Source organism: Pseudomonas sp. ICMP 10191, from assembly GCF_001467335.1.
Lineage (GTDB): Bacteria > Pseudomonadota > Gammaproteobacteria > Pseudomonadales > Pseudomonadaceae > Aquipseudomonas > Aquipseudomonas cerasi.
This window is the reverse complement of the sequence record NZ_LKGW01000125.1, coordinates 1-40,694: the sequence shown is the minus strand read 5'-3', so window position 1 is coordinate 40,694 and position 40,694 is coordinate 1. Positions and strand designations below refer to the sequence as shown.

Sequence of the window (40,694 nt, the reverse complement as noted above, 5' to 3'; positions counted from 1 at the left end):
TCTCGACGCTCTGCGTCGTCAAGAGGACGCGGAGCGTCCAGAACGGTATGCGACGCGGAGCGCCGCACGATAGTTGTGATGATCGTTCCTCACGCTTCAGCGCGGAATCCCTAGGGCACGCAAACGTCGGTACAGGGTGCGTTCGCTCAGTCCCAGCTCTCTGGCGAGCTCACTGCGCGAGCCATTGAACACTCGCAGTGCATGGGCGAGTTTCTCCAGGCCGTCGTCCTGCTGGCGGTACTTCACACCACCCGCTTCGCCCTGGCCGCGCACCTCGACGGGCAGGTCCTGCGCGCGAATGATGCCGTCGTCGGTAAATAAACGGGCGCGTTCGAGTATGTTGCGCAGCTCGCGAATGTTGCCGGGGTAACTGTACAAACTCAGCAGCTTCATGGCCTCGGCGTCGACACGCGGAGCAGCGCCGGGCGCGATGCGTTGCAGCAGGCTGTCGATCAGCAGCGGCAGGTCATCACTGCGTTCACGCAGGGCCGGCAGGCGAATCGGAAAGGCGCTGATGCGGTAAAACAAATCCTGACGAAAGCTGCCGTCGGCGACCATCTCCCGGAGCGGTTTGTGCGTGGCCACCACCAGCCGAAAATCCGAGTGCACCGTGCGCAGGCTGCCCACCGGACGAAAACTGCCCGATTCGATCAGCCTCAACAGCTTGACCTGCATGGCCAGCGGCACCTCACCAATCTCATCAAGAAACAGCGTCCCGCCATGAGCGGCTTCAGCCAGACCGGTCTTGCGCTGCAATGCGCCCGTGAATGCGCCCTTCTCATAGCCGAACAGCTCGCTCTCCAGCAGGGTTTCGGTAAGCCCCGTGCAGTCGACCACCACCAGCGGCCCGGCGGACCTGGCGCTGCTGGCGTGCAGTGCGCGCGCGAACAATTCCTTGCCGGTGCCCGACTCGCCCTGCAGTAACACCGGAATCTGCGCGGGCGCCGCACGTTGCAGAGCGCTCAGCACCTCCTTGAACGCCGCCGAGCGCCCCACCAGCCCGTGTTGCTGCGGCTGGACGGATGCCACCGCCACCGAGCTCAGTCGCTCGACATAAGCGATCACCTCACCCTGATCATCGAGAATCGGCCGCAGCTCGACATCCACATGCTCCGGGCCGCGCGGTGTGTGATGAATGTGCAGCAGACGCTCCGGAAGCCGTGTTTCATGGGCCTTGCGCATCGGGCAATGCTCGCCGGCCTGATCGCATGGCACCGCAAACTGATGCGACACCCGATAACACTTCTCGCCCACATGCGGCGTGCCTTCGACGCCGAACTGGCGCTGGTAGGCGGTGTTGGCGGCAATGATGTTGTAGTCGGTGTCGAGCACGATGGTCGGTCGCAGATCATGTTCGAGGTATGACACCAGCGACTGCATGCGACTGCCGGGAAAATCGGTGGCGATGAGGTTCATGGGGGCTCCTGTGGGCTGGGCGCAGCTTAACCCATCCGTCTGCCAGCGTGTGCCATGGACTGCCAAATGACTGCCAGAATGTGGCAGTCCGCAGGTTTGTCAGTTGATCCAGGTGCTCTTAAAGAATTCCTAATGCCTTTATTTACTGGGCTGAACAGGCTTTGCAGTGATTGGCATGGTTATTGAGACATTATGGCAACGACTGCCAACCGTCCGGCCTGGCCAAACGGGCCTTGAGGCGATTTACAGCCATGGGAATTGCACATGATCATCGGTGAAAAACTCCATGTCGAAGCGCTCTTCGACACGCATACCTGGACCATCAGCTATCTGGTGATGGACCTGCACAGCAAGCAATGTGCGCTGATCGACAGCGTGCTCGATTACGACCCCAAGTCCGGCCGCACCAGGACCGAGTCTGCCGACCGGATGATCGAACGGGCGCAGGCGCTGGGCGCCTCGGTGCAGTGGATTTTCGAAACCCACGTGCACGCCGATCACCTCTCGGCAGCGCCGTATCTGAAACAGAGGCTGGGTGGGCAAATTGTCATTGGCAGCCACATCACCGCCGTGCAGGAAACCTTCGGCACGCTGTTCAACGCGCCGCCTGACTTTGCGCGCAATGGCAGCCAGTTCGATGTGCTGCTGGAAGACAACGCGTCGTTCGCCCTCGGCACGCTTGAGGTCAAGGCCATGCACACGCCCGGGCACACGCCGGCGTGCATGAGTTATCTGGTGCAAGTCGGTGACGCCACGGTCGCGTTTGTCGGCGATACGCTGTTCATGCCTGATTACGGCACCGCCCGGTGTGACTTCCCGGGGGCCGATGCGCGCACGCTGTATCGCTCGATCAAGAAACTGCTGGCGCTGCCGCCGGAGACCCTGCTGTTCATGTGCCACGACTACCTGCCCAATGGCCGTGAGCTGAAATACATGACCACGGTTGCCGAACAGCGCGCCAGCAATATCCATGTGCACGACGGTGTGGATGAAGACGCGTTCGTCGGCATGCGCGAAGCCCGCGACGCGACGCTGGACATGCCGGTGCTGATGCTGCCTGCGGTGCAGGTCAACATGCGCTGCGGACACTTTCCCGAGCCGGAAGACAACGGCGTCGTCTACCTGAAGATCCCGCTCAATGCCCTTTGACCGCTGCCCGCCTTAGGAAACCCTGTGATGAATGCTTCGACAACAACCTGTCAGATCCTGATCGTCGGTGGCGGTGCTGCCGGTATCGCCACTGCCGCAAGCCTGCTCGCCCGCGACGCTACCCTGCAAATCACTTTGGTCGACCCCGCCGATACCCATTATTACCAGCCCGGCTGGACCATGGTCGGTGCGGGGATCTTCACCCCGCAGTCGACGGCGCGCAGCATGGCTTCGCTGATTCCAAAAGGCGTGCAGTGGATCAAGGCTGCAGTAGCGACCTTCGAGCCGCAGCACAATGCGCTGACGCTGGGCGACGGCCGCGTGCTCGGTTATCAGCAACTGGTGGTCTGCCCCGGCCTGAAGCTGGACTGGTCGGCCATCGACGGGCTGGTGGAAACGCTCGGGGCCAATGGCGTGACCTCCAACTATCGCTATGACCTGGCGCCCTACACCTGGAAGCTGGTGCAGAACCTGAAACAGGGCCGCGCGCTGTTCACTCAGCCGCCCATGCCGATCAAGTGCGCCGGTGCGCCACAGAAGGCGATGTACCTGTCCTGCGATCACTGGTTGAAAAGCGGCCGTCTCGCGCAGATCGATACGCAGTTCTACAACGCCGGTGGCGTGCTGTTCGGTGTCGCCGACTATGTGCCAGCGCTGATGAAGTACGTCGAGCGCTACGCCATCGACCTCAAGTTCAGCCATCGGCTGGTCGCCGTCGACGGACCTGGCAAGCGTGCTACGTTTATTCGCACACAGGCCGATGGCAGCAGCGAGACCGTCGAGCAAAGCTTCGAAATGTTGCACGTAGTGCCGCCGCAGATTGCCCCCGACTTCATCCGCAGCAGCCCGCTGGCCGATGCCGCAGGCTGGGTGGACGTGGACCCTGCCACGCTGAAGCACCGCCAGTTCGCCAATGTGCATGGCTTGGGCGATGTCACCAATACCAGCAACGCCAAGACCGCCGCGGCGGCACGCAAGCAGGCGCCGGTGGTGGCCAACAACGTGCTGGTCGCGCTGGGTCGTCGGGGTGAATCCGCTGTGTATGACGGTTATGGCTCGTGCCCGTTGACGGTCGAGAAAGGCCGCATTGTGCTGGCCGAATTCACCTATGGCGGCAAGGTCGCGCCGAGCTTTCCGCACTGGCTGCTGGAGGGTCGCCAGCCGACCCGACTGGCCTGGTGGTTGAAAGCGCGAGTGCTGCCCGCGCTGTACTGGCATGGCATGCTCAAGGGCCGTGAATGGCTGGCCAAACCGAAAAAGGCTGACACCCGGCATGGATGAGCATCAGTTACTGGGCGTTGGTCTGGGAACCATCATCGGCATGGTACTGGCGCTGACCGGAGCGGGGGGCGGCATTCTCGCCGTGCCGCTGCTGGTCTTCGGTCTCGGTCTGTCGATTGTCGAAGCGGCACCTGTCGGTCTGCTGGCCGTAGGGCTGGCGGCGGGGATCGGTGCGGTGCTGGGGCTGCGCCAGGGCATCGTCCGCTATCGCGCGGCCGGGTACATCGCGTCCATTGGTGTGCTGATGGCGCCTCTGGGCCTGTGGCTCGCTCATCGACTGCCCAATACGCCGCTGGCCTTGGTCTTTTCGGTTGTGTTGCTGTACGCCTGTGGACGCATGTTCATCAGGGCCAGCCGCGAATTGCGCCACGGAAAGCCGGCGCCGCGCGCAGAGATCCTGCCCTGCGTGCTCAACCCGTTGCAGGGCCGCCTGCGCTGGACCATGCCCTGCCTGCGCGCACTGACGCTGACCGGCGTGGGCTCCGGGTTGCTGTCTGGTTTGTTGGGGGTGGGCGGCGGGTTCGTGATCATTCCGGCGCTGACCCGCTACAGCGACCTGGACATGAAGAGTGTCGTGGCGACGTCACTGGCGGTGATCGCCCTGGTCTCGACGGGCAGCGTTATCACCGCGTCACTGAGCGGGGTGATGCACTGGGCGGTCGGTGCGCCGTTCGCGCTGGGTGCAGTCGTCGGCCTGGTCATCGGCAGACAAGTCGCCCGCTACCTCGCCGGCCCACGCCTGCAACAACTGTTCGCCGTATGCGGCATCGTCGCGGCGTTCATGCTGGCGTTGTCCGTGCGATAACAGCCCGAGGACGCAGAGCGTCCAGAAAGGCATTCCCACGCGGAGCATGGGAACGATAAAAATCGTGAAGCGACTACCGTGCCAACGCGGAGCGCGGGAATGATGGAAGTCGTGAGGTGACTATCGTGCCAATGCTCCGCGTTGGCATGCAGTTCGTGACGCTCTGCGTCACATGCCCGTGCTGACACCGCGCACTCAAGATCGGACGCAGAGCTTCCAGAAAGGCATTCCCACGCGGAGCATGGGAACGATAGCTGGAGGGCGGGCTTAAAGCTTCTGCCAGACCTTCGGTTTGAAGAACAGCGTCTCGCCCTTGGCCAGGCCCACCAGGCTGTCGTGGTCCTTCACCACTTCGGCCTCGATCAGTTCGCTCTGCCCTTCCACTTTCAGGGTGACCCGCGTCGTCGCGCCCAGTGGGCGGATGTCGCGGACTTCGGCGGCGTGGTGGTCTTCGATTTCCTGGCGGGACAGCGACACCTCATGCGGACGGAACAGCAGGTGACCCTCCTCGCCCAGGCTCAGGCGATTGGAGTCGCCGAGGAAGTGGTAGACGAAGTCGTTGGACGGGTTCTCGTAGACCTCGCCCGGCGAGCCGATCTGCTCGATCACACCCTTGTTCATCACCACGATGCGATCGGCCACTTCCATGGCCTCTTCCTGATCGTGAGTCACGAACACCGAGGTCAGGTTGATGTCCTCGTGCAGGCGCGCCAGCCAGCGACGCAGCTCCTTGCGGACCTTGGCGTCCAGCGCCCCGAACGGCTCGTCCAGCAGCAGCACTTTTGGCTCGACCGCCAGGGCGCGGGCCAGGGCGATGCGCTGGCGCTGTCCACCCGACAGTTGCTCCGGATAACGGTCGGCCAGCCAGTCCAGCTGCACCATGTTCAGCAGCTCATGGACCTTCTCGGCGATCCGTGTCTCGTTCGGGCGCTCGCGTTTGGGCTTCATGCGCAGGCCGAACGCGACGTTATCGAACACCGTCATGTGGCGGAACAGCGCGTAATGCTGGAACACGAACCCGACGTTGCGATCACGCACGTCGTGACCGGACACATCCTCGCCATGGAACACGATGCTGCCGTCATCCGGGGTTTCCAGACCGGCAATGATGCGCAGCAGGGTGGTCTTGCCGCAGCCTGACGGGCCGAGCAACGCCACCAGCTCGCCACTCTGGATGTCCAGACTGATGTTGTTCAGGGCCTTGAAGGCGTTGAAGTTCTTGCTGACGTTACGGACTTCGATCGACATGATTATTCCTCCGCCGCGTTATGGCGCAGACGGTTAATGCGGGATTCGCTCCACTGCTTGAGCAGCAGGATGAACAGCGCCAGGATCAGCAACAGGCTCGCCACGGCAAAGGCGGCAACGTGGTTGTACTCGTTGTAGAGGATTTCGACGTGCAGCGGCAGGGTGTTGGTGACGCCGCGAATGTGCCCGGAAACCACCGACACCGCGCCAAACTCACCCATCGCCCGTGCCGTACACAGCACCACGCCGTAGATCAGGCCCCATTTGATGTTCGGCACCGTGACGTGCCAGAACATCTGCCAGCCATTGGCGCCCAGCAGCCGTGCGGCCTCTTCTTCCTGAGTGCCCTGCTCCTGCATCAGCGGGATCAGCTCACGCGCAACGAACGGCACGGTGACAAAGATGGTCGCCAGCACGATGCCCGGCAGGGCGAAGACGATCTGGATGTCGTGATCCTGCAACCACGGCCCGAACAGCCCCTGCGCACCGAACATCAGCACGTAAACCAGACCGGCGATGACCGGCGACACCGAGAACGGCAGGTCGATCAGCGTGACCAGAATGCTCTTGCCACGGAACGAGTATTTGCTCACGCACCATGCGGCGCTGACGCCGAACACCAGGTTGAGCGGCACCGAGATCAGTACCGCAATAACCGTCAGCTTCAACGCCGACAGCGCGTCCGGCTCGAGGATCGCGGTAAAGAACGCGCCCAGACCGTTTTTCAGGCCCTGGGACACCACGATGAACAGTGGCAGCCCTAGAAACAGGACGAACACCAGCCAGCACAGGCCGATCAGAATGCGTCGCGACACCGCGCTGCCACGACGGGCGGCGTTGGCAGAGGCGGCGGCTGAAACAGATGAATAAGACATGTTCTGCGCCTCCTCAGGATGGGGTTTCAATGCGCCGCTGCAGCAGGTTGATCAGCAGCAGCAGAATGAAGGACACCACCAGCATCATCACGCCGATAGCGGTTGCGCCGGTGTAGTCGTACTGGTCGAGCTTGACCATGATCAGCAGCGGCAGGATCTCGGTTTTCATCGGCATGTTGCCGGCGATGAAAATCACCGAACCGTACTCGCCCACGCCACGGGCAAACGCCAGGGCGAAGCCGGTCAGCCAGGCAGGCAGCAACGCCGGTACGAGGATGTGGCGAAACACCTGTAACGGACGCGCGCCCAGGCAGGCAGCGGCCTCTTCGACTTCCTTGGGGATATCGGCCAGCACAGGCTGCACGGTTCGCACCACGAACGGCAGGGTGACGAAGGTCAGCGCCAGGGTGATACCCAGCGGGGTGTAGGCGATCTTGAAACCCAGATCAGCCGCGAACTGGCCGACCCAGCCGTTGGGCGCGTACAGCGCTGTCAGGGCGATACCGGCCACTGCGGTGGGCAGGGCGAATGGCAGATCGATCATCGCATCGATGACCTTGCGCCCGGGGAAGGTGTAGCGCACCAGCACCCAGGCCAGCAGTGTGCCGATCACACCGTTGATGAGGGCTGCGTAAAAGGCGGTGCCGAAGCTCAGCTTGAGTGCCGCGATCACGCGTGGTGCCGTGATGATGGTCCAGAACTGATCCCAGGTGAGCTGCGCGGCATGTACGAACATGGCGGCGAGCGGTATTAGCACAATCAGACTGAGGTACACCAAGGTGTAGCCCAGCGTCAGCCCGAAGCCGGGTATGACGGGGGAGATACGACGCGACATAAAAGTCCCTGGTTTCACTTGCACGAAGCCCGGAGGTTAATCCGGGCTGTTTGGCCAAGCCTGCGATGCCGCTCGGGCGGCATCCTCATTTCGGCTTATTGCGCCTGATAAATCTGGTCGAAAACGCCGCCGTCATTGAAAAACTTCGGCTGCGCAGTTTTCCAGCCACCAAAGTCTTTGTCGATAGTCACCAGATCGAGTTTCGGGAATTGCTTCTCGTACCTGGCGGCCACTTCGGCATCACGTGGACGATAGAAGTTTTTCGCAGCAATTTCCTGACCTTCCTTGCTGTACAGGTGCTTGAGGTATTCAGTCGCGATTTCGGTGTTGCCCTTCTTCTCGGCGTTCTTGTCGACCACGGCGACAGGAGGTTCGGCAAGGATCGACAGCGAAGGTACGACGATGTCGAACTTGTCCTTGCCGCCGTCTTCTTTCAACGCCAGGAACGCTTCGTTTTCCCACGCCAGCAGCACGTCACCCTGACCGTTGTTGACGAAGGTGATGGTCGAACCGCGTGCGCCGGTATCCAGGATCGGCACGTGCTTGAACAGCGTCTGCACGTATTCCTTGGCCTTGGCTTCGTCACCGCCGCCCGCCTTCAGGCCGTAGGCCCAGGCGGCCAGGAAGTTCCAGCGCGCACCGCCGGAGGTTTTCGGGTTCGGTGTGATCACCGAGACGCCTTCCTTGGTCAGGTCGCCCCAGTCCTTGATGCCTTTCGGGTTGCCCTTGCGCACCAGAAACACGATGGTCGAGGTGTACGGCGTGCTCGCGTCCGGCAGACGGGTCTGCCAGTTTTCGGGCAGCGTCTTGCCGAGCCTGGCGATTTCGTCGATATCACCGGCCAGTGCCAGGGTCACTACGTCAGCGCGCAGGCCATCAATCACGCCACGCGCCTGCTTGCCCGAGCCGCCGTGGGATTGCTTGATCTCAACCTTGTCGTCCGGATGGGATTTTTTCCAGAAATTGACGAATTCTGCGTTGTAATCCTGGTACAGCTCGCGGGTCGGATCGTAGGACACGTTGAGCAGTTCGTAATCCTTGGCGACAGCCGAGCCTGCGAAAACAGCACTGGCGAGAGCCGCCAGCGCAAAACGGCGAATGGACATAGATTGAAGCTCCTGGAAATGCTGTGTGTTGGCTTTTTTGATTTCTTGGCGCGTCAGAGCGGCATTCGCACGGGCGCGTTGCTGTTTTTCAGGGGGGTATCAGGAGTCAGGATGAAACCCTCCGGTTGACCAGTCGGGTGATTGCCGCTTCAGTTCTGCTTGGCAGGGTTCTGCAAACGAAACTTTTCCTTGCGCTCGATCTGCACCACCTGTGCGTTGTGCACGGTGATTTCGACGGCACCAAAACGCAGGTCACGCAACGCACTCTGAATTTCACGCAGAATGGCTGCTTCGTCCTGACCGTCAACACTACGTAGAGATGCGCTCATTGTCTTAATCCTTGAGAAGTGAGGGGCCTGCCGTCGCGACTGGGGGCGATGGCGTATGGCGGTGAGGCAATAATAGTGAGGTGCGGATATTCTTAAAAAGACTATTTAAGAATGCAGATATAACCAAAAAGACTTTATAAGGGTGGGAGCCACTCAGGGTGCATTGCACACCCTGACCCGCGTTATCAGTGAGGGCCTGAACTAGTTGAACGCGGGCGCGTGCGTCCAGTCAATCGACTGTGCCGCCATGGGCCGGGCAAACCAGTAGCCCTGGCCCAACTCGCAACCGTTGCTTAACAGGAATGAAGCCTGACTGGCGTGTTCGATCCCCTCCGCCAGTACACGCATGCCCAGGCTCGAAGCCAGCGCGATGACCGTCCGTACAATCGCGATGTCATCCACGTCGCCCGGCAGCCCGGCCACGAAACCCTGGTCGATCTTGAGCTTCTGCACCGGCATGCTCTTGAGCCGCAGCAGCGATGAGTAGCCTGTGCCGAAGTCATCGATGGCCAGACTCAGGCCCAGTTCACGCAGGCGATGCAATTGCTTGATGGCCTGTTCAGGGTCCTCCATGACGGCACTTTCAGTGACTTCCAGCTCAAGAAATGCCGGATCGAGGCCGGTCTCGTTCAAGACCTCAGCCACTCGCCGATCGACATCACCACGACTGAACAGGCGGCTGGACACGTTGACCGCGACGGACGCAATCGAGACGCCTTCTGCCAGCCATGCCTGCATTTGCCGACAGGCAGTGTTCAATACCCAGGCATCGATATCGGCGATGAGCCCGTTCTGCTCGGCGATAGGGATGAAATCGCCGGGCGAAACCATGCCACGAGTCGGGTGCTGCCAGCGCACCAGCGCTTCGACCGCGCAAATACGTCCGGTTACCAGGTCGTAAACCGGTTGGTAGAACACCCGCAATTGGTCCTGCTCGATGGCCTGGCGCAGCTCGCTGGCCAGTTGCACCCGCTGCTGGGCGTGGGCGGTCAGCTCTTCGGTGTACAGCGCAAACCCTTCGCGGCCATCGGTCTTGGCCTTGAACAGCGCCGAGTCGGCATTGCGCAACAATTGCTCGGCCGTCAGCGCGTCACCGGGAAACAGGCTGATACCGATACTGGCAGTGACGAACAACTGATGCCCGCCAATCGGGTACGGCGCTTTGAAGGCATTGATCACCTGCTGCGCGAGCGCTGCGGCATGCACCATGTGCGTACAGTTTTTGACCAGCAGCGCGAATTCGTCACCGCCCAGCCGCGAGACCGTCATACCGCTATCGGCCAGCGCATTGAGACGTTCGGCTGCCGCCTTGAGCACTTCGTCGCCGATGTTATGGCCAAGGCTGTCGTTGATGTTTCTGAAGTTGTCCAGGTCGACCACCAGCAGCGCACAGCCGCGCTTGCTGGAGCGCGCCGAGGTCAGCGCCTGGCTGATACGGTCGGTCAGCAGCAGACGATTGGGCAACTCGGTCAGCGCATCGTAATGGGCCAGTTGCGCCAGTTCCTGTTGGGAGCGCTTGATGGCCGTGATGTCGGAAAACACCGCCACAAAATGCCTGGCCTGCCCGTCTTCACCCTTGATGCAGCGGATGGTTTGCCATTGCGGATAGATCTCGCCGCTTTTGCGCCGGTTCCAGATCTCTCCGCTCCACTGCCCGGCACTCTGCAGTGAGTGATACATCTGCCGATAAAACTCGGGGCCATGACGACCGGACTTGAACTTGCTGGGGTTGAAACCCAGCACCTCGTCGGCCTGATAGCCAGTGATGTCCACAAACGCACGATTTACATGGACAATACGCCCTTCGGCATCACTGACCAGCACACCCTCACGCGTACTGTCGAACACCACCGCCGCCAGCAGCAGCCGGTCATAGTCCTGTTGTTGGCGCTCAAACAGCGCTTCGCCGCCGACGATGGCCTTCAATTTGTCACGTGCAATGAAGATCATGACGGTGCTGAGCAACGCCCAGCCGTAACCGATCATCTGTTGTCCGACGGACAGTCGAGCCGGATCCTTGACGAAAAAAGACAGCAGGGCGCTGCCTGTCGCGAACCACAGAATCGACAGCAGCCCATACAGAACGGCGGTTCGCAGCGCGTTACGGGAATAATCGGACATAAAAAACCGAGCCTTACGAAAGGTCTGGATTATAAAGCAAGAAACATCCTGCGACGCTTATCTGCAAGGGTGACTGGTTTTCTGAGCCATGTCAGTGATAATGCCGTTGCGACTTTTTTCTTCACAGGTATTTCTACGAGGGCCAAACAGCCTATGTGGTACAACGGTTTGCTCGACCTTTCCGTCTGGCAGTTAATAGCGGTCACGCTGGTCATGACCCATATAACGATCATTGGCGTTACGGTCTATCTGCACCGCTATTCAGCCCATCGCTCCCTGGAGCTCAATGCGGGTCTGAAACACTTCTTCCGCTTCTGGCTGTGGCTGACCACTGCCCAGAACACCCGCGAGTGGACAGCCATCCACCGCAAACACCACGCAAAATGCGAAACCGTCGACGATCCGCACAGCCCGGTCGTCAAGGGGCTGTCTACGGTACTGCGCAAGGGCGCAGAGCTATACCGCGAGGAAGCGCAGAACCAGGACACCCTGCGGATCTACGGCAAGAACTGCCCGGAAGACTGGATCGAGCGCAATCTGTACTCGCGCTACAAGCTGCTGGGCATCGCTTTGATGGCGGTCATCGACGTGGCGCTGTTCGGCGCGCTCGGTATCACGGTCTGGGCTGTGCAGATGATGTGGATTCCCTTCTGGGCTGCCGGTGTGGTCAACGGGCTGGGTCATGCGGTCGGCTATCGCAACTTCGAGTGCCGCGATGCAGCCACTAATCTGGTGCCGTGGGGCATCGTGATCGGCGGCGAAGAACTGCACAACAATCACCACACCTACCCCAACTCGGCCAAGCTGTCGGTCAAGCCGTGGGAGTTCGACATGGGCTGGGCATGGATCAAAGTGTTCAGCTTCCTGGGTCTGGCCAAGGTCCAGCGGGTCGCGCCTATCGCCCATCGGGTCGAAGGCAAGGGCCATATGGACATGGACACCGCGATGGCGATCCTCAACAACCGTTTCCAGATCATGGCGCAGTACCGCAAGCTGGTCATCGCGCCGCTGGTTACTCAGGAACTCGGCAAGGCCGACGAGTCGGTGCGTCATCAGTTCCGTCGTGCCAAGCGCCTGCTGTCGCGTGAGACCAGCCTGCTCGATGACAGGCATCACCTGCGCATTCAGACCATGCTGGAACACAGCCATGCGCTGAAAGTGATCTACGAAAAACGCCTCGCGTTGCAACAGATCTGGGTCAAGACCAGCAGCAATGGTCACGACATGTTGTCGGCCATGAAAGAGTGGATTCACGAGGCCGAAGCCAGCGGTATTCAGTCCCTGCGCGAGTTCGCCGACCAGCTGAAAACCTACTCGCTACGCCCCGCACACGCCTGAACCGTTGATCGGCGCGCCATCCCCTGGCGCGCCGGTCCCGGAACTTATCCCCTCCCCGTCTATCTCATCAACTTTCCCGCCAATCGGGATAGGGCGCCTTACTGGCCGTAAACGTTTGAGATGGTTCTTATGGAAAAGCAGCCTTTCACTTCCCTACCCGGCTCACCGATCACTGATATGCCCGCAGCCGCAGAAACCCTGTTAGCCCTGATGCACGCTCAGGCAGAAGTCGCACGTCTGAGCGAGCGCGAACAATTGTTCAGCTCGTTGCTGGTGAGCGTGAACGCTGTCTTGTGGGCGTTCGACTGGGAAACCCAGCACATGATCTATGTCAGCCCGGCCTACGAGCGCATCTTCGGTCGTTCGGCGGGCCTGCTGCTGGCTGACTACAGTGAGTGGCGCGACAGCATCTACCCCGATGACCTGAACTACGCCGAGCGCAGCCTGAACGAGGTCATCGAGAAAGGCTCGATCGAGGACCGCGAGTACCGGATCATTCGTGCGGATGGCGAAGTACGCTGGCTCAGCGATAAATGCTTCGTCAGCCATCGCGCCGACGCCAGCCAGCGTCTGATCGTGGTGGGCATCGCCGAAGACATCACCGAGAAGAAGCACCTCGAGGATGAGCTGCAACGCCTGGCGACCACCGATGTGCTGACCCAGAGCAGCAACCGCCGGCACTTTTTCGAATGCGCCCAGCGCGAGTTCGAACTGGCTCGCCTCAACGGTACGCCGCTGGCGTTTTTGCTGCTGGACATCGATGACTTCAAGCTGGTGAACGACACCTACGGCCATCAGGAAGGCGATACCGTGCTGCAACGCATCGCCGAAAGCGGTCGTTCGGCATTGAGGCGTGGTGACCTGTTCGGGCGTATCGGTGGTGAAGAGTTCGCCGCAGTATTCCCCGGCTGCGCGCCGGACATGGCCATGCAGATCGCCGAGCGCCTGCAACGCGAGATCCAGCGTCAGAATTTCCAGTCCGGCGGCACCACCTTCAGCATCACCGCCAGCCAGGGCCTGACCAACCTGGGCGCGGACGACCCAAGCCTCGAAACCCTCTACGGCCGCGCCGACGCCGCGATGTATCAGGCCAAGCGCCAAGGCAAGAACCAGATCGTACTGGTCTGAAATGCCTTCTCGAATGTAGAAAGCACGACTGGCCCCTTCGCGAGCAAGGCGGATCGCCGCCCCGGTCGCCCCCGCGGGAGCACGAGGTATCTTGTGGGAGCGAGCTTGCTCGCGAAGACGGTCTTCCTGATCAGCAAATCTTCGGTGGTTGTACCGGCCCCTTCGCGAGCAAGTGCGCACACAGCATCAAGCCCTGTGGGAGTCTGCGGTGCCCTGTAGGAGCGGACTTGTCCGCGAAGAGGGAGGTACATTCAATGCATTGGCTGCGTTNCGCGAGCAAGCTCGCTCCTACAGGAGTACGCGGTACCTTGTGGGAGCGAGCTTGCTCGCGAAGAGTCCGGTGCAGTCGATGGCTTTTCTGCGTCAGGAATACCGCCTTCGCGAACAAGTTCGCTCCTACGGGAGTACGCGGTATCTTGTGGGAGCGCGCACGGCATGACGCCCTGAGGGAGCGGCTGGGCGGCGATTCGCCTTGCTCGCGAAGGCGTCGGTCGGGTTTTACTTCTCGGGCGAACCCTGAGCAGCGGCTGCCGGATCCTCGATTGCAGCAGGCTCTTCAGCAGGTGCCTCAGGTGCCACGTCGAGCAACCCATCTTCGACCGCCTCGGCAGCCACCTCAGTTTCGGTCGTCAGCGGCCTCAGCAAACTCGGATCCGTCACCCCCGTCAGCTTCTTGCGCAGGCGCTGCAAGTCACCGACGCTGAGCTTCAACAGTTTGGCCGACTTGGTCTTGATCAGCGTGGTGACACTTTCTTCCTCGCCCAGGCGCGCCATCTGCCCCGCCAGGTTCATTGCCAGCACTTCGCGCGTGTAGATGCCGGTGTTGTACTGATACACCGCAGCGATCAGCTCACGCAGTTCCAGCGGCAAACGCCAGCGGGTGCGCAGAGCAGAACCGAAGGCAGCGGAATACTGTTCCAGAGACTGCCCGATCACCTGCTCATCCAGTTGGCCGCCAGCCAGCAGCCACTCCTGCAGACAACCCAATACCGCCAGGTCACCCAGCGACTGCAACAACCCGGCGCTGAAGCAGCGCTCTGCATCCAGCTCCAGCATGCCGCCCAGAATGCGTGCGTAATCTGCCGTGCGCTGCGACAGGCTCCAAAGCTCATGGGCCTTGGCCAGCAACGCATCATTGGTCAGCACCGCCATACGCTTTTTGGCCAGGCCTGACGCGATATTGGCACCCTGCACCGGCCCGAGAATGGCCAGCGCCCCGCCCATGGTCTGGATCGGCTTGCCCAGATGCTGCGCCGCCGTATTGGCCGCTGCGATCAGTACTGCCGTGATGTGCGGATCGTTGCGCAGCTCCTGCTCCAGCAAGGCGGCGTCGATGCCGCTGGCGGTCTGGCTGAGCGTCACCGCCGTGGCGACATCGACGAACAGCGGCGCGCCATCGGCTATATCACGGCGTTTGTCGAGAAACTTGGTCAGGGTCAGGCCCGGCGTCAGCGCGGGCACCGCACCCGCAGCCGGGGCGCTGCGTTCCAGCAACAGGCCTTCAAGGCGCTGGCGCAACCCTTCAGTATTCAGTGGTTTGGTCAGGTAGGCAGTCGGCGCCAGCGGCACGACTTCACGCACGCTGGCGCTGTCATTGCGATTGCTGATCAGAATGAACGGGATGGCGGGCTGACGACGCAGATTGCGCACGCCCCGCAGCAGGCTCAGGCCATCGATCCCCGGCAGCTCGCGGGCGGCGATGATCAGGTCCGGCAGGTGTTTTTTCATCCACTCGACGGCCTGTTTGCCATCGGTGCACATCTCCAGCTCGATATCCGCACGCACGTCCAACACCAGGTCGCTAAGCGTCTCGCGAACCCATGGATCAGACTCGGCTATCAGTACGCGAGGAACGGCGGGCAAAACTACAGCGGTCATCATGACTCTCCGATGTCAATGCGATCACCTTAGCCAATGCAAACGTCCGGATATACCCAAAACAGCGAAATACCCTGCTCAAACGCAAAAAAAACCCGTCGAAACGGGCTTTTTTTGTCTGTTTGGTCATAAATTAATCAATTCATGACTTCACACTTTTTACGCGATTTCAGCAAAGCATTCGTCGAGAATGGCCAGGCCGCGGTTCAGCAATTCGTCTTCGGCAGTCAACGGCACCAGCACGCGCAACACGTTGCCGTAAGTACCGCAGGACAGCAGAATCAGACCCTTGTCACGCGCCTTGGCAACCACCTGAGCCACGGCAGCGGCGTTAGGCTTGTGCGAATCGCCGTCTTCGAACAGCTCGACAGCGATCATCGCACCCAGCGCACGCACTTCACCGATAATCGGGTACTTGGCCTGCATCGCCTTGAGCGAGGTCACCAGACGTTCACCAACTGCCTTGCAGCGCTCCAGCAGGTGCTCTTCTTCGAAGATGTCCAGCACCGCCAGCGCCGCGGCACAGGCCACCGGGCTACCGGCATAGGTGCCGCCCAGACCGCCGGGTGCAATGGCGTCCATGTATTCAGCCTTGCCGCACACGCCCGCCAGCGGGAAGCCGCCTGCGATGGACTTGGCGAAAGTAGTCAGGTCAGCCGCAACGCCCATCTGCTCCATCGCGAAGAACGTGCCGGTACGACCCGCGCCGGTCTGCACTTCGTCAGCGATCAGCAGAATGCCGTGCTTGTCGCACAGCTCGCGCAGACGCAGCATGAAGGCCTTCGGCGCCACGTAGAAACCACCTTCGCCCTGAACGGGTTCGATGATGATTGCAGCGATGTCCTTGGGCTCGGCGTCGTTCTTGAAGATGCGCTCGATGCTGGCGATGGAATCGTCAACGCTCACGCCATGCAGTTCGCACGGGTACAGCGCACGGAAAATACCGCCTGGCATCAGGCCCATGCCGGCCGAGTAAGGCACGACTTTGCCGGTCAGACCCAGGGTCATCATGGTGCGGCCGTGGTAAGCGCCGGTGAAGGCGATAACGCCCGCACGCCCGGTCGCAGCACGGGCGATTTTCACGGCGTTTTCCACCGCTTCGGAACCGGTGGTCACCAGCAGGGTTTTCTTGTCGAAATCACCCGGCACTTTGGCGTTGATCTTCTCGCACAGCTCGACGTAAGGCTCGTAGGCCAGCACCTGGAAGCAGGTATGGCTCAGCTTGGTCAGCTGCTCTTGCACAGCGGCGATGATCTTCGGGTGCAGGTGACCGGTGTTCAGAACCGCAATACCGCCCGCGAAGTCGATGAACTCACGACCTTCCACGTCGGTAACGGTCGCGTTCTTCGCCGAAGCAGCGAAGATCGGGTGGATCTGACCAACGCCACGCGGGACGGCTGCATGGCGGCGTTGCATCAGGGATTCGTTAGTCTTGCTCATGTATTCCTCATTCGCCGCTCATCGGTCGGCGTGGGTCAAGGATCAAGCGGACCGGATCAACTGCGGCAGCATACGATGATCGACTGCTGCAGCCTTCAGGCCACCAGGAAACTGCGGTGCAACAAAAGCCGATGACACGTCGCTCTCGCGCGCCATCGGCTGCAATACCCGAGTGTCGGTCAGACCGACAGGCAGAGGTATTTGATTTCCAGATAATCTTCGATGCCGTACTTGGAGCCTTCACGGCCCAGGCCGGACGACTTGATACCGCCGAACGGTGCCAATTCGTTGGAGATCAGGCCGGTATTGATACCCACCATGCCATATTCCAGCGCCTCGGCAACACGGAACACGCGGCTCATGTTCTGCGCGTAGAAGTACGACGCCAGACCGAACTCGGTGTCATTGGCCATCGCGATCACTTCAGCCTCGTCCTTGAAGCGGAACAGCGGGGCCAGCGGACCAAAGGTTTCTTCCCGGGCCACGGCGGCATCTTTCGACACGTTGACCAGAATGGTCGGTTCGAAGAACGAGCCTTCCAGGCTGTTGCCACCGGTCAGCACGGTTGCGCCCTTGCTGACGGCGTCGGCGATATGTTCCTTGACCTTGGCCACCGCCTTGTCGTCGATCAACGGGCCGGTGGTGACGCCTTCTTCCAGGCCGTTACCGATCTTCAGCTTGCCGACCGCCGCCTTGAGCTTCTCGGCGAACGCGTCATACACCGCGTCCTGCACGTAGATGCGGTTGGCGCACACGCAGGTCTGGCCGTTGTTGCGGTACTTGGAGATCATCGCGCCTTCGACCGCCTTATCGAGGTCGGCATCGTCGAACACGATGAAAGGCGCGTTACCGCCCAGTTCCAGGGAAACCTTCTTGATGTCCTTGGCGCACTCGGCCATCAGCTGGCGACCAATGTCGGTCGAGCCGGTGAAGGACAGTTTGCGCACGATCGGGTTGCCGGTCAGCTCGGCACCGATATCGCCTGCGCTGCCGGTCACCACGCTGAACACGCCAGCCGGAATGCCCGCACGCTCGGCCAGTTCAGCCAGGGCCAGTGCCGAGAACGGCGTTTGCGACGCAGGCTTGAGCACCATGGTGCAGCCCGCCGCCAGTGCCGGACCGGCCTTGCGGGTGATCATTGCCGCCGGGAAGTTCCACGGGGTGATCGCCGCCGTCACACCAATCGGCTGCTTGAGCACGATCAGGCGCTTGTCCGGCTGGTGACCAGGGATCACATCGCCATAGACGCGCTTGGCTTCTTCGGCGAACCACTCGATGAACGATGCGGCGTAGGTGATCTCGCCCTTGGCTTCGGCCAGTGGCTTGCCCTGCTCCAGTGTCATCAGCAGACCCAGATCGTCCTGGTTCTCGATCATCAGCTCGAACCAGCGGCGCAGCTTGTTGCCACGCTCCTTGGCGGTCAGCGCACGCCAGGCCGGCAGCGCCTTGTCAGCCGCCTCAATCGCCCGACGCGTCTCGGCTGCGCCCATTTTCGGCACAGTGCCGAGGATTTCGTTGTTGGCAGGGTTGTTGACCTTGATCGACTGACCACCGTCCGCGTCCAGCCACTGGCCGTTGATGTAGGCTTGCTGGCGGAACAGTGTGGAATCTTTGAGCTGCATGTCGGCCTCCTAAACAGCATCGCCCGAGAGGCGACGCGAACAATTGATATCGATGCACCCCATTTGGAAGCCATCGTCAGGAAAACATTCCATCGGGTTCCAGCGCTGCGCGACGCATGAAGGCAGGAAGACCGAACAAGAGCGTTTGAAATCTCAAACGAATCCTAGGCATTGCGGGGGGAAAGGACAATAGCCCGTTCGAAAAAAAGAACGGGCGCAAAGAGGGGCGTGGTTTTCTGATCAGCGTCGAGCCGCGACGCAGAGACATCTTGCAACCGCAACGCGATCAGGCTGCCCTGCCCTTCAACGTGAACAGGCTCAACCCCAGGCCAATGAACGACGCACCAAACACCCGGTTCACGTTCTGGCGCCTGCGGGCTGACGAGAGGTGTTGCTTGAGCGTCTGTGCCAGCAGCTCATAAAAGCCGTGAGCAACCACCCAGCAACCGGCGAAGGTCACGATCAACCTCAAGGCATTGCCGAACGACCCGATCATCGTCCTGGCCGGGTCGTGGCTGATCGACTTCGACAGCGCCATGACCACCGCAGGGCCCGGCGCAGGTTTTAACCCACGCCTGTAGCGCTATCGATAATCCGGAAGCGTGAAAGACTGCACCGCCGGGGTCAGCGCCCTGGCTGCACGTTTGCTGATAAAGGGCGTTGCCACCAGCCGCTGCACGGCGCGCAGGATCTTCACCCCGGTCTGACTGCGAGGATGGACCAGACGCGGAACAAGTTTCGGCACGCTCTGCGACTTTTTCACCACAGGGCGCAGGACATATTCGTACGCGGCAAGCGCCTCGGCAATGGTGTCGGTCTTGGTGAGTTCGCCCGCCAGCACATACGCGCCAATCAGCGCCAGCGAAGCACCGACCCCACCCAGTGGCGTGACACACCACGCCGCATCGCCCAGCAGTACCACCGGGCCATTCGACCAGCGATCGATCTTCACCTGACGCAAGTCATCGAACCAGAAATCCTCCGCAGCCTCCATCCCCTCCAGCAGACGAGGCACCTCCCAGCCCGCGCCTGCAAACGACGCGCGAAGAAACGCCTTCTGCTCGGCAACACTGTTACCGACCGTCAGGTGGCTACGGCCGTGCACATTAAAGAAAGCGCGCGTCGTACCGCGATTGTCCGGACGAACCCCCGCACTGCGACCGCCCACCGCGTTATACCAGCGCGCGGTCTGGCTATCGGTCGGTGCCCGAGGCACGGTAAAGAACGCGCTGGCCATGTCCATCCGGCGCGGCTGGTTCTCGCCGGGGAACACCAACTCCCGCGTGCGCGAACCGACACCTTCGGCAATGATCAGCAGATCAAAACGCTCCTCGCCACCGCCCTCGAACGTGACCGACACGCCCTCCGCATCGTGCTCGACCGAGACGATGCGGTCACCAAAGCGATAGAACGCATCAGCAGACGACGCCTCATACAGCAGACGCGCAAGGTCACCGCGCAACACCTCAAGCTCAGCCGTCGGGCCGTCCCCGTCCAGACCGGCCAGATCGATGCGCGCCGCTGTGCGGTTACCCTCATCGACCCAAGCAAGCCCCGTCTCGCCAGTGTTGAGACCCTTCACCGCCTGCTCAAGCCCCATCAAGCGCAAGACCTCCCGAGCCGCGCCCCGCACATCCACATTCTGCCCGCCATCGCGAAAGGCAGGCGCCTGCTCGACAACCGTGACATCGCAATCGCGCTGCGTCAGCCACCAGGCCGCGGCACACCCCGCGATACTGGCCCCGGTAATAAGAACGCGGCACGGGCTGCGCTCGATGCTTTTGAACTGATTGATAAGAGGCCCTCGGTGAGAACGAACTGACGGAGTGGTATGGGGAGCATCATGCACCACCACGCAGCCGTGCCGGAAGCGCAGGTCTGATCCTTTGTGGGCGGTAATGGGTGTGGGCTGATGAAAGGCTGTCGCGGGGCGCGCTGGGTGATTTGTGTCTCGCACCGCCCGCAACTGGACGCCCCGTACCCATGTGAGTATCATGGCGCCCGCGTCGCACCAGTAGCTCAGCTGGATAGAGTACTGCCCTCCGAAGGCAGGGGTCGTGGGTTCGAATCCCGCCTGGTGCACCACCTTTTGCAGCCTGGATGTGTCTTGAGTTGTGGACAGTCTATGAAATGCCCGAAGCCCGCCTTGTGCGGGCTTTTTTGTTTCTGGCTTTTGGTGCTGGATGAAGTCGTTATGTGCGCTCTGCACGTCATCGGTGAGAAGATGTTGGTCCAGCAAATGGCCCAAATGAACAAGGAATTGAAAGCGGGTATCGAGTTACGCATGCTCGCCCCCCCAACCGACACCAGCAAAAGCCTCGGTATGTTCGACGCCCTTAGCGGTTCCTAAGATGCGGCAGCACTGGCACACCGCTTACCGCCCACCGCCTTTCTCACAGCCCTGTACGAACCCGACAAACGCCGCGCTTGGTCTGCCATCCTCCGCCGCACGCTGGAAGGCTTTATCGCCCAATCGTTACCCGCGTCGGCCAGCGGACAAGCTCACCGTGCCGCCGCTCGCTTTGGCCTCGCCGCCGCAGCGGGTGAGCTGGCCACCGCGATGGGGATAACAGGCTGGCCCGATGGCACCGCCACCACCGCTGCTCGGGTGTGCCTCAACGCATGGATGAACGAACGTGGCGGCGTCGGTAACTTCGAGGGTGACGCAATCGTGTCGCGACTGCGCCAGGTCATCGAGCGCTTCGGCGAGAGCCGATTTACCCGCTGGGAATCGGCAGCGGCAAAGATCGACGAACACGGCCCGCGCACCATCGACCGGCTGGGCTTTCGCAAGACGATGGAGCATGGCCTGGGCGACTCCCTGCACACCACCAACACCTACTACGTGCTGCCCGAGTCCTGGCGCTCGGAGATCTTTCGGGGCATGAACATCAATGCGGTGAACAAGGAGTTGCTACAGCGCGGGGTAATCGAACCTGGGAACGACGGCAAGGCATCGGGTCTGGTCCGCCTGCCCGGACTGGGTACGCAACGCTGTTACATCGTTAAGACGATTCCGGGATTGGCTGAAAGCGAGGCTCGGGCTGCCTGAGTGCATCCCTGCTGATCGAGGTAGCGCCGGCTGATTCCCGGCCTCGCCAGCCGCTCAACCAACCCCTATCGAACCTCGTGACCTGAAGGTGTACAAGAACCCGAATACAGGTGAAATCATCGAGACCAAAGGCGGCAATCACAAGGCACTGAAAGCGTGGAAAGCAGAACACGGCGCAGACCTTGTCGAAGGATGGTTGAAGAAGTAATGCGCATCACCTGAAAAAGGGCCCAGACGGGCCCTTTTTAGCATGAGTCGCTTTACTGAAATGAACAGTCTTGATTTTAGCTAACACCCGCTCCAAACTCGCGATCCAAGATATTACGAATATAACCGTTCGTCCGTTGCTCGTGTGTTTGCATGTGAACCGGGTTGATTGCTGATCAGATACATTTCCCTCATTAGGCTAGGAATCTTAAACCACTCGATGCGCTAACCGCCTCCTTGCATCATCGATGAAAGTGCTCCGCCTACCGGAGGTGCTTCGACTTTGCGTAAATATTTCGCTACCCCTATTACACAACCGAAACTGGTTAACATCCTGAATTCGGCGCCTGAGGCGGTGGGCGTATTAATGCGAGCGGATAATATCAAAAACGGTACAAAGCTCATCGACCGGTTCTTGAACGCTCAGTTGATCACTCAGCACATGCACTCTCAATCTTCCGACATCACTTATCCGTAATGAATCTCTCTCACTTAACACGAGAAATTTGAGCCTCCAGTTCCTGGATTTTCTGGTGCTCAGGTGTCAGCGCTTTGCTCTGCGGCGTCAAACAGTTGCGCTCTTGCTGGAGTTGATTAACCCAAAGACGAAACGTTGACTCGACTACCCAAGAGCGCGGCTGGCCTCTATATAGCTATAGCCCTGCTCCACCGGCTTCGCGTTTGATTTTAGAGGAAAAGAACGACGTTGCTCGGTCATCAGTCCCCTGTCTGACTGATTTTCTCCGTTAAGTATGTTCAGCCTGATTAGGTCGATACAGCCTCTCCCAATTAGCTTGGCTCTGCGTGCGGCGGCACTACGTAGTTTTTTGCAGAAATGCACAAGGATCCACCTAACGCTGACACGTGATTTTTCAGCTGATTTTTTTGTGGTCAGTCTTGCTAATAGACCCCGCACTCAACGCCCGAAGACGTGTATGCTTTGCATAGGATGTGCACCATTATCCAAAACTCGCTTTTGACATCAACAAGGATGTACACATGACTAGCCCTCAGCTAAAAATTTCTTGTTCAGAACAAGAAGTATTCACGAAGCTTCAAAAGCTATGCTCGCAGACAGGATATATAAATGCCCTTGCCTTTATAAGCCTGAAAGACACCACAATCATTTTCAATGAGAAAATGAAAGCCGAAGATATGCAGCACTTATTCGTCAGACACAGATTGATATACAATGAGATAATGGTCCTGCTTGGCTTACTTACCGATACCGAAATAACCTTAGAAGCGCCGACCACCGAAACAATCGATAAATATATATCTCAGACATACTCATTGATGGAGGAGTTACACGCCTCATTTTTCAAAAACCCAACAAGCGACTCACCAGATGACGAACCGCCGTTTGACTCAACGGAGATCATTGAATCCTCATTTCCTATGCGTGAGCCTATTTTTTACAGTGGTGAATCTGCTTACGCGCATCAGTATCGAGACTTTTCCATAGCTAAATACTCCGCTGATGATGAATGGCTCTGCAGGAATAAAGGATTTGATATTAGATCAGCTACAGCAGTTGTGCATGCAGTAGGTATTTTACAGAACGAAGCTCTATTATCTATAATGGAGTTACAGCGAGACGAACTGATCCCAAGTCGATGGCTGGACGGCTATAAACTGAACCCTGAGGCAATCTCAGCATCAAGCGGAATTAGCTTAGAAACAACCAAGTCGGTGATAGCCGCCTTCACTTTGCAGAAAAAAGATTCGAGCTTTGCAGGCGTCAACGATTTTAACGCTGCTAAAGCGACCCCAATCATACCCTTGAACGACGGTTCGTTAGTACTTATCCAATACTACGCACTAGTCGAATCGCTTTATGAGTCACCATTTTACTGGATGAACCAGGATGACGCATACAGAGCCATAGCATCTGAAAACAGGGGTGATTTTACCGAAGACTTCGCCCATGACCGGCTTGCAAAGGTTTTTGGCCAAAGCCGAGTATTCAACAACGTAGACGTCTGGAAGGGCAAACGCAAAGATAGACTAGGAGAAATTGACACTCTGGTTGTGTACGGGGATCGATTAATTATTCTGCAAGCAAAATCCAAGCGACTAACGATGGGGGCTCGCAAGGGCAACGACGGCCTACTTCGAGACGATTTCAAAAAGGCGATACAAAATTCTTATGATCAGGCGTGGCTCTGCGCTGAGGCCATGAAGGAGCCGGATCTTCGTTTGACTCTTCCCGACGGGACGGAATTAAAAATATCAGAAAACCCAAAAGACATTCTAATAATTAACCTTATATCCGATCACTATCCAGCCTTGAGCTTTCAATCAAGCCAATTTTTAAAATTTTATAAAGACGAACATATTAGACCTCCATTCGTAATGGACGTATTCCTTCTTGACGCCCTCACAGAGATGCTTAGCACCCCACTAAGACTATTAGGCTATATTAGGGTACGAGTAGAGCATCTTTCCAATTTTCTCATGAGCCACGAACTCACGGCACTTGCGTATCACCTAAAGTGCAATTTTTCTAAAGAAAACGAAGTAAATTTCGTTATGCTTGAAGACGATATAGCCGTGGATCTAGAAATCGCAATGTCAGTGCGCCGCGATAACACTCCAGGGGCTGACACCCCAGATGGGATTCTGACTAGATTTTCTGGCACTCTATTTGAATCCGTAATCTCGCAAATTGAACAAGCGGAGGACTCTAAGCTTATTGACCTTGGCTTTGATCTACTTGCTTACGATGAGGACTCCTGTCGTGCTATTGACAGTGGTTTAAAGCTGATCACTACCAAAACCAGTGTTGATGGGCAATGCCATGATTTCACTTTGGGTTCCATTCAACAAAATTCTGGCGTAACTTTCCACTGTAATGCAATCACAGACAGTAGCTCATTACACCGCCTGCAAGCACATTGCGAAAAAAGAAAGTATCGTACCAAGGTAAATAAATGGTACGGAATTTGCGTCGATCCAGCGGGGAATTTCCAGTGCGGAACAATCCTTGACTTCACTTGGAAAAGATCCATTGATATGGATAATAAAACCGCAGGAATGCGATCCAGCACCGATCCAAAACTAACTGGCCCGAAAGGGTTTCTACCAAAGTCGAAAAAGACTGGGCGCAATGAAAAGTGCCCTTGTGGTAGCGGCAAGAAGTTTAAAAACTGTCATCTTTGATCTTATACTTCACTTGCGGCCCGGTCTACCAGACCACTACACTCTCATTCACCAGAATGTGATATTGAACAGGTCTACGCAGTCTCTGCGATGCCTAACCCTAGCGACCGAAAACGGACGGATGATAAAGGCTGCTTTCGACCATGAGCAGCCACTCTCGGCCCTTTAACAAATTGGTAGATACCTCAGTATCCTACTGGAGTAGATCCAGGTTAAGTAGCTGTCTGGCGAAACGGTCTATAAAACCGCGTGCATCTCGCATCCCCTCAGACAGTTCAGCTTCGCTTACCTCATGAGCGCGATGTATGATGCCATCGCGCCGACCAACTAAAGAGCTGAGCCTGTCGCGGTGTGGTAAGCGCTGAGGTGGCATTATCACTCCAATTCGCTGCAGCGCATCCTGTAATGCTCGGAGGGCCTCTCTGGGGCCGAGAGTCTCTGTGCCGTTTTCTTTGAATGCGGAAAGAGCCAGATCCTCACGTCGCTCGAATAATCCATAGAGAAACATCTCGACGGCGTGCACTGTCGCAATGGCAGCAAGCCTACGGTTATTTGCGCCTCCCTCCAGTTGGAGCTCTTCGGCCTTCCTAAAGAAGTCCCTAGCCATCAACAGAAAGCCGTCAACTTGCGCAAGCATCTGAGCCCTATTGGTTAGGTAGCCCAAGATGACGCCCACAGTGAAACCCTCAGGCCAAGGCTCAGCATCCCAGCCTCCTAGATCCGTTTGCTGAGCCACCAACCAGGACTCACCGGCTTCTAGTACGTGCGGAACTTCGCCTGCTTGATCAGATCTTCGAATCGCCTCTAACGACATAACAGTGCTGATTAGATCAGCATCCTGATCGCCCTCATTTCGTGGAAAAGCCTGACAATTCGGTAGGATCTTAGTGAGCAGCCAGGCTACAGCCCTTCGAATTGCATCGTGATATCGGTCATCGCCTAATCGCTGCAAAGCGACAGTGGCATATGCGGTGGCACGGACGCCTTTGGTCTCACGCAGATCAGCCATCCAACAGCCAGACTGATCTTGTCGTCGAATTAGACGTTCGGTAAGAACAGCTGTTTCCCTGCGGAGTCGTCCAATAAGCATCCGGCTTTGACAACACCGCCAAAGCGTGTAACCAATGTCCTCAACCAAACCATCCCGATCCTCTTCGCCTCCAAGCTCGATCAAGCGTTGAGCGCAGTCTAGTAGTGCTGCATCAAGCCGTTCTCGCTCTGTTGCGCTACCATAAAGGCTTAGGAACCACGCGAGAGAGAATGACCATTCCTCAGGCAGACCTCGTCCTGCTGCGTCACGCTGGAGCACTGCAACCAATGCCCTTCGCCCTTCCGCTGTTCTCGGCTCAATACCAAGTATTGGGAAGAGCTCCGGCGTCGGGTTTCGAACAATCCTCGCGGGAAGCAAAGCCATTGCTTTCTCGAACGAAGTTGGAAAGCCCGCAAGCTCCTCTTTGAGATCAGCAGCCGCACGTGAGCCCTCGCGTTTTGCTTCGGTATATTCCGCGGCGACCGCCGTGACTAGTCTCTCCACACGCTCAGGAGTTCCAGTCGCAATAAGATCAGGAGGCAGGTTGCCATCCTTTACCGCCCAATGGGTTCGGTGTTGCTCAAATTGATCCATGCCCATCTGATCGGACATGCTCAGCACCTGTGATCTGTCTAGGTAGGCGTGGTTTTCGTCGAGCTCAAAAGCAAAGGTTAGTTCACTTCCTCTTCGAACTATGTTGGTTATACGCCCATGTCGAACCACCCGCGCATGTGGGCCACCAGCTCCAACCTCATACATTAGCAGAGCAGGCACAGTTTCAAGGCGACGCAGCGACTCAGGGCGAGCTGGGTCTATAGCCACGGCCTCGTGGCCGCTATATTCCTTAAATCGCGCCAAACTTATTGAGTACGGCTGCGTCTCCCACATCTCACTATGGCCTGCTACCAACAGATTAAACATCCCTATTCCTTGAGGCGGCGGTGGTTTGACAAAAAGGTAGTACTGAATGAAAAAAGCCGCGTCAGGACGAAACGTTAGGGCCCGCTACTGGCCGATTTCGTACGGCCAAGGCCGGAATAAACGACAACGACGTTACACGGTTTACCACTGTAACATAACTAAAACAACATCTTTCGAAGCGGTGTTATGTGTAACTTATTCTTATATTTCAGTAGCTTAGATAGATTCGTAATACTAGTAACACGCGTTCGATAGACACCTGCCCCCCACGCCCCAGCAAAACGGACTCCTCCAGCGCGAGCTTGTCAGCAGGGGGCGGGGCCCCTGAGAATCTCTGCGGCATACGGGGCAGGGAACCCGCGCATCTTGAGTAGCCGACGTTTTCACAGCTTAGTGAACTGATGAACCCGGTGAACTCACCCAATCAGGTGGTGAACCCGGATGTCCATTCCTTCAGCTACTGATCTGCTGCCGCCAACCTGTCAACTGTCAACCAACGTCAACCGATCAGCAGCTACCAAATCCACGCGGGTTTCCGACCCCGTGTCCTCAGGATATCCTCAGGGTCCCCAGCGCCTTCTACAACCCAGCCGAGATCTCAGATGAGTAACCTCCAGAATCTAATTGTGAATGCCCGGTTCGGTTTATCTGCGCAGGAAAAAATCTCTGATGAAGGTTGGCAGGCAATCGCCAGGCAATGTGGAGCTCCAGAAGTCGAAGAGATCGAACAGCGTATTGCCAGGTTACGAGCAGAGCTGGAAACGGTGGAGGAGTGGGACGGAGATACCCAAGATGACATACATCTCGCGATTTCCAGCTTTACCCGATTACTGAGGTCCGCGAAAGCACGGTAACGTTGCTGGCAGTGACAGCACCTCAAGGATTCGACATGAATAAATTCCTCATAGGATTTACCTACCACGAGCCCGAACGCTGGGCGTTGTTTCAAAAAGGCATCATTGAAGACTGCGAGTCATCTACAGGCATTTACGTCGAGGCTGCCACTGCAGGTGAAGCAATTGCATGGGCAGAGCGTATTGCAGAGGAACTCCTGCGGGCATCCAACTCAGACCATAACCTTGACTGGAAGTCGTTAGGTTACGAGTGCTGGGTCGTGGACGATCCGATCGACTCCGACTGGAGCCATTGCCTCTCCTATTTTCAATCTGTCAAGATCGGTGCTTTTCCAGATTTTGTGAATATGGGTGCGAGCGCGTACGGAAAGTGGGCCGAGGATAATGGTATTTTTCCCACCAAATCCTGTGAGCCCCGGTAAAGCCTTCGCTTAACAGCTGATATCCCCACCAGCGCATACCTTCAGTTGGAATATTTATGACCCCAGAATGGATCGGTCGCGGCAAAACCGTCGCACAGTTGATAGAAGAGCTTCGTTCGTTCGAGGATCAGAGTCTGGAGGTTCGCATTTCCATTGATGGAGGCGAATCCTCGCAGCTCATTTCTCTTGTTACGAAGAGAGGTGGATATGCCGTGCTAGAGAATCATCAGGACGAGCCCACAACCGTGCGTCACGTTGACTAACAATCGAGCATTTCAAAGAACGTTAAAGGCAGCAGCGCGATGCACCTTGTATGCCCACATGTATGCCTAACCAAAATACTACCTGCCGCACCCTTATAAACCGGGCATCACAGCCTCCAGTTCAAACGACGCCTGGGTAATGGCCAGTGGCAGGCCTCCTGAGTCAAAGCCCCCACGAGGGCTTCACAGCCTAGGCCCATTGCCTCACAAACAGTTAAAACCCAACCCCTCACCCCAACAACCCAGCACCTCCAACCATCCTCACCCCCCATTCCACCCGCTCCGGAATACCCTGAATCAACACCCCCCGATCCTCCCCCAACAGCGCTCTAAGCTGATGGGGAGCGAACACCAGATCGATGAATTGGCGAGCCAGTGCATCAGGATCCTTGGGCTGGTCCGGGCCTGACAATATCGCCGAACGTACTCTGATGAAACCGCCTTCCCACCCGATGCGGTTGACCTCAGCCGCCAGCAGCGGGGTGCGGTTAGAGGTGGCGATCACCATGCGCATCATGGCCAGGGTATCGGCTTGCAGCGCGTGTTCGAGGATGCCGTGGCCCACGTGCCGCAGGCGGCCTTCGAGTGGGAGCGCGGGAGTTGTTTCGGCGGGCACCAGCAAGGTGGCTACGTGGCGTCGCACCACGGCTTCGAACAGCGCTTCTTTGTTGGCGTAACGCGCATAGAGGGTGGCTTTGCTGGCACCTGCGGCGCGGGCGATGTCTTCGCATGAGGTGCCTTCGAAACCGCAGGCCAGAAAGCGATGCAGGGCGGCATCCAGCAATCGACGCTCGGCCTCGCCCGCCTGGTCTTGCCTGGGCCTGCCCCCTTTGGATTTGGTCTTGATCGCTGTCATGGCCGGCAACTTACAGCCCGCTTGTTTGTTCGTCAACTAAACGGTAACGTTCAGTTAAATGGAAGCAGGTGAACGCTGTTTCTACCTATTCATAACGACCAAGGAAGCGCTTGTGAATGACGTGACTGCTTTACCCATTGTGGTTGCTGGCGCTACGGGAGATCTGGGCCACCGCGTCGTGCGGGCCTTGGCAGAGCGCGGTGCCCATGTCATAGCGCTGGTTCGGCCTGGTACTGAGCCAGTCCGGCTGAATGGCCTGCGCAACAGCACCACGACGATCACGCCTGTTTCACTGGATGACGCTCAGGGCCTGCGCCGTGCTATTGCCGGCTCGGGTTGTGTGGTGTCTACGCTCAACGGCCTGGAAGAGGTGATTATCGAGCAGCAGGGCAGGCTGTTGGAGGCTGCGGTGGCGGCTGGCGTGCCCAGGTTCATTCCCTCGGATTATTCGCTCGACTACACCCGTACCCGGCCTGGCGATAACCGCAACCTGGACCTTCGTCGGCGCTTCGTTACCCAGCTCGATGCGGCCGACATCAACGTGACCTCGATCCTCAACGGAGGCTTTCTGGAACTGCTCGAAGGCGACGCACCTATCGTGCTGCCCGGACGGCGGGTGCTGCATTTCGGTGATGCACAACAGCCGCTGGACTTCACGGCCAAGGACGACGTAGCCGCCTTCACCGCCGATGCCGCGCTGGATTCTCACACGCCGCGCTTTCTGCGCATTGCCGGTAACAGTCTGTCGCCTGCGCAGATCGCCAGCCTCCTCACCGAGCTGACCGGGCAGCGTTACCGCACCCTGCGCCCCGGCAATATCGGCACGCTGTCCACCCTCATCGGCGTGGTGCGCGCGCTCACGCCTGCCAGTGACAAGCCGTTCCCGGCCTGGCAGGGCATGCAATACCTGCGCGACATGATGAGCGGGCGCGGCAAGCTGCTCAATCTGGATAACGACCGCTATGGCCAACGTGAATGGGCATCCGTGCGTGACACGCTGGCCCGTACCCATGTGCAAGGGAGCAACCAATGACCTACCTTATCGAGCCTTTTCCTCTTCAAGTCCCCCAGTCGCAACTCGACGATCTGGCTCAGCGCCTTGCGCAAACCCGCTGGCCTGACCCCGAAACCGTGTCCGACAACAGTCAGGGACCACGGCTCGAGCGTCTGCGTGCGTTGGTCGAGCGCTGGCGTAATGGCTATGACTGGCGGGCCACCGAAGCCCAACTCAATCAGTGGAACAGCAGCCGAGTCGAGATCGACGACCTTGGTATTCACTTTCTGCACATCCGCTCGCCTCATCGTGACGCCTTGCCCTTGCTGATGACCCACGGTTGGCCGGGCTCGATTCTTGAGTTCAGGAAGATGATCGGGCCACTCACCGACCCTGTTGCACACGGTGGGCAGGCCAGCGATGCGTTCCATTTGGTGATCCCGGCGCTACCGGGCTTTGGTTTCAGTGATAAGCCGCGTTCTACAGGCTGGGGCGTGGGCAAAACGGCGGCGGCCTGGGCACAGTTGATGGACCGTTTGGGCTATGGCCAGCGCTGGGCCGCTCAGGGTGGGGATTGGGGCGCGGCCGTGACCACCGCCCTTGGGCACATGCGCCCGCCTGGCCTGATCGGCATTCACCTGAATATGGTCATGTACCAACCCACCGAGGCGGAAATCGCCCAGGCCACGCCTGAAGAACAGCGCATGTTGGCCGACGCGCAGCGCTACGACCGAGAGCTTTCCGGTTACATGAAAGTGCACAGCACCCGGCCGCAGTCAGTGGGCTTCGCCCTGGCGGATTCGCCCGTTGGCCTGGCGGCGTGGGTGTATGCACTGTTTCAGGATGCCTCCGACAGTGGCGGCGAGCCTGAGCGGATAATCGAGCTCGATGCGCTGATCGACGACATCATGCTGTACTGGTTGCCGAATTCCGGTCCCAGCTCGGTGCGTTTCTATTGGGAAGGTATGCGCGAAATGCAACAGCAAGGCCCTGCCCCCGCGATGCCGATCCCTGCCGGCGTAAGCATGTTCCCGGGCGAGCTGCTGCGCCTGTCACAGCGCTGGGCGCAGGCGCGTTTTGACGACCTGCGGTTCTTCGCGGAAGCCGAGCACGGCGGCCACTTCGCGGCCATGGAAAACCCGAAAACGCTCACCGGGCATGTGCGTGAGACCTTCCGCCTGCTGCGTTAATACTTTTGCAGGCGTGCTGAATATCTTGGAGGTGGAGCGCCCCGCTACAACCGGAAACAGCCACTCTCGGAGTTGGCGGATGCTCGGTCGTGAGCGCGCTGTGAGGCAATTTCAAAAAATTACCTCAAGCATGAACCCTGCGAGTAAAGTACCGCCGCCCGAGACGTGGATCCGGGTTTTTCCATGGAGTTTTATCTTGAAGTCAGTTAGTAAAGTTGTCGCCGCAGCAGTATGTGGTCTGGTTCTGGCGGGTTGCACCGGCACCCCTATGAAAACCCCGCAATACGACAGCAGCCAATACACCGTCGTCGGTCACAGTGAAGCAAGCGCCACCGGCCTGATGCTGTTCGGTCTGATCCCGATTCGTCAGAACGACCGTTTCGTTCGTGCGCAGAACAGCGCCATTCAGGCCAAGGGTGGCGATGCGCTGATCAATACCCAAGTGCAGGAGAAGTGGTTCTGGGCCTGGGTCCTGAACGGCTACACCACTACCGTTTCTGGTGACGTGATCAAGCTGAAAACGGCTAAGTAAGCACCGCTCGGTTTCAGAAAGCCCGGTTCGCCGGGCTTTTCTGTTTCTGGCGATTGGCGGATGCGCTGTCGAGCGATGGAGTAAGCGCTGACATGCATCGTTACCCACCGCCAAAAGGTTTAGCATTCAGCCCACTTTCGGATGTGAAGTTTTCTGCATGACGGCCTTCTACCTCAAGTTACTCATCACCCCCGCGCTGATGCTGGCTATTTCATTGGCGGCAAAGCGCTGGGGTACCGGCGTGGCAGGGCTGCTTTCCGGCCTGCCGATGACCTCGGCGCTGGTCATGCTGTTTCTCAGCCTTGAGCAAGGCACCCAGTTCGCCTCGATGGCTGTGCCCGGCGCACTGGCCGGACTGGCGGCGATTCAGGCGACTTACCTGTTTTATTTTCTGGTCACTCGACGCGTTTCAGCGTTGACGGGATGCATGCTGGCGCTCGCGGTGTATGGCGCGACGGCCTTTGTGGTGAACCTGTCGGGCTTACTGGCGCTGTCGATCATTGTCACGCTGCTGATGGTTGCGCTGATCGTCGTTGCCACCTCGAAACAGACACCGCCGGACGTAGCGTCATACGTGGCGCTGCCGCGCTGGGTCATCCCGATGCGAATGCTGACCGCCACCCTTCTGCTGCTGGCGATTACCGCAAGCGCTACCTGGCTCGGGCCGGTGGTCAGTGGGCTGCTGGCGCCGATCCCGGTGATCGCCTGGCCGCTTGCAGTGTTCGTCCACGTTCAAGGCGGGCGTTATGAACTGGCGGCGATAATCCGCGGCAATGCCATTGGCGCGGTCGGGGTGGTGAGTTTCTACCTGACCCTCAGGTACTCCATAGTGCAATGGGGTGCGCTTGTGTCTATCGCAACTGCCGTTTTGCTGGCTGTTGTGGTGACGGCTGGGTTGGCGCGGTTGTTGGCGAAGCGGTAAGGCTATAGTTGCCCCACAGAAGTCAAAAACACTTCAACCATGCTCCTCAAGGTGCCTTATGAGTTTGATACCCGAACTGAACAGCGAGGCCAACGTGCTGATATGCGGAGCCAGCCGAGGTATTGGCTTGGCACTGTGCGCAACGTTGCTTGCTCGCGATGATGTAGCTCAGGTATGGGCGGTCGCGCGCAAAGCCAGTACTTCCACAGAGCTGGCAACGCTTGCGGAGCGATATGGCCAACGCATCAAACGCGTCGACTGCGACGCGCGTGATGAACAATCCCTCGAAGCGCTCGTGAGCGAGACGCTTGATGGATGCGAGCATCTGCACCTCGTCATCAGTACGCTAGGCATTCTTCATCAGGACGGTGCGAAAGCAGAAAAGGGCCTGGCACAACTGACACTTGCGAGCCTGCAAGCGAGTTTCGCGACCAACACCTTTGCACCGATCCTGCTGCTCAAACACCTACTCCCGTTATTGCGCAAACAACCTTCTACCTTCGCGGCGCTCTCCGCGAGGGTGGGTTCTATTGGCGATAACCGACTGGGTGGCTGGTACAGCTACAGAGCCAGCAAAGCGGCGCTGAACCAGTTGCTGCACACGGCCAGTATCGAATTGAAACGCCTTAACCCGGCCTCTACTGTCCTGGCAATACACCCAGGCACGACTGACACGGAGCTGTCTCAGCCATTCCAGGCGAACGTGCCCGAAGGCCAACTGTTCGAACCAGCTTTCTCGGCGGATCGCATCATTGAGGTGGTAGGCGCACATGGACCGGCCGACAGCGGGACCTTCTGGGCCTGGGACGACAAGCCTATTGTTTGGTGACTTGTTTTACTTGTGAGAATGAGGTCGCTATCCGTCCTCACTAACGGGCTGTTTTGGTCGGAAAGCCCCCGCCGCTACCCCTTCGTCGGATAAGGCCCATTGCTATCAACGAGACGGCATTACTGGCGTCATACCCCACCCCAGTGGACCAACTGCAAGTAAGGAGCACGGCATGACCCAGGTATTCAACATCAAGGACGCCACCAATCCTACGGCGCTTGGGAATTTGCAGGTCAAAAGCGCCAGTAGCCAGGTCAGCAATAACCCGATTGAACTCATCGTGCAGGGCACTCCTGGCAACGACTACATACGTGGTGGGCTGGCCAATGAACTGCTGATGGGTGGGGGCGGCAACGACCAGCTAGTCAGCGGGGGTGGCAACGATGTGATGGTCTCCAGTGCCGGATACGACGGTATGGACGGCGGCGCCGGTAATGATGTATTCCGCTTCGACCGCATCGGCGACAGCTATATCAATGGCGGAGGCGAGCACACCGATTCCATCAGCCATTTTGACCCCGCCCACGATACCCTCGACGTGTCGGCCTTGGGCTATAGCCATTTAGGCGATGGCTATGGCGATACCTTGCACATCCGTAGCGAGCCTCTGCGCGGCATTTACTTTTTGGAAAGCTACGAGCGAGACGGTAATGGTAAACATTTTGCCGTGCAGTTCCTGGCCAGTAGCGGCCTTGTTACCGATGCCAACTTCCAGCCGCTGATCAACGGCACTTCGCACAACGATCTGCTCGAAGGCACAGACGCCAGCGAATCCCTGAGGGCCGGCGCTGGCCGCGACAACGTCGAAGCGGGTGCGGGCAATGATCGGCTGTTCGGCGGCACCGGCGGCGACACTCTGAGCGGCGGCGCGGGTGCCGACAGCTTCGTGTATACCCGGCTCAGCGACAGTTACCGCAACGATGCCAGTGGCAGCTACAGCAGCCGCGACCTGATCACCGACTTCAGTGGCAACGGCCATGACATGATCGACGTGTCCGCCTTGGGCTTCACCGGGCTGGGTAACGGCTACAACGGTACGCTGAAGGTGGTCCTCAACCTGGCCGGCGATGCCACCGCGCTTAAATCATTAGAGGCCGATGCCAACGGTAACCGCTTTGAAATTCTGCTCAGTGGCAACCATGTCAATGAGCTCAACGCCAGCACTGTGCTGTTCGCCCCGCCCAGTGATGCGACGGTTGTGACCACTCCGCAGCCGATCACCTCGGTGAGTCTGGTAGGCGGTGACAAGTCCGACACCCTTTATGGTTACTGGGGCAACGATACCCTCGTCGGCGGTGCCGGAAACGACACCCTCGAGGGTAACGCCGGTGACGATGTGCTGACCGGTGGGGTGGGCGCGGACAAGCTCACCGGCGGCACAGGCAACGACCGTTTCGTGTTCACTAGCAGCGCCGACAGCCATGCGGGCAGCAGCGACCTGATCACTGATTTCATCTGGGGCCAGGACAAGCTCGACGTCGCTGCGCTCGGCGTGACCGGTTTTGGCAACGGCCGCGACGGCACCTTGAGCATGACCTACGATGAAAACACCGACCGTACCTACCTGCGCAGTAGCGAGCCAGGCGCCGATGGGCATGCGTTCCAGGTCACGCTAGCAGGGTTCGACTACACGCGAGAGCTCACCAACGCCGACCTGGTGGTTGCCGATACGGCAGACGTGACGCTCGTGGGTCAAACCGCCGTCGACCTCGCGAGCTGATATCACCTGAACAGCTAGCGTGTGGGCTCCCCTTCCCACCTTTAGTTGCCTGGACGCCTACAAGGCAGGAACAGTGAGCGGTATTGATGCTCACTGCTCCTGCATTTTCAACGCGACCAGGCTTGGTTCGCTGTCAAAGCGCTCGCCTTCCGCTCTTGCTTTTCGCTGGCGCGCATTCAATAGATGGAGTCGCCGTTTTATTGCGTCAGGAAATAGACCAATCAAAACTTTCCACTGGCTTGCAGAACAGATGGGCAAAAACCGCTGTTAATTCTGTGCGCGAAAAACCGCATTTTTGAAAATAACCGGAAGCTCGGGCAATCCGGCTTATGGTGTTACTCCAACGTATTGAAAGCCAACCGACCTGCGGAAAATAGGCTGAACTTGTAACGGGCGCGATCTCTCTCAATAACTACGCACACCTGTTTATAAGGAAAACACCATGTCCAAACTCGCAGAATACCGCCAGCTGGAAAAGCACCTCGCCGAGCAACTCCAGGCACTGGAGACGATGAAGGGCGACCAGGGGCTCAAGAAGGAAATCGAGTTCGAAACCAAGCTGCGCAAGCTGCTTGAGCACTATGGCTTCAGCCTGAAGCACATCATCAATCTGCTGGACCCACAGACCTCGGCTCGCGGACAGACCGCTGAAAAGCCTGCGGGCAAGCGTAAGCCGCGCGAACTCAAGGTTTATAAACATCCGAAAACCGGTGAAGTGATCGAGACGAAGGGTGGAAATCACAAGGTCTTGAAGGAGTGGAAAGCGGAGCATGGTGCCGATGTTGTTGAGGGCTGGCTGAAGAAATAAAGCTTTGCCGCGTGCAACTACCGATTGATCGATCTTGATCCTTGCGTCGACTCATTACCGTTGGCGCGGTGGAATAGCCGACGCCGGGAACGATCCGCGGCGGCTATTCGTCAGACCTGTATCGGCTCACTGAAAAGGTACAGCACAATGGACAAGGCAATGGAAAAGACGATCACCGTGGACCAACTGGCTAAAACTGACCTCAGATCAGTTAAAGAGATATGGCTTGGTGATACCCATACTCAGCTATGTCTGTGGCGTGGCGAACAAGTCGTCACACACGACATGCTCAGCGAGGGTACCCACGATCAGAACAATAGTCGCCTGCACTTGCAACTGGTCAACCCTGACGACCGGGCTGCAGTGGCCAGCGTCGAGGCGCTCGTTCGTGAGCGGCTGGAAAGGATGGGCAGCAAGGGTGAGTTTTATCCCGCTGAGAATGCGGATACTCACCAGTAATCTCGCTGATTACACGCGATTCTGTAGGGTCCTTGGGCTGCGTTGCCAGACTGTAGATGTGTGACGCAGAGCGTCACGAACTGCATGCCAACGCAGAGTATTGGCACGATGATCATCTGCAATTGCAGAGTTGTTCCGCCTGCAGACACTACCCCTTCAAACACCTTCCAAATCCTCAATCAAACCTGGCCCCTTGGGCTGCCAGTCCAAGCGTTTGCGTGTCTTGTGGCTCAGGCTGCTCATGTCCTTGGCCACAAATGTCGACAGCCAGTCAAAGTGTGCGGCAGCTTCATGGGCGGGCAAGGCCAATGTGGGCAGGCCGAGGTGTTCTCCGATGGTTTCGGCAATCAGGCGGAAGGTGATGCCTGATTCGGCAGTCGCGTGATAACGAGCCCCCGGCTGATGTTTCTCCAGAGCGAGGCGATACAGGCGCGCCGTGTCTTCAAGGTGCGCTGCGGACCACTGATTAAGGCCTTGGTCGATATAGGCCGAGCAGCCTTTCTCCTTGGCCTGTTTGATGACTTCGCTGACCAAGCCCTGTTTGACCGGGTTATGAATTTGCGAGAGGCGCATGACGACTATGTTGACGCCACGTTGCAACAGCGCCTGCCCGGCGAGTTCCGATGCGACGCGAGGGTTGGGGTGGGCTGCGTCGAAGTGGTCTTCGTCTGCGGCCTGCCCGGGTGCTGAAGAGCCCATCGCCGTGCTGGAGGTGATCACCAGCGGGCGCGCAGAGCCTGCCAGGGCAGAACCCAATGCGTCGATAACGCGAGCGTCGTGCTGGCAGTTGGCGACGAAGTGCGCGAAGTTGTGATCAAACGCCGTGTGAATCACCGCGTCGCACTTCTCCACGCCACGCTGAAGGCTGGACAAGTCTTCGATATCACCGCGATGCGGATCGGCTCCCATGGCAAGTAGAGCTCGATCCCCGGCTTCCGAACGTGCCAGCCCCACTACCTGATGGCCTGCGTTGATCAGTTCCCAAGTGACGCGAGTGCCAATAAAACCTGTGGCGCCGGTTATAAATATGCGCATAGTCAAATCTCTCTTTGCTGAAGCCGGCAGAGTGCGCGTAACGTTTATCCCGTAAAAGACGTGACGTTATCAGGGTATAAAAACCAACAGGATCATCATGGCCAACCCGCTGGGAACGTATTTGAAGGACTGTCGGGCGCGTCTGGACCCCGCGAGTCTGGGGCTTTCCACTACGCGTCGACGCACGCCAGGCTTGCGTCGGGAAGAAGTTGCCCAGCGCGCCAATATCAGCGCAACGTGGTACACGTGGCTGGAACAAGGACGCGGCGGCGCGCCGTCTGCTCAGGTTCTGGACCGGATCGCGCAAAGCCTCCTGATGACCGAGCCCGAGCGGCAACACCTGTTCATGCTCGCTTTTGGTCATCTGCCCGAAGTGGTCTACAGCGCGCCCGAGGGCGTATCGCCACGCTTGCAGCGTATTCTGGATACGCTCGCGTTCAGCCCTGCTTTTATCAAGACCGCCACCTGGGATGTTCTGGCCTGGAACAACGCTGCTGCCGCCGTATTTACTGACTACAGTCTGCTGCCCGTAGAGCAGCGCAACATCCTGCGCCTGATGTTTTGCAATGCTGGCACGCGTGCAAAGCAGGACGACTGGCAGGCCGTCGCGCGCTTCATAGTCGCCGCATTCAGGGCCGACGCGACCCGTGCCGGAGCCGCCTCGGAACTCCGTGAACTCGCTGACGAACTCTGCACGCTCAGTGCTGATTTCGCTGCGTTGTGGCGCGACAACGATGTGCGTTTACAGGGCGAAGGCACCAAGCGCCTGAGGCATCCGGTTCATGGGCTGATTGAGCTGGAGTATTCGGGTTTCGCAGTGGATGGCCGGCCGGATCTGTCGATGATTGTTTATAACCCGGTTACCCATGAGGACGCAGCGCGGGTTCAGGCGCTGGTGGAGGGTTACGTACAGCGTTAACGCGGCTGGAGAGTCTTCAAACCGACTGGAAAGCCATCAGGCTTTTCTGCTACCAGGCCGCCCTCCCGCCCGAAAGATCGAACCGCCATTCCATCACGTACTCGAAAGTGTGTGACCTCAAAAAACCAGCCCTTTCCCTCCATCTGGCAATGCCGTATTCGAAGCCCCGGTACAGCCCTCGCTTCATTGATGATCGCCGCATTCCGACACCGCCGAACAGGTGTCGACCACAACGCCCCGAACCTCGCCAGATGGTCAATCCAAATTCAAAAAGAGTAACCCTATGAGACCCCAAACCTCCTTCATCTTCGACCTGGACGGCACGCTGACCGACAGCGTTTATCAAAACGTCGCCGCCTGGAAAGAAGCACTGGACGCAGAAGAAATCCCGCTTGCGATGTGGCGTATTCACCGCAAGATCGGCATGAGCGGCGGACTGATGTTGAAATCACTGTCGCGTGAAACCGGCTTGAACATCAGCGAAGAACAAGCCGAACGGCTCAGCGAGAAACATGCTCAGGCTTACGAGCGGCTGCAAGGACAGATCATCGCATTGCCCGGCGCCGTCGAGTTGCTGGAGACGCTCGACAAGGAAAACCTCAAGTGGTGCATCGCCACCAGCGGCGGGATCGATACGGCGACGATCAACCTGAAAGCGCTGAAACTGGACATCAAAAAGATCAACATCGTTACGCGCGATGACGTGAGCTATGGCAAGCCTGACCCCGACCTGTTTCTGGCGGCTGCAAAGAAGATAAACGCTCCGATTGACGAGTGTCTGGTGATAGGGGACGCGATCTGGGACATGCTGGCGGCACGTCGCTGCAAGGCAACCGGCGTCGGTCTGCTGTCGGGTGGCTATGACATAGGCGAGCTTGAGCGTGCTGGCGCGTTAAGGGTTTATGAGGACCCGCTGGATCTGCTGAATCATCTGGACGAGATTGCTTCTCGGCCTTGAGTCGGCGTATTCATCATCCCCAACCTCTGTGAACAGCTCAACGTCCCTTATATGAACACGTTTGAGCTGTTACATCACCTTAGCGCCATATTTGTGCTCCCTCAGCCCGGCGAAACACCACCACCCTCATCCGCGACGATATCCGGGTCATCCGAATACACTTCCGGCTCGTCATCTTCGTAAGCCTCGTCGCCTTCCGTGCGTTTCTTGACCTCGTCGCCGCGTTCCGAACCGACACCGGGTCTGTTCGCATTCATGGCGAGGACCGGGTCTGCTTCACGGTCGTACTGGCCGAGTTGCGGGCTGGCGGGGTCTTCTTTGGGCACGCTGTTTGTGAGTATGTGATCGGTTGTCATGTCAGCCACCTTTTTCGTTTGCCAAAGAAAGTGGACGTGGCATCGGGCTGAGGGTTCGATTCAATCGATGAACGTGGCGGTGCTCAGCCGCCAAACGATGCGTATTGCAAGGGCAGGCCGGTGGTGAATTTGATCTGTTCCATGGCGAAGCTGGAGCTTACGTCGCTGATCCCGGGAATGCTGATCAGTTGTTTGTACACCGCGTCGTACCCTGCGATGTCGGCTACGACGATGCGCAGCATGTAGTCGGTGTCGCCTGCCATGCGGTAGCACTCGACTACTTCAGGCAGCTCGCCGACGGCGGCGTGAAACTGTTCGAGCCAGGCGGCGTTGTGCTGGTTGGTGCGGATGGCGGCGAAGACGCTGACTGAGACGTTCAGCCGTTGCGGATTGAGCAGCGCGACCCGGCGGTCGATGATGCCGGCCTCTTCCAGCTTCTGGATACGTCGCCAGCACGCGGTACTGCCCAGGCCGATACGTTCGGCGATGTCCGCCACCGCGCGGGTGCAGTCGGTTTGCAGGATGTCGAGGATTGCCCGGTCGAATTTGTCCATTAGCGGTTTCCTGCGTTAGTCGCTCTACACTGATCGTTCCTCACGCTCCGCGTGGGAATGCCTGTCGTGACGCTCTGCGT

General features: G+C 58.5%; 35 protein-coding genes, 1 tRNA gene and 4 pseudogenes. 22 read left to right on the top strand and 18 right to left on the bottom strand.

Annotation, left to right across the window (positions count from 1 at the left end; genetic code table 11):
* Positions 1 to 96: 96 nt before the first annotated feature.
* Complete coding sequence (locus tag AO388_RS19875; RefSeq protein ID WP_003435145.1) at positions 97 to 1,416, bottom strand: sigma-54 interaction domain-containing protein; 1,320 nt, start codon at positions 1,414 to 1,416, stop codon at positions 97 to 99.
* Positions 1,417 to 1,680: 264 nt separating this feature from the next.
* Between AO388_RS19875 and AO388_RS19870 the strand changes: the two genes are divergently transcribed.
* From AO388_RS19870 to AO388_RS19860, 3 genes are read left to right on the top strand one after another with little or no spacing between them, the layout of a single operon-like run.
* Complete coding sequence (locus AO388_RS19870; RefSeq protein WP_003435144.1) at positions 1,681 to 2,565, top strand: MBL fold metallo-hydrolase; 885 nt, start codon at positions 1,681 to 1,683, stop codon at positions 2,563 to 2,565.
* A gap of 27 nt (positions 2,566 to 2,592) precedes the next feature.
* A complete protein-coding gene (locus AO388_RS19865; protein WP_058416981.1) occupies positions 2,593 to 3,846 on the top strand; it encodes an NAD(P)/FAD-dependent oxidoreductase in 1,254 nt (417 codons plus the stop codon).
* Positions 3,839 to 4,651 carry a sulfite exporter TauE/SafE family protein gene (locus AO388_RS19860; RefSeq protein ID WP_054082313.1) on the top strand — a complete coding sequence of 271 codons (813 nt, stop codon included), beginning with the start codon at positions 3,839 to 3,841 and terminating at the stop codon, positions 4,649 to 4,651. Before AO388_RS19865 ends, AO388_RS19860 begins: the two co-directional genes overlap by 8 nt.
* A gap of 267 nt (positions 4,652 to 4,918) precedes the next feature.
* On the opposite strand, the gene AO388_RS19855 is transcribed toward AO388_RS19860, so the two are convergent.
* From AO388_RS19855 to dibA, 6 genes are all read right to left on the bottom strand, one after another.
* Positions 4,919 to 5,899 carry a sulfate/molybdate ABC transporter ATP-binding protein gene (locus AO388_RS19855; protein ID WP_002551393.1) on the bottom strand — a complete coding sequence of 327 codons (981 nt, stop codon included), beginning with the start codon at positions 5,897 to 5,899 and terminating at the stop codon, positions 4,919 to 4,921.
* Positions 5,900 to 5,901: 2 nt separating this feature from the next.
* Positions 5,902 to 6,774, bottom strand: coding sequence for a sulfate ABC transporter permease subunit CysW (gene cysW, locus AO388_RS19850; RefSeq protein ID WP_002551394.1), 873 nt, complete (start codon positions 6,772 to 6,774; stop codon positions 5,902 to 5,904).
* Positions 6,775 to 6,787: 13 nt separating this feature from the next.
* Positions 6,788 to 7,609 (bottom strand): sulfate ABC transporter permease subunit CysT, encoded by an 822-nt coding sequence (cysT, locus tag AO388_RS19845; RefSeq protein WP_003367677.1) that lies wholly within the window; start codon positions 7,607 to 7,609, stop codon positions 6,788 to 6,790.
* Positions 7,610 to 7,704: 95 nt separating this feature from the next.
* Positions 7,705 to 8,715 (bottom strand): sulfate ABC transporter substrate-binding protein, encoded by a 1,011-nt coding sequence (locus tag AO388_RS19840; RefSeq protein ID WP_003435137.1) that lies wholly within the window; start codon positions 8,713 to 8,715, stop codon positions 7,705 to 7,707.
* Positions 8,716 to 8,864: 149 nt separating this feature from the next.
* Positions 8,865 to 9,044, bottom strand: coding sequence for a sulfur starvation response protein OscA (gene oscA, locus AO388_RS19835; RefSeq protein WP_003367675.1), 180 nt, complete (start codon positions 9,042 to 9,044; stop codon positions 8,865 to 8,867).
* A 201-nt stretch (positions 9,045 to 9,245) separates the two neighbouring features.
* On the bottom strand, positions 9,246 to 11,165 hold the full coding sequence (gene dibA / locus AO388_RS19830) for a phosphodiesterase DibA (protein WP_058416980.1): 1,920 nt from the start codon (positions 11,163 to 11,165) through the stop codon (positions 9,246 to 9,248).
* A gap of 153 nt (positions 11,166 to 11,318) precedes the next feature.
* Between dibA and desA the strand changes: the two genes are divergently transcribed.
* Together desA and AO388_RS19820 are read left to right on the top strand one after the other, a co-directional pair.
* Positions 11,319 to 12,503, top strand: coding sequence for a delta-9 fatty acid desaturase DesA (gene desA, locus AO388_RS19825; RefSeq protein ID WP_003367671.1), 1,185 nt, complete (start codon positions 11,319 to 11,321; stop codon positions 12,501 to 12,503).
* Between the two features lie 129 nt (positions 12,504 to 12,632).
* Positions 12,633 to 13,631, top strand: coding sequence for a GGDEF domain-containing protein (locus tag AO388_RS19820; RefSeq protein WP_032609721.1), 999 nt, complete (start codon positions 12,633 to 12,635; stop codon positions 13,629 to 13,631).
* Between the two features lie 498 nt (positions 13,632 to 14,129).
* Here the strand turns inward: AO388_RS19820 and AO388_RS19815 are convergent, their stop codons facing one another.
* From AO388_RS19815 to AO388_RS19795, 5 genes are all read right to left on the bottom strand, one after another.
* Complete coding sequence (locus AO388_RS19815; RefSeq protein WP_058416979.1) at positions 14,130 to 15,512, bottom strand: HDOD domain-containing protein; 1,383 nt, start codon at positions 15,510 to 15,512, stop codon at positions 14,130 to 14,132.
* Positions 15,513 to 15,668: 156 nt separating this feature from the next.
* Positions 15,669 to 16,949: a 4-aminobutyrate--2-oxoglutarate transaminase gene (gene gabT / locus AO388_RS19810; RefSeq protein ID WP_058416978.1), complete on the bottom strand. Its 1,281-nt coding sequence runs from the start codon at positions 16,947 to 16,949 to the stop codon at positions 15,669 to 15,671.
* 179 nt (positions 16,950 to 17,128) lie between these two features.
* Positions 17,129 to 18,571 (bottom strand): NADP-dependent succinate-semialdehyde dehydrogenase, encoded by a 1,443-nt coding sequence (gene gabD, locus AO388_RS19805; RefSeq protein WP_003367662.1) that lies wholly within the window; start codon positions 18,569 to 18,571, stop codon positions 17,129 to 17,131.
* 286 nt (positions 18,572 to 18,857) lie between these two features.
* Positions 18,858 to 19,109: a hypothetical protein gene (locus tag AO388_RS19800; protein WP_058416977.1), complete on the bottom strand. Its 252-nt coding sequence runs from the start codon at positions 19,107 to 19,109 to the stop codon at positions 18,858 to 18,860.
* Positions 19,110 to 19,154: 45 nt separating this feature from the next.
* The gene (locus AO388_RS19795) at positions 19,155 to 20,423 is read right to left on the bottom strand and encodes an FAD-dependent monooxygenase (protein WP_058416976.1); all 1,269 of its coding nucleotides are present in this window, start codon (positions 20,421 to 20,423) and stop codon (positions 19,155 to 19,157) included.
* 156 nt (positions 20,424 to 20,579) lie between these two features.
* Between AO388_RS19795 and AO388_RS19790 the strand changes: the two genes are divergently transcribed.
* From AO388_RS19790 to AO388_RS29700, 3 genes and pseudogenes are all read left to right on the top strand, one after another.
* Positions 20,580 to 20,656, top strand: a tRNA-Arg gene (locus tag AO388_RS19790).
* 130 nt (positions 20,657 to 20,786) lie between these two features.
* Positions 20,787 to 21,623: pseudogene (locus AO388_RS19780) on the top strand (DUF927 domain-containing protein); the annotation flags it as partial.
* Positions 21,624 to 21,672: 49 nt separating this feature from the next.
* A pseudogene (locus AO388_RS29700) lies at positions 21,673 to 21,831 on the top strand (histone-like nucleoid-structuring protein, MvaT/MvaU family); the annotation flags it as partial.
* A gap of 94 nt (positions 21,832 to 21,925) precedes the next feature.
* On the opposite strand, the pseudogene AO388_RS30395 reads toward AO388_RS29700, so the two are convergent.
* A pseudogene (locus AO388_RS30395) lies at positions 21,926 to 22,548 on the bottom strand (transposase); the annotation flags it as partial.
* Between the two features lie 281 nt (positions 22,549 to 22,829).
* Between AO388_RS30395 and AO388_RS19775 the strand changes: the two are divergent.
* Positions 22,830 to 24,992, top strand: coding sequence for a nuclease-related domain-containing protein (locus AO388_RS19775; protein WP_063613813.1), 2,163 nt, complete (start codon positions 22,830 to 22,832; stop codon positions 24,990 to 24,992).
* A gap of 193 nt (positions 24,993 to 25,185) precedes the next feature.
* Here AO388_RS19775 and AO388_RS19770 read toward each other — a convergent pair whose 3' ends face one another.
* On the bottom strand, positions 25,186 to 26,634 hold the full coding sequence (locus AO388_RS19770) for a hypothetical protein (RefSeq protein ID WP_153003998.1): 1,449 nt from the start codon (positions 26,632 to 26,634) through the stop codon (positions 25,186 to 25,188).
* 911 nt (positions 26,635 to 27,545) lie between these two features.
* Between AO388_RS19770 and AO388_RS19765 the strand changes: the two genes are divergently transcribed.
* Together AO388_RS19765 and AO388_RS19760 are read left to right on the top strand one after the other, a co-directional pair.
* The gene (locus AO388_RS19765; RefSeq protein ID WP_058416972.1) at positions 27,546 to 27,797 is read left to right on the top strand and encodes a hypothetical protein; all 252 of its coding nucleotides are present in this window, start codon (positions 27,546 to 27,548) and stop codon (positions 27,795 to 27,797) included.
* 35 nt (positions 27,798 to 27,832) lie between these two features.
* Positions 27,833 to 28,219, top strand: coding sequence for a hypothetical protein (locus AO388_RS19760; protein WP_058416971.1), 387 nt, complete (start codon positions 27,833 to 27,835; stop codon positions 28,217 to 28,219).
* 492 nt (positions 28,220 to 28,711) lie between these two features.
* Here AO388_RS19760 and AO388_RS19750 read toward each other — a convergent pair whose 3' ends face one another.
* On the bottom strand, positions 28,712 to 29,338 hold the full coding sequence (locus AO388_RS19750; protein WP_058416970.1) for a TetR/AcrR family transcriptional regulator: 627 nt from the start codon (positions 29,336 to 29,338) through the stop codon (positions 28,712 to 28,714).
* Between the two features lie 112 nt (positions 29,339 to 29,450).
* Here AO388_RS19750 and AO388_RS19745 point away from each other — a divergent pair, with 112 nt between their 5' ends.
* The 8 genes from AO388_RS19745 (at position 29,451) to AO388_RS19710 (ending at position 36,792) form a co-directional block, all read left to right on the top strand.
* On the top strand, positions 29,451 to 30,371 hold the full coding sequence (locus AO388_RS19745; RefSeq protein WP_058416969.1) for an NmrA family NAD(P)-binding protein: 921 nt from the start codon (positions 29,451 to 29,453) through the stop codon (positions 30,369 to 30,371).
* Positions 30,368 to 31,522 carry an epoxide hydrolase family protein gene (locus AO388_RS19740; RefSeq protein WP_058416968.1) on the top strand — a complete coding sequence of 385 codons (1,155 nt, stop codon included), beginning with the start codon at positions 30,368 to 30,370 and terminating at the stop codon, positions 31,520 to 31,522. The genes AO388_RS19745 and AO388_RS19740 overlap by 4 nt, the downstream gene beginning before the upstream one ends.
* A 196-nt stretch (positions 31,523 to 31,718) precedes the next feature.
* On the top strand, positions 31,719 to 32,054 hold the full coding sequence (locus tag AO388_RS19735) for a hypothetical protein (RefSeq protein ID WP_016566852.1): 336 nt from the start codon (positions 31,719 to 31,721) through the stop codon (positions 32,052 to 32,054).
* Between the two features lie 157 nt (positions 32,055 to 32,211).
* Positions 32,212 to 32,976: a hypothetical protein gene (locus tag AO388_RS19730; RefSeq protein ID WP_058416967.1), complete on the top strand. Its 765-nt coding sequence runs from the start codon at positions 32,212 to 32,214 to the stop codon at positions 32,974 to 32,976.
* A 58-nt stretch (positions 32,977 to 33,034) separates the two neighbouring features.
* The gene (locus tag AO388_RS19725; RefSeq protein ID WP_058416966.1) at positions 33,035 to 33,805 is read left to right on the top strand and encodes an SDR family NAD(P)-dependent oxidoreductase; all 771 of its coding nucleotides are present in this window, start codon (positions 33,035 to 33,037) and stop codon (positions 33,803 to 33,805) included.
* A gap of 172 nt (positions 33,806 to 33,977) precedes the next feature.
* Positions 33,978 to 35,525, top strand: coding sequence for a M10 family metallopeptidase C-terminal domain-containing protein (locus tag AO388_RS19720; protein WP_054082325.1), 1,548 nt, complete (start codon positions 33,978 to 33,980; stop codon positions 35,523 to 35,525).
* A gap of 442 nt (positions 35,526 to 35,967) precedes the next feature.
* Entirely contained in the window at positions 35,968 to 36,333 is a 366-nt protein-coding gene (locus AO388_RS19715; RefSeq protein ID WP_003435103.1) for a histone-like nucleoid-structuring protein, MvaT/MvaU family, read from the top strand.
* A 159-nt stretch (positions 36,334 to 36,492) separates the two neighbouring features.
* Positions 36,493 to 36,792, top strand: coding sequence for a hypothetical protein (locus AO388_RS19710; RefSeq protein WP_002555839.1), 300 nt, complete (start codon positions 36,493 to 36,495; stop codon positions 36,790 to 36,792).
* A 156-nt stretch (positions 36,793 to 36,948) separates the two neighbouring features.
* Here AO388_RS19710 and AO388_RS19705 read toward each other — a convergent pair whose 3' ends face one another.
* Positions 36,949 to 37,827 (bottom strand): SDR family oxidoreductase, encoded by an 879-nt coding sequence (locus AO388_RS19705; protein ID WP_058416965.1) that lies wholly within the window; start codon positions 37,825 to 37,827, stop codon positions 36,949 to 36,951.
* Positions 37,828 to 37,924: 97 nt separating this feature from the next.
* Between AO388_RS19705 and AO388_RS19700 the strand changes: the two genes are divergently transcribed.
* The 3 genes and pseudogenes from AO388_RS19700 to AO388_RS29695 all read left to right on the top strand — a co-directional run.
* Complete coding sequence (locus AO388_RS19700) at positions 37,925 to 38,746, top strand: helix-turn-helix transcriptional regulator (protein ID WP_003367631.1); 822 nt, start codon at positions 37,925 to 37,927, stop codon at positions 38,744 to 38,746.
* 283 nt (positions 38,747 to 39,029) lie between these two features.
* Positions 39,030 to 39,704 (top strand): HAD family hydrolase, encoded by a 675-nt coding sequence (locus AO388_RS19695; RefSeq protein ID WP_003435091.1) that lies wholly within the window; start codon positions 39,030 to 39,032, stop codon positions 39,702 to 39,704.
* A 9-nt stretch (positions 39,705 to 39,713) separates the two neighbouring features.
* A pseudogene (locus AO388_RS29695) lies at positions 39,714 to 39,887 on the top strand (DUF4411 family protein); the annotation flags it as partial.
* Here the strand turns inward: AO388_RS29695 and AO388_RS19690 are convergent.
* Positions 39,806 to 40,060: a hypothetical protein gene (locus AO388_RS19690; RefSeq protein WP_003367627.1), complete on the bottom strand. Its 255-nt coding sequence runs from the start codon at positions 40,058 to 40,060 to the stop codon at positions 39,806 to 39,808. The pseudogene AO388_RS29695 and the gene AO388_RS19690 sit on opposite strands and share 82 nt — an antisense overlap.
* An 83-nt stretch (positions 40,061 to 40,143) precedes the next feature.
* Positions 40,144 to 40,614 carry an Lrp/AsnC family transcriptional regulator gene (locus AO388_RS19685; protein ID WP_003435089.1) on the bottom strand — a complete coding sequence of 157 codons (471 nt, stop codon included), beginning with the start codon at positions 40,612 to 40,614 and terminating at the stop codon, positions 40,144 to 40,146.
* Positions 40,615 to 40,694: the final 80 nt, after the last annotated feature.

Excerpts from the sequence above, each read along its gene's own strand:
- AO388_RS19875 (WP_003435145.1), bottom strand. The coding sequence starts at position 1,416 with ATGAACCTCATCGCCACCGATTTTCCCGGCAGTCGCATGCAGTCGCTG.
- AO388_RS19870 (WP_003435144.1), top strand. The coding sequence starts at position 1,681 with ATGATCATCGGTGAAAAACTCCATGTCGAAGCGCTCTTCGACACGCAT.
- AO388_RS19865 (WP_058416981.1), top strand. The coding sequence starts at position 2,593 with ATGAATGCTTCGACAACAACCTGTCAGATCCTGATCGTCGGTGGCGGT.
- AO388_RS19860 (WP_054082313.1), top strand. The coding sequence starts at position 3,839 with ATGGATGAGCATCAGTTACTGGGCGTTGGTCTGGGAACCATCATCGGC.
- AO388_RS19855 (WP_002551393.1), bottom strand. The coding sequence starts at position 5,899 with ATGTCGATCGAAGTCCGTAACGTCAGCAAGAACTTCAACGCCTTCAAG.
- cysW (WP_002551394.1), bottom strand. The coding sequence starts at position 6,774 with ATGTCTTATTCATCTGTTTCAGCCGCCGCCTCTGCCAACGCCGCCCGT.
- cysT (WP_003367677.1), bottom strand. The coding sequence starts at position 7,609 with ATGTCGCGTCGTATCTCCCCCGTCATACCCGGCTTCGGGCTGACGCTG.
- AO388_RS19840 (WP_003435137.1), bottom strand. The coding sequence starts at position 8,715 with ATGTCCATTCGCCGTTTTGCGCTGGCGGCTCTCGCCAGTGCTGTTTTC.
- oscA (WP_003367675.1), bottom strand. The coding sequence starts at position 9,044 with ATGAGCGCATCTCTACGTAGTGTTGACGGTCAGGACGAAGCAGCCATT.
- dibA (WP_058416980.1), bottom strand. The coding sequence starts at position 11,165 with ATGTCCGATTATTCCCGTAACGCGCTGCGAACCGCCGTTCTGTATGGG.
- desA (WP_003367671.1), top strand. The coding sequence starts at position 11,319 with ATGTGGTACAACGGTTTGCTCGACCTTTCCGTCTGGCAGTTAATAGCG.
- AO388_RS19820 (WP_032609721.1), top strand. The coding sequence starts at position 12,633 with ATGGAAAAGCAGCCTTTCACTTCCCTACCCGGCTCACCGATCACTGAT.
- AO388_RS19815 (WP_058416979.1), bottom strand. The coding sequence starts at position 15,512 with ATGATGACCGCTGTAGTTTTGCCCGCCGTTCCTCGCGTACTGATAGCC.
- gabT (WP_058416978.1), bottom strand. The coding sequence starts at position 16,949 with ATGAGCAAGACTAACGAATCCCTGATGCAACGCCGCCATGCAGCCGTC.
- gabD (WP_003367662.1), bottom strand. The coding sequence starts at position 18,571 with ATGCAGCTCAAAGATTCCACACTGTTCCGCCAGCAAGCCTACATCAAC.
- AO388_RS19800 (WP_058416977.1), bottom strand. The coding sequence starts at position 19,109 with ATGGCGCTGTCGAAGTCGATCAGCCACGACCCGGCCAGGACGATGATC.
- AO388_RS19775 (WP_063613813.1), top strand. The coding sequence starts at position 22,830 with ATGACTAGCCCTCAGCTAAAAATTTCTTGTTCAGAACAAGAAGTATTC.
- AO388_RS19770 (WP_153003998.1), bottom strand. The coding sequence starts at position 26,634 with ATGTCCGATCAGATGGGCATGGATCAATTTGAGCAACACCGAACCCAT.
- AO388_RS19765 (WP_058416972.1), top strand. The coding sequence starts at position 27,546 with ATGAGTAACCTCCAGAATCTAATTGTGAATGCCCGGTTCGGTTTATCT.
- AO388_RS19760 (WP_058416971.1), top strand. The coding sequence starts at position 27,833 with ATGAATAAATTCCTCATAGGATTTACCTACCACGAGCCCGAACGCTGG.
- AO388_RS19750 (WP_058416970.1), bottom strand. The coding sequence starts at position 29,338 with ATGACAGCGATCAAGACCAAATCCAAAGGGGGCAGGCCCAGGCAAGAC.
- AO388_RS19740 (WP_058416968.1), top strand. The coding sequence starts at position 30,368 with ATGACCTACCTTATCGAGCCTTTTCCTCTTCAAGTCCCCCAGTCGCAA.
- AO388_RS19730 (WP_058416967.1), top strand. The coding sequence starts at position 32,212 with ATGACGGCCTTCTACCTCAAGTTACTCATCACCCCCGCGCTGATGCTG.
- AO388_RS19725 (WP_058416966.1), top strand. The coding sequence starts at position 33,035 with ATGAGTTTGATACCCGAACTGAACAGCGAGGCCAACGTGCTGATATGC.
- AO388_RS19720 (WP_054082325.1), top strand. The coding sequence starts at position 33,978 with ATGACCCAGGTATTCAACATCAAGGACGCCACCAATCCTACGGCGCTT.
- AO388_RS19715 (WP_003435103.1), top strand. The coding sequence starts at position 35,968 with ATGTCCAAACTCGCAGAATACCGCCAGCTGGAAAAGCACCTCGCCGAG.
- AO388_RS19710 (WP_002555839.1), top strand. The coding sequence starts at position 36,493 with ATGGAAAAGACGATCACCGTGGACCAACTGGCTAAAACTGACCTCAGA.
- AO388_RS19705 (WP_058416965.1), bottom strand. The coding sequence starts at position 37,827 with ATGCGCATATTTATAACCGGCGCCACAGGTTTTATTGGCACTCGCGTC.
- AO388_RS19700 (WP_003367631.1), top strand. The coding sequence starts at position 37,925 with ATGGCCAACCCGCTGGGAACGTATTTGAAGGACTGTCGGGCGCGTCTG.
- AO388_RS19695 (WP_003435091.1), top strand. The coding sequence starts at position 39,030 with ATGAGACCCCAAACCTCCTTCATCTTCGACCTGGACGGCACGCTGACC.
- AO388_RS19690 (WP_003367627.1), bottom strand. The coding sequence starts at position 40,060 with ATGACAACCGATCACATACTCACAAACAGCGTGCCCAAAGAAGACCCC.
- AO388_RS19685 (WP_003435089.1), bottom strand. The coding sequence starts at position 40,614 with ATGGACAAATTCGACCGGGCAATCCTCGACATCCTGCAAACCGACTGC.